The 57214-nt window shown below is 43.8% G+C and carries 61 protein-coding genes, 9 tRNA genes and 1 pseudogene (2 of these 71 only partly in view); 44 read left to right on the top strand and 27 right to left on the bottom strand.

Annotated elements, in window-relative coordinates; translation table 11 throughout:
- From KUA49_RS09290 to KUA49_RS09250, 9 genes are all read left to right on the top strand, one after another.
- A protein-coding gene (locus KUA49_RS09290) for a DEAD/DEAH box helicase (RefSeq protein ID WP_218412861.1) crosses the window boundary here: on the top strand, positions 1-1404 show its 3' end. 4992 nt of this gene lie to the left of the window's left edge; 1404 of the gene's 6396 nt are visible here — the last part of the coding sequence; its start codon lies off the left edge, out of view; its stop codon occupies positions 1402-1404.
- Positions 1405-1407: 3 nt separating this feature from the next.
- Positions 1408-3237, top strand: a complete 1830-nt coding sequence (locus KUA49_RS09285) for a DUF262 domain-containing protein (RefSeq protein WP_218412862.1) — start codon at positions 1408-1410, stop codon at positions 3235-3237.
- Positions 3238-3273: 36 nt separating this feature from the next.
- The gene (locus KUA49_RS09280; RefSeq protein ID WP_218412863.1) at positions 3274-8091 is read left to right on the top strand and encodes a DEAD/DEAH box helicase; all 4818 of its coding nucleotides are present in this window, start codon (positions 3274-3276) and stop codon (positions 8089-8091) included.
- Positions 8092-8277: 186 nt separating this feature from the next.
- Positions 8278-8523: a hypothetical protein gene (locus tag KUA49_RS09275; RefSeq protein ID WP_147347458.1), complete on the top strand. Its 246-nt coding sequence runs from the start codon at positions 8278-8280 to the stop codon at positions 8521-8523.
- A 68-nt stretch (positions 8524-8591) separates the two neighbouring features.
- Positions 8592-8990: a lipocalin family protein gene (locus tag KUA49_RS09270; RefSeq protein ID WP_118079476.1), complete on the top strand. Its 399-nt coding sequence runs from the start codon at positions 8592-8594 to the stop codon at positions 8988-8990.
- Between the two features lie 115 nt (positions 8991-9105).
- On the top strand, positions 9106-9801 hold the full coding sequence (locus KUA49_RS09265; RefSeq protein WP_147347457.1) for a hypothetical protein: 696 nt from the start codon (positions 9106-9108) through the stop codon (positions 9799-9801).
- 62 nt (positions 9802-9863) lie between these two features.
- Positions 9864-10217: a DUF4177 domain-containing protein gene (locus KUA49_RS09260; protein WP_218412864.1), complete on the top strand. Its 354-nt coding sequence runs from the start codon at positions 9864-9866 to the stop codon at positions 10215-10217.
- A gap of 9 nt (positions 10218-10226) precedes the next feature.
- Positions 10227-11063 (top strand): hypothetical protein, encoded by an 837-nt coding sequence (locus KUA49_RS09255; protein ID WP_147347456.1) that lies wholly within the window; start codon positions 10227-10229, stop codon positions 11061-11063.
- Positions 11064-11082: 19 nt separating this feature from the next.
- Positions 11083-12237: a hypothetical protein gene (locus KUA49_RS09250; protein ID WP_218412865.1), complete on the top strand. Its 1155-nt coding sequence runs from the start codon at positions 11083-11085 to the stop codon at positions 12235-12237.
- A gap of 1 nt (position 12238) precedes the next feature.
- Here the strand turns inward: KUA49_RS09250 and KUA49_RS09245 are convergent, their stop codons facing one another.
- Positions 12239-12772, bottom strand: coding sequence for a M23 family metallopeptidase (locus KUA49_RS09245; RefSeq protein ID WP_318331601.1), 534 nt, complete (start codon positions 12770-12772; stop codon positions 12239-12241).
- Between the two features lie 359 nt (positions 12773-13131).
- Here KUA49_RS09245 and KUA49_RS09240 point away from each other — a divergent pair, with 359 nt between their 5' ends.
- The 16 genes from KUA49_RS09240 to KUA49_RS09165 all read left to right on the top strand — a co-directional run bounded on the left by KUA49_RS09240 (position 13132) and on the right by KUA49_RS09165 (position 29198).
- Positions 13132-13884, top strand: a complete 753-nt coding sequence (locus KUA49_RS09240) for a DUF4099 domain-containing protein (protein ID WP_118079466.1) — start codon at positions 13132-13134, stop codon at positions 13882-13884.
- A 31-nt stretch (positions 13885-13915) separates the two neighbouring features.
- Positions 13916-14125, top strand: coding sequence for a hypothetical protein (locus KUA49_RS09235; RefSeq protein ID WP_117695413.1), 210 nt, complete (start codon positions 13916-13918; stop codon positions 14123-14125).
- A gap of 35 nt (positions 14126-14160) precedes the next feature.
- Positions 14161-15798, top strand: coding sequence for a hypothetical protein (locus KUA49_RS09230; RefSeq protein ID WP_218412866.1), 1638 nt, complete (start codon positions 14161-14163; stop codon positions 15796-15798).
- 21 nt (positions 15799-15819) lie between these two features.
- Complete coding sequence (locus KUA49_RS09225) at positions 15820-17292, top strand: toprim domain-containing protein (RefSeq protein ID WP_218412867.1); 1473 nt, start codon at positions 15820-15822, stop codon at positions 17290-17292.
- A 5-nt stretch (positions 17293-17297) separates the two neighbouring features.
- Positions 17298-17789: a PH domain-containing protein gene (locus KUA49_RS09220; RefSeq protein ID WP_119229744.1), complete on the top strand. Its 492-nt coding sequence runs from the start codon at positions 17298-17300 to the stop codon at positions 17787-17789.
- The gene (locus tag KUA49_RS09215; protein WP_218412868.1) at positions 17770-18483 is read left to right on the top strand and encodes a hypothetical protein; all 714 of its coding nucleotides are present in this window, start codon (positions 17770-17772) and stop codon (positions 18481-18483) included. The genes KUA49_RS09220 and KUA49_RS09215 overlap by 20 nt, the downstream gene beginning before the upstream one ends.
- A 25-nt stretch (positions 18484-18508) precedes the next feature.
- Complete coding sequence (locus KUA49_RS09210) at positions 18509-19207, top strand: hypothetical protein (RefSeq protein WP_218412869.1); 699 nt, start codon at positions 18509-18511, stop codon at positions 19205-19207.
- Between the two features lie 63 nt (positions 19208-19270).
- On the top strand, positions 19271-19948 hold the full coding sequence (locus KUA49_RS09205) for a hypothetical protein (RefSeq protein WP_218412870.1): 678 nt from the start codon (positions 19271-19273) through the stop codon (positions 19946-19948).
- A gap of 26 nt (positions 19949-19974) precedes the next feature.
- Entirely contained in the window at positions 19975-20805 is an 831-nt protein-coding gene (locus KUA49_RS09200; RefSeq protein WP_218412871.1) for a M23 family metallopeptidase, read from the top strand.
- 23 nt (positions 20806-20828) lie between these two features.
- A complete protein-coding gene (locus KUA49_RS09195) occupies positions 20829-21110 on the top strand; it encodes a hypothetical protein (protein WP_094880505.1) in 282 nt (93 codons plus the stop codon).
- Positions 21111-21171: 61 nt separating this feature from the next.
- Positions 21172-22512: a hypothetical protein gene (locus tag KUA49_RS09190; RefSeq protein WP_256624856.1), complete on the top strand. Its 1341-nt coding sequence runs from the start codon at positions 21172-21174 to the stop codon at positions 22510-22512.
- A 12-nt stretch (positions 22513-22524) separates the two neighbouring features.
- A complete protein-coding gene (locus tag KUA49_RS09185; RefSeq protein ID WP_218412873.1) occupies positions 22525-22965 on the top strand; it encodes a DUF4494 family protein in 441 nt (146 codons plus the stop codon).
- A 19-nt stretch (positions 22966-22984) separates the two neighbouring features.
- The gene (locus KUA49_RS09180; RefSeq protein WP_218412874.1) at positions 22985-25432 is read left to right on the top strand and encodes a zincin-like metallopeptidase domain-containing protein; all 2448 of its coding nucleotides are present in this window, start codon (positions 22985-22987) and stop codon (positions 25430-25432) included.
- Between the two features lie 12 nt (positions 25433-25444).
- Positions 25445-27037, top strand: coding sequence for a glucosaminidase domain-containing protein (locus KUA49_RS09175; RefSeq protein WP_218412875.1), 1593 nt, complete (start codon positions 25445-25447; stop codon positions 27035-27037).
- 28 nt (positions 27038-27065) lie between these two features.
- Positions 27066-27680: a hypothetical protein gene (locus tag KUA49_RS09170; RefSeq protein WP_218412876.1), complete on the top strand. Its 615-nt coding sequence runs from the start codon at positions 27066-27068 to the stop codon at positions 27678-27680.
- 9 nt (positions 27681-27689) lie between these two features.
- Positions 27690-29198 (top strand): zincin-like metallopeptidase domain-containing protein, encoded by a 1509-nt coding sequence (locus KUA49_RS09165; RefSeq protein WP_218412877.1) that lies wholly within the window; start codon positions 27690-27692, stop codon positions 29196-29198.
- Positions 29199-29315: 117 nt separating this feature from the next.
- On the opposite strand, the gene KUA49_RS09160 is transcribed toward KUA49_RS09165, so the two are convergent.
- From KUA49_RS09160 to KUA49_RS09110, 11 genes are all read right to left on the bottom strand, one after another.
- A complete protein-coding gene (locus tag KUA49_RS09160; protein ID WP_218412878.1) occupies positions 29316-30098 on the bottom strand; it encodes a metallophosphoesterase in 783 nt (260 codons plus the stop codon).
- Between the two features lie 46 nt (positions 30099-30144).
- On the bottom strand, positions 30145-30333 hold the full coding sequence (locus KUA49_RS09155) for a hypothetical protein (RefSeq protein ID WP_318331600.1): 189 nt from the start codon (positions 30331-30333) through the stop codon (positions 30145-30147).
- A complete protein-coding gene (locus KUA49_RS09150; RefSeq protein ID WP_218412879.1) occupies positions 30327-31298 on the bottom strand; it encodes a hypothetical protein in 972 nt (323 codons plus the stop codon). The genes KUA49_RS09155 and KUA49_RS09150 overlap by 7 nt, the downstream gene beginning before the upstream one ends.
- A 231-nt stretch (positions 31299-31529) precedes the next feature.
- Positions 31530-32870 carry an OmpA family protein gene (locus KUA49_RS09145; protein ID WP_218412880.1) on the bottom strand — a complete coding sequence of 447 codons (1341 nt, stop codon included), beginning with the start codon at positions 32868-32870 and terminating at the stop codon, positions 31530-31532.
- A 49-nt stretch (positions 32871-32919) separates the two neighbouring features.
- On the bottom strand, positions 32920-34377 hold the full coding sequence (mobV, locus tag KUA49_RS09140; RefSeq protein ID WP_218412881.1) for a MobV family relaxase: 1458 nt from the start codon (positions 34375-34377) through the stop codon (positions 32920-32922).
- A 267-nt stretch (positions 34378-34644) separates the two neighbouring features.
- Complete coding sequence (locus KUA49_RS09135; RefSeq protein ID WP_218412882.1) at positions 34645-35559, bottom strand: hypothetical protein; 915 nt, start codon at positions 35557-35559, stop codon at positions 34645-34647.
- A 58-nt stretch (positions 35560-35617) separates the two neighbouring features.
- Complete coding sequence (locus KUA49_RS09130; protein ID WP_218412883.1) at positions 35618-36115, bottom strand: hypothetical protein; 498 nt, start codon at positions 36113-36115, stop codon at positions 35618-35620.
- Positions 36116-36125: 10 nt separating this feature from the next.
- Positions 36126-36536 carry a hypothetical protein gene (locus KUA49_RS09125; RefSeq protein WP_218412884.1) on the bottom strand — a complete coding sequence of 137 codons (411 nt, stop codon included), beginning with the start codon at positions 36534-36536 and terminating at the stop codon, positions 36126-36128.
- On the bottom strand, positions 36526-36888 hold the full coding sequence (locus KUA49_RS09120; RefSeq protein WP_118141107.1) for a hypothetical protein: 363 nt from the start codon (positions 36886-36888) through the stop codon (positions 36526-36528). Before KUA49_RS09120 ends, KUA49_RS09125 begins: the two co-directional genes overlap by 11 nt.
- Positions 36889-37344, bottom strand: coding sequence for a hypothetical protein (locus KUA49_RS09115; RefSeq protein WP_094880475.1), 456 nt, complete (start codon positions 37342-37344; stop codon positions 36889-36891). It lies immediately after the preceding gene.
- A 12-nt stretch (positions 37345-37356) separates the two neighbouring features.
- The gene (locus tag KUA49_RS09110; protein ID WP_256624857.1) at positions 37357-38235 is read right to left on the bottom strand and encodes a hypothetical protein; all 879 of its coding nucleotides are present in this window, start codon (positions 38233-38235) and stop codon (positions 37357-37359) included.
- 547 nt (positions 38236-38782) lie between these two features.
- Here KUA49_RS09110 and KUA49_RS09105 point away from each other — a divergent pair.
- The 18 genes from KUA49_RS09105 to KUA49_RS09020 all read left to right on the top strand — a co-directional run bounded on the left by KUA49_RS09105 (position 38783) and on the right by KUA49_RS09020 (position 49073).
- On the top strand, positions 38783-39412 hold the full coding sequence (locus KUA49_RS09105) for a recombinase family protein (protein ID WP_218412886.1): 630 nt from the start codon (positions 38783-38785) through the stop codon (positions 39410-39412).
- A 27-nt stretch (positions 39413-39439) separates the two neighbouring features.
- Positions 39440-40240 (top strand): YqiA/YcfP family alpha/beta fold hydrolase, encoded by an 801-nt coding sequence (locus tag KUA49_RS09100; protein ID WP_218412887.1) that lies wholly within the window; start codon positions 39440-39442, stop codon positions 40238-40240.
- Between the two features lie 2 nt (positions 40241-40242).
- The gene (trxA, locus tag KUA49_RS09095) at positions 40243-40542 is read left to right on the top strand and encodes a thioredoxin (protein ID WP_218412888.1); all 300 of its coding nucleotides are present in this window, start codon (positions 40243-40245) and stop codon (positions 40540-40542) included.
- 4 nt (positions 40543-40546) lie between these two features.
- Positions 40547-40843 (top strand): nitrous oxide-stimulated promoter family protein, encoded by a 297-nt coding sequence (locus tag KUA49_RS09090; protein WP_118086277.1) that lies wholly within the window; start codon positions 40547-40549, stop codon positions 40841-40843.
- Positions 40844-40859: 16 nt separating this feature from the next.
- Positions 40860-41495, top strand: coding sequence for an HAD-IA family hydrolase (locus tag KUA49_RS09085; RefSeq protein ID WP_181985976.1), 636 nt, complete (start codon positions 40860-40862; stop codon positions 41493-41495).
- Between the two features lie 4 nt (positions 41496-41499).
- Positions 41500-41877 (top strand): YccF domain-containing protein, encoded by a 378-nt coding sequence (locus tag KUA49_RS09080; RefSeq protein WP_218412889.1) that lies wholly within the window; start codon positions 41500-41502, stop codon positions 41875-41877.
- Between the two features lie 18 nt (positions 41878-41895).
- On the top strand, positions 41896-42183 hold the full coding sequence (locus KUA49_RS09075; RefSeq protein ID WP_218412890.1) for a DUF1294 domain-containing protein: 288 nt from the start codon (positions 41896-41898) through the stop codon (positions 42181-42183).
- Positions 42184-42203: 20 nt separating this feature from the next.
- Positions 42204-42770 carry a flavin reductase family protein gene (locus KUA49_RS09070; protein WP_218412892.1) on the top strand — a complete coding sequence of 189 codons (567 nt, stop codon included), beginning with the start codon at positions 42204-42206 and terminating at the stop codon, positions 42768-42770.
- A gap of 72 nt (positions 42771-42842) precedes the next feature.
- Complete coding sequence (locus KUA49_RS09065; RefSeq protein WP_153112234.1) at positions 42843-42995, top strand: hypothetical protein; 153 nt, start codon at positions 42843-42845, stop codon at positions 42993-42995.
- A complete protein-coding gene (locus tag KUA49_RS09060) occupies positions 42967-43482 on the top strand; it encodes a pyridoxamine 5'-phosphate oxidase family protein (RefSeq protein WP_218412891.1) in 516 nt (171 codons plus the stop codon). The genes KUA49_RS09065 and KUA49_RS09060 overlap by 29 nt, the downstream gene beginning before the upstream one ends.
- Positions 43483-43655: 173 nt before the next feature.
- Positions 43656-44942 carry an IS1380 family transposase gene (locus tag KUA49_RS09055; RefSeq protein WP_118354577.1) on the top strand — a complete coding sequence of 429 codons (1287 nt, stop codon included), beginning with the start codon at positions 43656-43658 and terminating at the stop codon, positions 44940-44942.
- Positions 44943-45116: 174 nt separating this feature from the next.
- Positions 45117-45965: an aldo/keto reductase gene (locus KUA49_RS09050; RefSeq protein ID WP_301331616.1), complete on the top strand. Its 849-nt coding sequence runs from the start codon at positions 45117-45119 to the stop codon at positions 45963-45965.
- A gap of 45 nt (positions 45966-46010) precedes the next feature.
- Entirely contained in the window at positions 46011-46601 is a 591-nt protein-coding gene (locus KUA49_RS09045) for a DNA alkylation repair protein (protein ID WP_218413439.1), read from the top strand.
- A gap of 212 nt (positions 46602-46813) precedes the next feature.
- Positions 46814-47377 (top strand): type IV toxin-antitoxin system AbiEi family antitoxin domain-containing protein, encoded by a 564-nt coding sequence (locus KUA49_RS09040; protein WP_144153349.1) that lies wholly within the window; start codon positions 46814-46816, stop codon positions 47375-47377.
- 13 nt (positions 47378-47390) lie between these two features.
- Entirely contained in the window at positions 47391-47831 is a 441-nt protein-coding gene (locus tag KUA49_RS09035) for a ribonuclease H (protein WP_118141127.1), read from the top strand.
- Positions 47832-48127: 296 nt separating this feature from the next.
- Positions 48128-48361 carry a DUF3791 domain-containing protein gene (locus KUA49_RS09030; protein WP_118141129.1) on the top strand — a complete coding sequence of 78 codons (234 nt, stop codon included), beginning with the start codon at positions 48128-48130 and terminating at the stop codon, positions 48359-48361.
- Positions 48358-48864 carry a DUF3990 domain-containing protein gene (locus KUA49_RS09025; RefSeq protein ID WP_118141131.1) on the top strand — a complete coding sequence of 169 codons (507 nt, stop codon included), beginning with the start codon at positions 48358-48360 and terminating at the stop codon, positions 48862-48864. The genes KUA49_RS09030 and KUA49_RS09025 overlap by 4 nt, the downstream gene beginning before the upstream one ends.
- Before the next feature lie 2 nt (positions 48865-48866).
- Positions 48867-49073 carry a DUF3791 domain-containing protein gene (locus KUA49_RS09020; RefSeq protein WP_118141133.1) on the top strand — a complete coding sequence of 69 codons (207 nt, stop codon included), beginning with the start codon at positions 48867-48869 and terminating at the stop codon, positions 49071-49073.
- Positions 49074-49187: 114 nt separating this feature from the next.
- Here KUA49_RS09020 and KUA49_RS09015 read toward each other — a convergent pair whose 3' ends face one another.
- The 5 genes from KUA49_RS09015 to KUA49_RS08995 all read right to left on the bottom strand — a co-directional run bounded on the left by KUA49_RS09015 (position 49188) and on the right by KUA49_RS08995 (position 53477).
- A complete protein-coding gene (locus tag KUA49_RS09015; protein ID WP_256624924.1) occupies positions 49188-50030 on the bottom strand; it encodes an aldo/keto reductase in 843 nt (280 codons plus the stop codon).
- A 271-nt stretch (positions 50031-50301) separates the two neighbouring features.
- On the bottom strand, positions 50302-51582 hold the full coding sequence (locus KUA49_RS09010; protein ID WP_117695754.1) for an AAA family ATPase: 1281 nt from the start codon (positions 51580-51582) through the stop codon (positions 50302-50304).
- A 378-nt stretch (positions 51583-51960) separates the two neighbouring features.
- Entirely contained in the window at positions 51961-52443 is a 483-nt protein-coding gene (locus tag KUA49_RS09005; RefSeq protein ID WP_256624925.1) for an SLOG family protein, read from the bottom strand.
- Positions 52444-52454: 11 nt separating this feature from the next.
- Positions 52455-53036 carry a ribonucleotide-diphosphate reductase subunit alpha gene (locus KUA49_RS09000; protein WP_118081691.1) on the bottom strand — a complete coding sequence of 194 codons (582 nt, stop codon included), beginning with the start codon at positions 53034-53036 and terminating at the stop codon, positions 52455-52457.
- A 63-nt stretch (positions 53037-53099) separates the two neighbouring features.
- Positions 53100-53477 carry a DUF2958 domain-containing protein gene (locus KUA49_RS08995; RefSeq protein WP_118120397.1) on the bottom strand — a complete coding sequence of 126 codons (378 nt, stop codon included), beginning with the start codon at positions 53475-53477 and terminating at the stop codon, positions 53100-53102.
- A gap of 1704 nt (positions 53478-55181) precedes the next feature.
- Here KUA49_RS08995 and KUA49_RS17645 point away from each other — a divergent pair.
- A pseudogene (locus tag KUA49_RS17645) lies at positions 55182-55461 on the top strand (hypothetical protein); the annotation flags it as partial.
- Between the two features lie 244 nt (positions 55462-55705).
- Here KUA49_RS17645 and KUA49_RS08985 read toward each other — a convergent pair.
- The 10 genes from KUA49_RS08985 to KUA49_RS08940 all read right to left on the bottom strand — a co-directional run.
- Positions 55706-55777, bottom strand: a tRNA-Thr gene (locus tag KUA49_RS08985).
- 5 nt (positions 55778-55782) lie between these two features.
- Positions 55783-55855 (bottom strand) — tRNA-His (locus tag KUA49_RS08980).
- A 90-nt stretch (positions 55856-55945) separates the two neighbouring features.
- Positions 55946-56016, bottom strand: a tRNA-Gln gene (locus KUA49_RS08975).
- Positions 56017-56023: 7 nt separating this feature from the next.
- Positions 56024-56105 (bottom strand) — tRNA-Tyr (locus KUA49_RS08970).
- Positions 56106-56114: 9 nt separating this feature from the next.
- Positions 56115-56187, bottom strand: a tRNA-Phe gene (locus tag KUA49_RS08965).
- A gap of 9 nt (positions 56188-56196) precedes the next feature.
- A tRNA-Gln gene (locus tag KUA49_RS08960) sits at positions 56197-56267 on the bottom strand.
- 6 nt (positions 56268-56273) lie between these two features.
- Positions 56274-56359, bottom strand: a tRNA-Ser gene (locus KUA49_RS08955).
- A 7-nt stretch (positions 56360-56366) separates the two neighbouring features.
- Positions 56367-56441 (bottom strand) — tRNA-Arg (locus KUA49_RS08950).
- Positions 56442-56447: 6 nt separating this feature from the next.
- Positions 56448-56532, bottom strand: a tRNA-Ser gene (locus KUA49_RS08945).
- 451 nt (positions 56533-56983) lie between these two features.
- On the bottom strand, positions 56984-57214 hold the 3' portion of the coding sequence (locus KUA49_RS08940; protein ID WP_218413441.1) for a hypothetical protein. Its footprint extends 276 nt past the window's final position; only the last 231 of its 507 coding nucleotides appear in the window; the start codon falls outside the window, past its right edge — the gene reads right to left on this strand; it ends in the stop codon at positions 56984-56986.

Here is a 57214-nt window from a genome sequence, read left to right as displayed (position 1 = left end):
ATTCTGGGCAAAGAACGTGGAGCCGTTGACTTCGCCATCATGCCAAATGGTCATCTCTGTATCTTCGACTGTAATCCAGGAGGAGCTGGCTATGCTAACCAAATGGCTAACATTCAGGTAATGAAGGATGTCATCAAGGCTACGAAGAAACTCCTGATGGAAGCTCGTGAGAAGAAATCAAAGGATATGCTCCTCGACAAGTTTACACTCAGATATGCCAAGTTCGTAGATGTAGATGCTGCTTTGGCTTGGATAGAAGAAGAGGAAGAAGTGGGTGATACCGTTCCTCAAAACATCAAGGATGCATTCCCTGGTGCTTCGCCATCACAGACCACATTATACGATTTGGAGAAGGCATTTGCTGCATCCCATCAAGAACTGGTTCTGTTTGCCGACAATGAATATGCCGAATGGGATTATGAGGATAGAGAAAACGGATGGCAACCTCAGTTCATGAATCGTTTTGTGATAAAGAGCCAGACTACGACTTTCTGCCTGATGGAATCGGAACAGACAGCAATAGTGGAACCTGTTGTGGCAATGTGCCGTGAGATAAAAGCATGGGCTAAAGGCAGCGATGTCAAGAAGATGAAGAATCCTTGGGCAAGCAAAGGCCTCTACCCTATTGCTTACATTGACGGCAGCCTTTACTTCATGAGCAGCAAGGAACATGCACAACTGAATGCTCAATGGGGCAACGACACCATGTTCTTTGTTCGCACGGATAATCCTATTGCTTCTGCGAAGTCTATGGACTTGTCTTATAAACCATCTGCCATGCTGTTGAAACTGGCAGGTGATGAATTCAAGGAGATTCATACATATCAGTTAGGTGAAATTCTCCAAACGAAGTCAAATGGTCTCATTGATGAGTTCATTTCCTATGCTAAGCAGAATGGTGGCGATTTGAAGATTAGCTATCAGGACGAACATCTGAAGAGTATCATGGGTATGATGATTACCATACAGACCATCTGGCATATAGTGAAACAGATTGGTTCTAACTTCGACATCGAGTTCAAGGTTGAAGTCTACAGAGACGACAAGGGTAATGCCAACAAGATATGCACCAACATGCCATCTTCTGAAGTGCGTGACAAATGGTTGACGAACTTCACAAATGCATGGATAGATGACCTCAAATATGATCAGAACATAGAAGGTCATTTACTCCCTGTCGTTTCCGTTCCTAAGCGTACCCTCACCCATTGGCGAGTATTGTCAATAACTTGTGGTAACAAGAAGCTCTCAATCTATCCAGATGGAGGTTTCATTAACGAGTGGAACATTGCCCGTCAGCCAAATGGCGAACGATTTGAAGTAGAAACAATAACCTACGATACTAAGATTTATCTCTATCGTAATAAGGATATTAAATTTGATATAGCAATAGAAAACTGTTAAGATATGAGCAGCGAGAAATTTCATAACACATCTATCACCATCAAAGGTTTGTTGGGGTTGATAGAAGCAAAAGATATAGCAATTCCAGAAATACAAAGACCGTTTGTCTGGAAAAACAGCCAAGTTAGGGACCTTATAGATTCACTCTATAAGGGCTATCCTACTGGATATATAATCCTGTGGAAGAATCCTAATGTAAAATTAAAGGACGGAACTATTTCTTCTGGTAAGAAAGTGATCATAGACGGCCAGCAACGTATAACAGCACTAATGACAGCTATTGCTGCACAAAAAGTGTTTAATAACGAATTCAAAGAAAGCCGTGTTAAGATTGCGTTTAATCCTTTTGCGGCTTTAGAGTATGCCAATGGAGACAGTGAGGCAGAAATGTTTGCTGTTCAAACACCTGCTCATATCAAGAGTAAGAATTGGATTCCTGATATATCAGAAATATTCAGTACAAAATTCTCTTCATGGACATTCATTCCAAAGTACATAGAGGAAAATCCAGAAATGTCTGGCAATGACTTACAGCAAGTTTTGGATCAACTAAAGAGTGTAGAAACAACTCAAATTGGCGTTATCGAGCTTTCAGAAAAACTTGATATAGATGTAGTTACTGATATATTTATCCGCATTAACTCAAAGGGAACTCCTTTGAGCCAGGGAGATTTTGTTATGTCAAAAATGGCGGCAGATGAACAACATGGAGGAAATACACTCCGTAAAATTGTTGACTATTTCAGCCATTTGGCTGTTGTTCCGACATATTATGAGTACATCAAAAATAACGATAAAGATTTCGCATCTACCCCATATCTGCAAAAACTTTCATGGCTTGCAGACGACAAGGAAACGGTATATGATCCAGGATGTGACGATGTTATACGTGTTGCTTTTATGCACAAATTGAAAAGAGCCAAACTTGCCAATTTGGTTCAACTTCTTACCGGTCGTGATTTTGAGACACGTGAATTTAAGGAAGAAATTATTGAAGATACTTTCAATAAAATGTATGAGGGTGTTTTGAATGTCATCAGTCAGCACAACTTTACACAATTTATGATTGCCATTAAGTCTGCAGGATTCATATCCAACAAAATGGTTACTTCAAATATGGCACTGGACTTTGCATATACAATACATTTGTTGCTACAAGAATCAGACGTACCTGTTGCAGAACGAAAAAGAATTGTACAGAAATGGTATGTTTTGTCTGTTTTGACAGGCAGATACAGTAGTTCACCAGAATCCGCTTTTGCACGTGATATTCGTCAAATAACTGAACAAGGTGTGCCAGCTATGTTGAAAGCAATGGAGGATGCCATATTGTCTGAGAATTTCTGGAATGTTGCTGTTCCACAGAATCTTACAATGACATCTACAAATAATCCAACATATCTAGTATATTTGGCTTCACAAGTTTATTTTAACGACATATCTCTGCTTTCAACAAATATAACTGTTAGAGAGCTTATCAGTCTTGGCGGCGATGTGCATCATGTATTTCCAAAGCAATACCTGATAAACAATCACTATGCAAAGAATCAGTATAATCAAGATGCAAACTATGCTTATCTTGATAGACCTGTCAATGAGTCTATCGGCAAAAAGTCTCCAAAGGAGTACTTTAGTCTTGCATTAGAACAATGCCAAACAAAAGTAGCTGTTTGTGGTTCTATTACAGATGAAGATTTACTTCAGAAGAATCTTGCAATGAATTGCATACCTTCTGACGTATTCAAGATGGATCAAAACGATTATATCCATTTCTTGGAAGTCCGCCGCTTATTAATGGCAAATAAAATTAGAAAGTATTACGAAAGTTTGTAGTACAATATAATTCTTCATTAAAGATTAAGTAAATATATGACACCATCTGAAGATTTACAAAATAGCTGGTTCAATGCACTTCATGAAAGACGTAAAAATGCTCTGGGAGTTTTTAAAGACCCAGAGTACATAAATGTTTTCAATGGAGTAATTGACAAATATTGTGATTCAGCACATTTTATATATGAACTTCTCCAAAATGCTGATGATGCAAAAGCAACAGAAGTAGAAATGGTTCTTACAAAGAATCAATTTATCTTTACTCATAACGGTAAAGAAAGATTTACCGTATCTGATCCAGAAAACGCTGAAGAAGATAGAATGAATAATAGGCTTGGTCACATCAATGCAATTACTGCTATCGGTTTTTCTTCAAAAAATAATGTTCCAACTAATGATATTGATGACATAAAGATTGGAAAATTTGGTGTGGGCTTTAAGGCTGTATTTCAATACACAACTACTCCTGCTATATATGACAAGCCATTTTGTTTTAAGATAGAAGATTATATTGTTCCAACAAAGTTGAATGATACTACATTGCAAAGAGAAGGTAAAACCGTCTTTGTAATTCCTTTTGACAGAAAGGATATTGACGCACAACAAGCATATGAGGATATTGAACAGAAAATCTCATCATTAGACTATCCTCAACTTTTCCTGCGCAATATGCAGACTATTAGTTGGAATACGCCTACACAACGAGGAAAAATTGTAAAGCAGCTATTAGAAAAATATGATACTTATCGCAACATTACGACTGCTCTTTATGAGCTTAATAGCACAAGAGGTTCACAAAACAAAATACTACTGTTGTCAAGAAATGTAACAGTTGCTGATACTGATAATAAACATATCATCTCAATTGGCTATTTTTTGAATGAAAAGGGTCGCATTGATACAGAATGTCGTCCAAACATAAATTGCTTCTTTCCAACACATGAGAACATTGATACATGCTACATTATTCATGCCCCTTTTGCACTTGTCGATAACCGACAGCAAATTAAGCGAAATAATAATGTAAATGACTCACTGTTTAAAAGTATCGGAGAATTGGCTGCGGACAGCCTTGTCGTTCTTAAAGAAATAAGTATAAAGAATAAACGTCCCTTACTTGATGACAATATTTTTGCATTAATGCACCATAATCTAGAGTCTTTCGAAGAAAAGAAGAATTATTATTATTGGGAGCAGCCAGAAAAGAAGAGCTTTGTCGACTATTACATGAAGATAGTTGACAACGAACCTATATTCTTTTCTAAACAAAAAAAATATATAACTAAGTCTAATGGCTGGTGGGGAGATGATGGTATTAGAAAACTCCTTTCTACAGAACAGTTAGACTATCTTACAAAAAGTAAAAAGGACAATTATGTTAAAATTGACAATGAAGAGATTAAATACGACTTTATTCTCTGTTCATTAAATACTCGCAATGCAGAAGACATGAAGCGCTATGGTATAGATATAATGTCTGATTCCAAGTTTGCAGAATATTTGAATGTACATTTTATGAATGCGCAAAGTGAGGAATGGTTAACAAAATTGTACAAATACATACTCGATAATCGACTCACTGAAAAATATCAGAAAAATGCTGGATTAACAAGTGAGGCTCCAATGCTTAACGCTCCAATTATAAAAAATGAATGTAACGAATTTGTTTCACCATATAGAGGAGATAAGTTATACATATTTTTCAAATCTGAGAACATTGTTTCTCCAGAGTTTACCATAAACAGCAATTTATATGAAAAAAACGAGCAATTCCGTTCGATAATTAAGCAATTAGGAGTAACAGAGCCTAGCATCTATGATCAAATTCGAATTCAATTAGCAAAAGATCTTAACAAAGAAGAGCTAAATCATTTGCTTAAAACAATAATTAAATATAATAATGATTGTGATGAGAAAGCTCATCACACACTCTTTTTGTTACTCAAAGATAAGCTATCACTTTATTGCAAGACAATAAATGATATTACAGAAGAATCAATTCCATGCCATATAGATCAGATGATAGATGATTCTTCGATGTTGATAGAATATTATTCTTGCACAAGCATCAAAAACAAGCACTATATCGACAGAGAATTCTATAGTGAAACAATTGAAGCCGTTGGGGAAAGAACATTCAACAATTTTCTCAATGACTTTAACTTTTGCACTTTGCCTCCGGTAGTCTCTGAAAATGCATATTTAACAGAAGAAGAGCTTTCTTTACGTCCTGATAAATACTACTCCAACATGAAGGAAGTAGTTACTTTAGAGGGATTAAACGATGTTTTGAAGAATATTGTACAATCAAATAGAGCAAAAGAATTGAGCCATTATATTTGGGAGTCTCTTATTAAAATAATAAAGAAAGATCTTTCTACTAGTGAAGGAAAGAAACTTTTTTCAAATGATAGTGGAAGTTATCACTATTATAAGTGGCACACACAGGTTTGGCAAAGTTGTACACTTAGAGAATGGCTGAGACAATATAAATGGCTATATATTGATGGACAACTGAAATCCATAGAGGATGGGGTATATGTTGATGACCTCATACCTGAGATGTACACTTATAATGAAAGGCTTTATTCACTTCTTTTGATTAGAAATTCGCCAATAATTGAAGAAGAGGAAAGCATTAAACAAATGTCAGAAACAACTCAACAGAAATTTTTGTATGGCGAAATTGCGAAGAATAATGGTGTTTCTTCACCAGAGGAGTTGGAAAAAATAATTCAAGCTGGTCGTTCTGCTCTCCAAGCAAAGGAGGAACAAAAAGCCAAAGAAGAAAAACATGAGAAAACGTCTTTACAGAAAGACTTGCCAAAACGCGAGAAATCAGAGAAATTTTCCAATAAAGATTTCTCTGAAGAAAATACGTCCTCAAAAATAGAGAAGCATAAACAAACAGTTCCAAAATCAGCCAGTTTAGAGGATGTATTAACAGGTTTTGAGGAAAAGGCTAATCTTCAAAGAGAAGAGATAGAGCAAGTTATGACCTTGCGTGAGATGATAGAAAATTCTAAAAAATATTCATATGGCTGGCTTAAGGCTTTGATGACATTAGAAGTACAATCTACGGGTATTGAATCTGCCAGTGGTAAACGTTCTATAAACATTCTCTTTGATCGTATTATGTCTGATACAGAACATGTTAATCGGATAATACTAACAAGTGCCTCACGAAACATACCAAATATGATAGAGGATATTGATGGTATTCCTGTCACTTTCTTTTTCCGAAATGGCGAAAAGCAAACTGTGGTATTTGACAATGCTAGTGTTAAGGAAGATGCTTTAATCGTTCGTGGTAATAGTTCTTTGGAACCAATAATTAAGTCGATAATTAACAATATTTCCATAATATATCGTGCAAGTATTGATATTGAGAAACCAATTGAATTGATTAAGAGATGGAAAAGTCTCATAGAAGAACTGCCATTTAAATCGGATGACGAATCTGTCAAGGACAACCTGCGCTCTGACCTTAAATTCATATTTGGTCCTCCAGGTACTGGTAAAACTACTACATTGGCAAAACGAATAATAGGGTTGATGGATCAAACTAAACAATGCCGTATATTAGTACTTGCTCCAACTAATAAGGCATGTGATGTTTTAGCCAAGAAAGTTCTTGAACTTGAACCAGAAAATGATTATTGGCTTTGGAGATTTGTATCAACAATGGATCCTGAGCTTGAAGATGAAGAAATTGTCTATCAGCGAAATTCAGATATTATGCGCCAAGATCAAGTTTGTGTAGTATCTACAATAGCGCGTTATTCATTTGATGGTTTTGAAGATGGAATGCTTAATTCTATAAATTGGGACTACGTCATAATAGATGAAGCATCAATGATTCCACTTTACCAGATACTTCCACCTCTCTTCAACGAACAAAGTGGCAAAATCTGGATTGCTGGTGACCCTTTTCAGATAGATCCAATCGTAAATATTGATCTTTGGAAGGATGAGAACATATACAAGATGATAGAACTTCGAAATTTTGCAAATCCGAAGACAAGCCCCGTTCAATTTGACGTAGAATTACTGATGACACAGTATCGTTCTATACCAGTCATTGGTGAACTCTATAGTCAATATATGTACCAAGGCAAACTGTGTCATGATCGTTCTGCAGCTTCACATAGAGTACTAAATATGGGTATTCAAGAAAGCCCTTTGAATATTATAAGCTTTCCGGTAAACAAAGACTCAATCTTTGAAACAAAAAGGCTCATGGGTTCAAATATTCATATATATTCAGTACTATTTACTGTTGAATTTTTAAAATATATAACAGGGCAGCTTAGCAAGGATTGTTCAAATAAACCTATAAGAATAGGAGTCCTTAGTCCATACGGAGTAGAGATACAATCTATAGAAAAATTGTACAACCAAACTTGTCTGCCTTATTCAAATATAACAGTTGATTTTGGTACTTCGCATGGATTTCAAGGTGACCAATGTGATATAGTAATTGCAGTAATGAACCCTCCTGCTTCTGGGTTAAAAAGGAATGCAGAACTTACGTTCATCAATAAGCCCAATATTTTAAATGTGGCTGTAAGTCGAGCTAAGGATTATCTATTCATATTAATGTCAGGAAAAGAATACGAATTATTTCCTATGCTCCATGAATTGAAGAAGCTTGGGAAAATTATGGTTTCTACAAGATGCAATAATTTCTACACATCTGACGAAATAGAAAAGATAATCTTTGGCAATATACATTATATAGAAGATAACACATATGTAACGGCACATCAGACTACAAATGTTTATTCTGATCCGTTAGCAAAATATGAGGTTCGAGTTGATGACCAAGCATTAGACATTCAAATTAACAGATAAGTAATTAGAAAACAAAAGATTAACAAACTTCCTTATCATACCAGTTAAGAACTTTAAAATCAAGCAGGAAGAGGAAAACTTCCTGCTTTTTTTGTGCCCATACAAAAACTTTTTCAACGATGCAGATAGACTGCACAATTAAATAATACCTTTGCATCAGAAGTTAAACATTAATTGAAAAAAGGTATGGGACTATTCGATTTTTTATTTTCAAGCGGCGTTTCAAACTGCCAAAAGAAAGCGCATCGCAACGCTGGTAATAATACCTCAGACCATGAAAATTATGCTCGTGGCTATGAAGATGGTTATGATGACTGTTGCAGTGACCATGATTGTTCTTACAATGACTATCATGATAGTGGTTATTGCGATCGTGACGAGTTTGAAGGTTGTGAGAATGATGAATGCTATGACGATAATTGCGGTTGGTAGTCACCTTCATCAACAGGATTATCAAAACAAAACATAGAAAAAGTATTATTAATTTAAAAAGTAACATTATGAAAAAGTATTTATTTTTCCTTCTTGCCCTTGTGGTAGCATCTTTTGCATTCATATCATGCAGTAGTGATGATGATTCTGACAATGGAGACTATGATAAGTCTATGATTGTGGGAACCTGGGAGATGACAGCAGTAAAGACATCGGAGTCTGGTACGTATGTTGACTGGCCTTTCAGAAAAACTTACGCCACATTCAATGCAGACGGTTCATATTACGGCTCAGGATATTTCGGAACTGGTCGAGGAACATGGTCTTTGAAAGGAAATACACTGAATACTTATGTAGAAGGTGAACTATTTGCTTCTTATACCATCATTGCTGCGACTTCTACAGTTTCAGAAATGAAGATGTCCATAGGTGACGAATCCATTTGGGTAAAATGTAAAAAGCAATAAAACTGCTAAATACGTTTAGGTGAATTATTGTAAGGGTGCGTGGGAAATACCCTGGCATCCTTACTTTACCATCTGTAGGTTGTACACTATTTATATTATTATAAGGAAATAAGTTATGAACAGAATATATTTACTGATTATTACATTGTTTATGATGCTGGCCTCTTGCAGCAATAGCAATGATGATGTGGAACAGGGTGAAAACGGCAATACTAACAAAGAAAGTATTGTTGCATTATGGCAAGATTCAGACAAAGAACCTGAAAACGTTGTTTCTTTTGCAAAGGATGGCACTTATAAAATTATCCTAAAGAAATCTGCCTATAGTTATTTCTTCAGTACAGGAAGATATTCAGTCAAAGAAGGAAAAGTTTCCTGCAAAGATAACTTTGTCGAAAGTTCATCCAAGGAGTACACTTTTAGTATTGATACAAACGGAACTCTTCGATTTGAAAGCATAGTATTCAAAAAAGTAGGTATTGAAGAAAATGCATTAGAAAACAAACTAAATGGTAGAAATCAAAAATATGGCGGCTATACAATGGGTGGTATAGGCTACACATCAGGTGAGGCGAATTATTATGTAAAGTTTACAAACGACTATACTGCCTATAAAGTGTTTGAAAAGGTTTATTATAAGGAACCTTCTAAAAATAGTTCTAAACAGACTTTAATGCATTATGTTTATTTTGACAACCATCTATACTTGGCCGAAGAAGACCATTCATATTCACCTAAATATGTAGTTGATTTGAATGAGTCCAATTGTTTCTACTATATTAACGAGAAGGGAGAAAAAGTTTTGCCTTAGGGATTCTTTAATCTTGTCAGTATATAAAAGTGAAGAGTAGTGAAGAACAAAGTATAAAGATTATGAAGAAGTTTATCTTAGGTTTCTGCTTAATTGCAATGCTCGCTTCTTGTGGTAGCAAGAATGAGCAATGGGAATACAAAGTAGTAAAGGTTGCAGGACACGATGCAGAAATTGCTGCAGATTTCGGCACCCTGGTGTTCGCAAATCAGACTGCAATGTTGAACAAGATGGGTAAGGAAGGTTGGGAACTGGTCAGTGCTTACACAGAAACAGGTACGGCCTTTTCAAACTTCGGTAACTCTGAATACGTCACAGGTATCAGAGACAATACAAGAACTGCTGTCGTCAACTTCGTTTTCAAAAGAATCAGCGATGGCAAGGAAGAGGTAAAAAAGCCAGCAAAGAAAAAATAACAAGAAGAAATGAGATACACTGTAGTATTCATATTAACAGCATTGGTTCTGTCGTCTTGTTCCCATAAGAACGAGGCGATGGAACTTTCTCGTAATTTCTTCACATCGTTGTCAGATACCACTTATGGAAAGCCAAATGATTTCTATCCACTATATGACAGCTTGCATATAGAGGCAAAATCAGATGCTGTGGACATAGAAGAGTCTGACATCACTGTGAAGAATGATACAATAGCTGTTCGCTGCTATAACAATTATACTGATGCAACAGGCACATTCAAGCAGGACAGTATAACTTTGTTTATCGCTAAAGACAAAGAATCCTCCTGGTATATCTATGACTCAAAGGGGCTGATCACAATGGATGAAGATCAGGAATGGTTCGGCAGAGCGACTGGAGCACTTGGAAAGAAGCAACTCAATGATGTAGCATTGGCACAAAGATTGAGCAAACTAAGTGATTTGATAAGTACAAAGTACTGGGACACGTGGGCAGAACTGAGAACTAAAGTCAAGATAGTCAACTGGTCATGGGAAACAAGTTATGATGGAACCGCTCATGGAGATGCTCGCATAGTGAATACACTTCCCTACTCTATCTCTGGTATCAAGTATCTTGTAACATATTATGACAGGAGTGGCAATTTTATGGCTGAGGATGATGGCAGAGTCAGCAAAACACTGAATCCGAGTGAGAAATACAACTTCACATTCTGGAGTTCGAATGCCAAATACCAAACGACTGCCAATCTCAGGCTCGATTTCTCGGACAAAACAGTTCTTGAACTGATGAAAGAGAAAACATATACAGGAAAAGAATTTGCCGAGTTTATCAAAAAGAAATAAGTTTAATCAAAGACAGACAATGAAAAAGATAATCGTTTTATTCATGCTGGGGATGGCAACCATCGGTGTACATGCCCAGTTTTCTATAAGCAATTCTACTCAGCGAAGAGTAATTGTCGCTTATGAACTTGGAAGCGATGGTTATTACAAAAGAGTAACCAAGAAGTCGGTTGAGCGTGTTGACAATATTGTAGGTAGCTATGCTTATGACAAGAAAGCTCAAAATCTGTATGTCATAACGCCAAGCAGTAATATTGTGATCACCCTTACCAAGGACTACGCCAAGATCATTAAGAAGAACAAGTCCATCCCCCAAGTAGCAGAGGAAGAACTTGATGTACTCGTTCAGAAATATAGCAAACAGCTGGATGATAAATATACTGCACTAAATGAGACACGAACAAAGCATATTCAAGACTCCATAGCTAAAGCAAAGGCAGACTCTATAGAAATAGTGAAGCTTAAAGAAGAAAGATTGGCCAAACTGAAGAAAGAACGTTCTGACTATATGGAAACTCACAACTGGAGAATGGTACCGACAGGAAATAAGTCTCTGTATTGTGATGAATGCGAGAAATCATTTTCTGAAGATTCATTATTCACTATTGGAATCAAGAATGATACCATTTATTACTTCACAAGAACTGATGGAAGACTGGGCTACACATATATAACAGGACATAAAAGTGAACTAAGCCAAAGTCTGAAAGAATACAGTCCTTTCAGGTATCACTATGAAATATTCAAAGATAGCCTTACAGATGAGTTAGAGGATTATGACATGATTACAAGTGAGCTGTCATACCATTACCTTGACGAGTATGTCAAACGTCTCAAAAAGAGAGCACCTTACGGCTTCTTTACTGATTGGGGATGGGATTCAGAATATTCATGTATATCATTCCATTTCAACTACATGAATACCAACAGAAATACGATCAAGTACATCGATGTATATTTCAAGGTAACCAACGACGTAGGCGATTTGAGGAAGACCGGCCATTTTCAGGGCACTGGACCACTTCGAGAGTTTGAATCAGCAAGTTGGGAATGGGACACATCCTATTATTATGTGTCTGGAGATGCTTCAAATATGAATATCACCAAGGTGATACTGACATATATGAACGGTACAAAGAAAGTATTAACAGGCAATTTGCTTGTGTTTGAATAAACTATAGGGCATTTTCGAGCACTTCACGAACATACTTCAGAAGGATGACAGGGTCAAACACCTTGCCATCCTTTTTTGTTGTCAGGTGCAGATGAGGGCCAGTTGACATGCCGGAACTTCCAGATACCCCAAGCACCTCTCCTGCATTGACAAACATCCCCTTTGAAACCCAGAAAGCAGAAAGATGGCAATAGCTGATGGTATAGCCAGCTGTTTTGACTGTGACATACTTACCTGAGCGATTGTCGTGGCCAACACCAGTCACTTCCCCAGGAAACATGGAAAACACTTTCTCGTAATGAGCTGCCAGATCCACGCCGTTGTGCATGATAGTCTTGTGCTTCACCGGGTGATTACGCATTCCAAATCTTGAATTGATCTGAATGCTTTTCAACGGAAACGAAGCCCTGAGATAAGGAAGTACATCTTGGGAAGAATCTGGAGGCAGAGAATCAGCCTTCCTCACTGAGTCCACAGAAGCAACATGAGTTGTTTCTTGTGGACTCTTCTTTTTAGATATACTATGCTTCTTCACATACCCAATCGTATTGAATTGGGCATGTGAAGGAGTCTTTGCGGACATCATTGTCAGTATCAACATCAGTATTTTCATTGCTTTCATGTTGCAAAGGTAATCAGACTCAGAATAACAACACGAAAGATGCAACCACTTCCCTATTATATCTAACTTTATTTATGTTTATAGTATGATAATTGAAGAATAATCATACTACTTTCATAACTATCTATAAAACTTTTACTATACTAACGTACATGTTTAGCTTCTTCTATATCTACAATGTAACTTTGTTGTCGGTTTGGCTTTAGGCGCAGTCTGAATAAGACCTGTCATTAGGTCAGCCACCAAATAAAAAACGAATAAAACAGAAGCAAATGAATTACAATTTCGATGAGAACGAGATGCCTTATGGCATCCTTGAACGTTTCGGACTCACCCAGGCAATGATTGACGACTTGCCAACCGATGTCCTCCAGAACATCTACAATGGCCGCAAGTCGCCAGTCCTGCCAGTTCACATCACAGCCGATGATGGTGAGGAAGTCAAAGCACGAACCAGGTTCAGCCTGGTAAGAACAGCCGAAGGTGGCGTTGATGTGCTTTTCTACCCACAGCTCGATGAGTTAGACTTGAAACTCTTCAACGAGCAGCAGGAGAAGAACCTTGTTGCAGGAAAGCCTATCATCGGTCATTTGGAGAGCAACGAGGTTGGTAAGGAACTCGGCAGTAAGTGTTTCTTCCAACTTGATCCTGAAAGCAAGCAGGTGCTCAGTGTTCCAACCCCGGTCATAGGCAGAAACATCCAGTATGTAGCAGACCGCTATCACCTTACTGGCGCAGAGATGCAGAAGTTGCAGAATGGAGACATCCTTACCATCGTAGAGGATGACGAGGAACAGTCCATTGGTATCGACCTCAACTCCAACACCGGCATCCGTTTCGCAGCAGGCAACGAACTTGTCTGGAAGCGAGAAGCCAAGCGTGACTGGGATAAGTTCAACTTCGGCATCTTCGGCTGTTGGGCTATGGATGAAGACGGTAATCTCGACTACATCCCAGAAGAGAACTACACCGAAGAGATGTGGAATGAACAGAAGAAACTGGGAATGCGCATGATGCAGCGATAACCCAAAGTATTAACCCATAAAACAAGATTTCATGGCAAATGTAAAGTACTATCCAGAAGACGTGCTCGTGGAAAAAGTCCAGAGCGGAGAATATGGCTGGCTTGACTACATCAACCACCACTCACCTGAATGGCAAGAGGAATACACAGCCTTCTGCAAAGAGAAGGATCTCATTGTCAATGAGGAGTCGGCAGAGGAATTTGTCGATTGGAAGGGCGAGCAGATTGAAGCTGGCGAATAATCACACAGTACAGAATCAATAAACAGCATTAGAATATGTCAATCAGATCAAATGCATTACCAGTAGGCAGAGACCTGGCTCCTGAGCTTCAGGAGATTCTCAGAAAGAATGGTATGCAAGCACATATCATCAGACAAGGAGAAGGTTATCAGTTGGCCGTTCAAGGTCACGATTCCCCTCTGCTGACCTACGCCATCACAGCGCAACAGTACAGAGCCTTGGTTGACTGGGGAGCGAACTCAGCCAACAAGCAAGCCTACAATACCGTGGCAGAACTCGTGAAGAACGATTTCTACATGCCACGTGACTTCGTTCATGCCAGAAATGCCAATGGCCGTGTTGCCATGGGACTTCACGGCTACCGCATAGGCGTTGGCGAATACGGCAGACTTCCTTGGAACAAACGCTATGCCCACATGATGATGGATCCATATCACGGAAGATTCCTCGGTTGGACTCCACGATGCCAGGAAGGATTTCACATGCGCAGAGTTGGAGGAGCCATGTTCATGCAGGGTGCTCCAATCGTACCAGAACGTCCTGACGGCAGAATGAAGCCGGGCGAGTTGCAGAATGGCGGCTATGGCTTCTATTATAAAGGTGGTCAGCAAAACATGGTACAACAACCTTCGCAGGATGTGTTGGCAGACCTGCAATCAGTCATTACCCCTGTAGTGGTTCGTCCACGTCCCAAGGAACCAGCCAAGCCATACAACGAGCTCATCACCTCCAAGGTCTATTTCAGCAATGATAAATGGCAGGAGTGTCTTTCGTCTCATGGCATCATCGTAGATGCAGCCAACAAAACACTCACCATCCAGTCCACAGCCACCAAGCAGGACTTTGTCTATGACCTCACTGAGGATGAAGTGAAGAAACTGACCAACAACTCCATCAAGCAAGTACCTGTCCAGAACCGCATTGACATCATCAACAATGCCATCAGGAACGATTTTCAGGACAAACTGACGATGGATATGCTCAATTCCAAAGAGCAGATCAGCTTGAAGCTCAGACCAGAGATAGAGGCAGAACTCAACAACCGCCAGCAGATGGTGATTGACCAGTCACTCCCAGCTAATGGCGACCAGATTACTATCGAGCCAGAAGACCGCAGTGTTGCTCATGTAGATGGCAACAGCCTGTATGAGCAGAACGAAAGCAAGGGATGGTTCCGTGAAGGCAAGCATGGCAGAGAGGTTCAGGTTGATGACATCAAGGTTGAGCCAGTGCGTAATGAGCAGGGTGAAATCCAGAAAGACGAGAAAGGCAATGCCAAGTTTCGCATGACCGCCGTCATCAATGGAGAGAGCATCAGCCATGAGATTACCCAAAAGCAGTATGACAAGTTCATGGCTATAGATGACTACCACCGCATGAAACTCTTCTCCCACATCTTTAAGGAGGTGGATATGAAAACCATCCCTGGAGAAGGCAAGAACATCGGGGCTCAGATTGGAGGAGCTCTCCTTGCAGGACTTGCCGTGATGAGCGAACTGGGCAGAGACCGTCCAGCACCGGCAGTATTCGTAGAACACCATCATGACCATGCCCATGGGCCACATGTCTATTTCAAAGGCAGCGTGGATTCACCGCAAGACCTTGCTTCACGAGCTTTCGATGCAGGACTCAATGCAGGAGAACACGGTGTAGGCTTTGGTCATGGCAGATAAACAACAATTCACATTCAAGAGATGACAGACGAACAGACATTTGCAGACTACAGAAGCCGTCTTAACATCAAGGACGTATTGGAGGACGCAGGCTACACGTTTTACAAGCGTGATGGCTTGCGCTATCCTGCGTATGTACGCCTGGGCAGCGACGGAAAAAGAATCAGTGGAGACAAGTACATTGTCATGCCCAACAAGAACTGCTGTTTCCAACCGCCAACCATCAAGCTCTACTCTGTTACCTCCTTCATCTGGGAGCATCCAGACCTTTTCAAGGAGTACAAGAATGGCATGAAGGAATCAGCCCTTGTCCATAAGGTCTGCCAACGCCTGCTAAACATCCCGGTAGAACATCGGAGTCAGGAAGTACATAATCCAACAGTCAACAGTAAGCCATTTGACATCAATGACTACAAGATTGACCGTTTCAATCCTAAAGACTTCGAGTCACAGAAGCCGTTCTACGCCTTCTTCAAGTCAAGAGGAATTGATTTCGCCACTCGTTGTGCCTTCCATCACAGCTTCTTCCTCGTATCGAAAGCCGCCAAGGATGGCAGCACATATAAGAATCTCTCCTTCCCCATGCACATCCCTGGGCAACCAGAAAGATGTGTAGGCTTAGAGGAAAGAGGCTATCCTCGCAAGGATGGTTCTGCCCGAAAAGGTATGGCTACTGGTACCAACGCCAGTGAAGGATTATGGATGGCAAGTCCCAAGCAAAAGGCACTCCAAGATGCCCGTATTGTGCTTGTCTTTGAAAGCGCATACGATGCCATGGCATTTTACCAGCTGCAGATGCGCAAGGAATCAGGATTAGACCAGCGTGGACGGCAGGATCTGAAAGCCGGAGTCTATGTCTCTACTGGAGGTAACCCAAGCTATGGGCAGATACAGGGATTGCTGAAAGCAGCACCCCAAGCCACCTTCCACCTTGGCTTTGACAAGGATGTGGCAGGAAAGCAGTTTGTGGCAAACTTCGAGGATATAGCAAGCAAACAGAGTCCGGTTGCACCGGGAAATGTACCTGCTGACATGAGAGAGTTCATGGAAAGCTTCGACAAACAGCCGAAGACCATCAAGGAACTGTTAAGTTTCAACGATGAGAACTACAGCCTACTTCCCCATGAACTCAAACAGCTATACCTGGTTTACGATTCAGCAAAAGAAGAGGCATTGGAGTATCACTACTCTCCCTTTTTGTGTAAAGAAGACAAACAGGAAGCCGCTGACAAGATGAACAAAGCGTTCAAGGACTTTAAGGATGCACTGTTACAGAAGCTCAACCTGCACGAAGACCAAGACCTCACTCCCGTGAAGATTATTCGGGAAGAGCCATCGGAAGGCTACAAGGACTTCAATGACGAGCTTTTGGATAAGAAACAGTTCTCTATGACCGACGTAGTAGAGACCGCATTTGACGAGAACAGTGTGGACTTGACCTTTGAACGGCAAGAAGAGAACGAGGAAACCAAACATCATGGATTTAAACGATAATGAATATGGCAGACCCAATCAGACGATACAACATCATCACCCTACGCCCTCACTGGGCGCAGTATATCATCTCGCAAGGGATGTCGTTCATCATCAGCTGTGCCCTGTTCCTTGTTGCTGGCCACGACATCATCACCTACAAGATGCCTTTCGTGGTACTTGGAGGTGTGATGACCTGCATCATGCTCTATAGATGCTTATATCTCTACAAACTCAGATACATCATCACCTCTGAACAGCTCATCATCCAGCATGGAGTTCTGACCAGAACCAGTGACTACATCGAGCTGTACCGAGTTGTGGATTTCAGCGAGAACCGTGACATTCTGGAACAGTTGTTCGGATTGAAGACAGTATGGATATTCAGCGGCGACCGCTCCAATCCCAAACTCGACATCTACGGTGTGAAGGAAAGGTTGGATGTGGTGAGAATCATTCGTGAACGTGTAGAATACAACAAAAAGAGAAAAGGCATATATGAAATTACCAACAGATAAAAGAAGAAGCAAGGTTGTTGCAGCCATTGCCTTGGCATTGATGCTACTGCCAGCTATAGGTTATGCTCAGGTTGCCTCCAGCAATCCATTGGAGTATGTAGCCTTGGCTGAGGGAAACGAGCTTATCAACGGTCAGATCAAAAGCCAGATAGAAGACCAGCAGAAGACAGCATTCCTGCAGAACACCATCGCAGCCGAGTTCTCGCAGATTCACAAATGGGAAAAGAAGTACAACAGCTATCTGAAAACGGCATCGGGTTATGCTTCCACGTTGAAAGCCTGCACCTCGCTCTATGACGACGGTGTGAGAATCTTCATCAACTTGTGCAATCTGAAGAAGGCCATAGCAAGCAACCCACAGGGCATTGTGGCGACAGCGAGCATGAACAATCTCTATATCGAGACGGCCACAAAGCTCGTCACGGTATATACCACTTTAAAGGATGCCATAGCCAAAGGTGGCAATGAGAATATGCTCACTGGTGCAGAACGAAGCAAAACCCTCTGGGAACTGAACGACCGTCTGGCACAGTTCAACAAGAAGCTGTCAAGGCTATGTCTCAGCATCAGATACTACACCATGGCCGATGTCTGGAACAATGTCACGGCAGGAATGCTCGACCGGAGCAATGCCGAAATAGCCAGTCAAGCCCTTGGCAGATGGCGCAGATGTGCCAGAGTTGTAACACCATAAGAAATATTATTTGAGGATAACATTTATGAAACGTCTCTATGCTCTCATATTACTTCTCTTTTCTCTCATCCTTCCCTTTGATGGGGAGGATGGGAGTTTTCTCCGTGCACAGGGCAATGACCCTGTCCTGGCAGGTATGATATTCCAATATACCGACAAGGCCAAGAAAGAGTTGAAGCAGCAGGAACAGATGATGCAACTTGTATCTACAGGTCATATATGGATCAAGGAAGAGGTGGAAGGTACAACCAACCTACAGAAGGAGTTCAATAACTATCTTGACCGTTTCAACAGCATCATCAGCTATGCAGCTCAGATCTATGGTTTCTATCACGAGATAGACCGTCTCGTGGCACAACTTGGAACCTACAGCCACCAGCTCAGCCATCAGACGACCAATGCTCTTGCCGTGGCTCTGTCCTCCAATCGCAACAAACTCTATCGGGAACTTGTCATGAGCAGTGTCGAGATAGTCAATGATGTCAGGCAGGTATGCCTCTCTAATAACAAGATGACAGAGAAGCAGCGACTGGAAATAGTCTTTGGCATACGACCGAAACTCAAACTGATGAACCAGAAACTCAAACGGTTGATACGGGCAGTAAAGTACACCAGACTGTCAGACGTTTGGGCAGAGATAGACTATGGAGCCAGGAGTGAAGTGGACAAACCTACCATTGTACAGCGATGTAAAGAACGATGGCGAAGGAATGCAAGACCTTGAAGTAAAGGTTCAATATAATCATATAACAAATAATAGTACAATAATTTAAAAATAAAAAGCGTTATGGGTTGGGGTTCATTTTTGAAAGCAACTCTCCGATTGGGAGGAAGGATGACCAGTGCAACTGCACACACAGTGGGCAGTGCTGTGCTTCATCCTCAGCAGACCTTGAAAGGCGTAAGTTCTGCCACTAAAAGCGCAGTAGTCGGAGGAAGTCTTGGTTACATTGGTTGGGAGAAACTCACCACGGACAAAAGCGTTGTTGGCATAGTCAGCGATGCCGTCATAGGAGAAGACACCACCAAGAAGATTGGCGACACTGTATCAGGGATTGGCGATGGCGTAAAAGACCTGAAAGACTCTGTTACAGGACTCTCTGACAATGTTAATGGGGCTATCAGCAGCGTGGATTCCAAGTGGAGCGGTATGTCAGGCTTCCTTAGAGCCATGTTCTCTGGTCATGGCGGTGACATGTTCGGAAACTTCTTCAGCAACATAGGCAAAGGCAACGTTTCAGGTCTCAGCCTCGTAGGACTTGTAGTCTCTGCCCTCCTCGTCTTCGGTCGCTTCGGATGGTTAGGTAAGATAGCTGGAGCCGTTCTCGGAATGATGATGATAGGCAACAATGCCAATCTAAGCAGCCTACTTGGTGGCAACAGTGACCATAAGACAAGCAACCACAAGGAAGAAGAAAAGCAACAAGAAGTAGAGCAAACCAATACTGTAAGCAGACGAAGATAACAAACACTATAACAAAGTATTATACAATGCACTATACACAAGAAATGATACTGCATTCCGACAGTGGCTATTGCATGCCATTCGAGGAAAGAAACGGAGAAGTGACCATGTCCCTGGGCTACGGCAAACAGAAGCATCCGCACACAGGAGAGTCATTTTTCCATCATGGAGTTGACTTCAAGGTCAGAAACTACCTGCTGTCTGCTGTAGCTACCGGCAAGGTGACAGGTCTGGGCAACGATGCCAATCACGGCATCTACCAGATTACCAGATATGGTGACTATGAAGTGACCTATGCCCACCTGAGCAACGTGTTTGCCAACTACGGCAAAGAGGTAAAGGCAGGGCGAGTCATCGCTGTCAGTGCCGACTCCCTCCATGTAGAAGTCAAATACAAGGGCGAAGAACTCAATCCACTGGAGTTCCTCACCATGATCTATAGCAATCTGAAAGTGATGGAACAGAACGGCAAGCCAGGCGCTGCACCTCAGTTCGTTACCCTTGACATGGATGTTCATACAATGTATGACAAAGACCAGAAGGAGATTGAAGATCTCATGATGCGCTTCTTCCCCGACTACATGAGCGACATGACCCAAGGCATCTATGCCCTACCAGAGCATACAGAACTTGCACTTCGCAACATCTTCACCATGTCGGCCATGAAGAATTACTTCTATGAAACCCTGCCTTCCATGGCGAATCCATTGGGAATGGGATCAAGAAGCATTCCAATAGCCGAGCGAGTACAGAACCTCCTCATTGGAGATTTCCTCAACTATCTCGCCTTGCGCCATCAGATCTTTCTGTCAAGCATGAGCGCCATCGAAAAAAAAAAGCACAAGACCGGACAATAGCGACAAGCGGAATAGTTGACCCACTGGCAGAACTGGACATAGATGTTCAAAGCTTCGACATTCCACGCCTGGTGAGCGTCTATCCCGACAAGTCGGGAATCAGATGGTGGACTAAGGCTTGGTTCAACAACAGCGAGAAAGGCGAAGCTGCCATTGAGATAGAAAGAAATCTGGCCATCAAGTTCATCAACGACAACATCGAGAAGGACGAATGGCTGGAGGAATATTTCCCGAAACAGATGGAAGTCTATCACAACGCCATCGAACAGACCAGGGAGCAAATTCTCAACCAATTAAACTTGTAAACATAAAGCTATGGTAGAGTCAAAACAGGATAAAATATTCAATACTAAGGTCATACCGATTATGAATAAAGTTCGGAATGACCTACAGAACAAGCTTGCAGACGAGTTGCGGTCAAACTCCAATTCGTTTGCAGGCCTGATGGCAGCTGCAGCTGGACCTGACGGTGGTATGGCATCCATGCAGGCGCAAAATGACACCCTCAAATACACAGGCAAATGGACATCCAAGACCACGGAAGACTATATTGCGATGGTCAAGAAAGAGTTGAAGCGACAGCATATCACGGTCAATGCCTCCATGGAACAGAAGATGATCGACAAGATGATAAAGGACAAAATACCGAAATCATCCATCGACTACATCATGCGAAAGGCTGCCACCAGTACCATCTTCTACCTACCGCAGGAAGTCGCAAAATCGCCATTGGAGCACAAGATAGACTCGGAGGTAGAGAAGCGGTATAAGCCATCGTTCTGGGAAAAGAATGCTGGTATAGCCCTTGGCTCTGTAACCGACCTTGCCTGTATGGGAGGATTGGGAGGTGGTTTGAAGACTGCCGCCACCTGGATAGGAAGCGACATGCTCGTCACTCATGTTGGTGACAAACTCAATGACCCTTCCGATGTTCCTATGATCATTGCACCGGGAAAGGAGGATGAATACAGACGAACGCAGCAGGAAAAGAAGAAACAAGCGGAGCAAAAACCGCAGAACAAGCCACAATCTGAGGAAGGAGCACGACAGACTGAACCATCAGAAGAAGGGAACCAATCTGAAGGTGAAGCCAACAACACACAGCCCGAACAGACTAACATGAACGGTTGGCAAGGGCTTCTCACATCATTCGGCCTCAACGGTATCAGTGACATAGGCCATAATCTTGGATATGTATTGGGCATGCTTCCTGATATGCTCGTCGGCATGTTCACCGGTAAGACCAAGTCCATCAATATCAAGGACAACATGATGCCTATTGCAAGCATTGTTGCAGGTATGTTTGTCAAGAACCTGATTCTCAAAATGGTGCTCATTGGCATGGGAGGCATGAATCTTCTCAATAAGGCAGGACATGAAGCCTTGGACAACTTCAAGGCACAGGATCATCCGCAACAAGCTGGTGGCAGAGTCAACTATCGTATCTATCCCGAAGAGCCTCTGAATGCACGCATCCAGAATCCTGAGATAAGAGCCAACTGCCTAATTGCAACCATTGACAGAGTGCCCTGCACCATAGCCCTTCCAGAAAAAGTTGTGGATGCCTACCGTCAAGGAGCGCTGCCTCTCAACACCCTTGCCAATGCGGTATTGGCCAAGAACGACCAGATGCGACAGATAGCATCCGAGAAATACGAGGCTGGCGAACGACAGACAGTCATCGAGAGACCACTTGCTCAAAGATAACATAGAACAAAGATGAAAAGATACTGGTATAAATTCCGTGTCAAATACGGTAAAGCCCTTGACACCGGAAAGAACAAAAAAGTCAGTGAAGAATACCTGGTAGATGCCGAAAGCTTCACCGAGACAGAGATACGTGCCACCAAAGCTGCTACTGAGCTTATCGGAACCAGAGACTTCGACATCACAACCATCTCACGTGAACCTATCACGGAGATTCTGAAAGAAGATGAGAAAGAAGGCAACCACTGGTACAAGACCGTCGTCTCCCTTGTCACTGAGGATGAAGAAACTTGCGTAAAGAAGTTCTCACCACAGACCATCTACGTCAATGCTCCTTCGACAAAGGAAGCAGACCACATGCTACGTCAGCACATGAGCAGCAGTGTGACAGAGTGGGAAATCAAATCCATAGCCGAGACCAAGGTTCTTGGTGTTCTTGGCTATAAGCAATGATCACAAAAACATCATATCCATGACAGAAAAGAATCAGCAAGAAAAGATGGCTGCAGAACGTCAGGTGGAACTGTTCACCAAGGCGTTCGGGAAAGCCAAGGAAGATAATGGCATTTGGCTGGACAACAACGGCCGCAAGGCTCCTGGACTCTATCAGAAGCATTTGCAGGTATCAGCCTTCAATGCCATCATCTTAGGAATGCACGCCGCTCAAAACGGCTACAAGACCAACCAATATACGCTTTTTTCGGAAGCGAAGAAACGTGGCGAGTCTGTTCAATCAAAAGAGAAAGGAGTACCATTCCTCTGGTACAACTGGAACGAGTATGTCAACAAGCACAACCCTGAAGACAAAATCAGCCGTGCAGACTACCAGGCTCTCCCTTCAGACAAGCAAGCTGACTACAAAGGCATCAGAAGCCGTGAAGTAAGAGCCTTGTTCAATATCGAGCAGACTACCCTACCCATGGTTGACAAGACCGCCTTTGAAGCTACTGTCCAGAAATACGGCAGGTTGAACGACCGAAAGGATATTGAGTCTGCCTCCACTGCCATTCGCAAAGGCGTAGAAGAGCTTCTGGAGAAGGTACGTGAGAACATGGTCGAAATCCGCGGTGACTCTACAGGTGTGGCACATTACGACAGCAAGAAAGACATTGTCTTCCTGCCCAAAGCATCTTCATACGAACACTATGAGGATTATGCCCGTGATGCAGTATCGCTACTTGTTACAGCCACTGGGCATGGGCAGCGACTGGCTCGTGAAGGTATGGTAACGAAGAACGGAAAGGTCTCTGCAGAGGATGCCATGAAGCAGGAGCATCTGGTCACAGAGGTTGCCACAGCCGTAAAGCTCCAGGAACTGGGGATCTCAGCCAAGCTCTCCCCGGAAAGCATGGCTATGACCGATTATTGGTCAAGAGAACTGAAAGAGAACCCTTGTCTCATTGATATACTGGAGAGGGATGTCAACAATGCCGTGGATATGCTCCACAAGGCAGAACGTGGCGAAAAGGTTGAATTGAACAGCAAGACTGCCAGAAACCAGGCAGATGCCATCAAGAGCATCCTTCCAAAGCACTACTATGTGGCTGACGAGATCAAGACCCTTCCCAACAAGTCCACCAAGGAGTTTGTCCTCGTAAAGGACGCAGAGGGTAAGATGGCTGACGTAGTCCTTCCGGAAGGTGCATCCTTAGGTATGGATAACGACATCCCTGGCATGAAGAAAGGACGTATCGAGCATGCCCTACAGAAGGAAGGATATGAAACTGTCACCTTCTACAATGTTGATGGTTCCATGGGCTACCGTCCTGACGACAGTTTCTTTGACGGCAAGGCAGTTTCTGTAGCCAGACTCAACAACTGGAGTCTGGAGACCATCACCCTGCTCGATGTTTCAGATGCTGTGAAACGCTCTGGAGCCGTGGACTTCGACAAGATCCTGATGCTGCGTGACGATGAGGGCAAGTGGGCTCTCTATCTGAAGCCTGAGAATGAAAAGGCTTTCAGCGTATATCCAGACAAGGCCGATGTAAACCTGTTCTTCACCACAGTAAAGCAAGGCGACGAGGAGCTTTCAGACACTATGCGTCAGGACATGGCACAGAAATACTACATGGAAGCTTCCAATAAGCCGGAAATGAAGGTTGACCTCTTCAAGAGCAACGTTCCTGCCGAAGAGGTGGACAAAATCCAACGTGTCAACATCTTCAAGACCAAAGAGACGGACAATCAGCCGAGTGTCATCCTCTGTATGCCTACAGTGAATGGTGAAAAGCTCAAACCTCGTGAGATCTCACCATCCCAGTGGCAACGTATGTGGCTCGCCGAGAACATGCAGGATTACAAAAAACACCTTGCTGCCAGTCTTTTTGCCGATGTATTGCGCAAAGACCGGACCGATGCGGTAGCTGTAGGCACTGAAAAATCGGAGCAGGAAGCCCAGAGCAATGAGGTAAAGCAGAACACCGCTCAGCAAGAGGAAGACAAGGCTACGGAGGAACAGAAAGAGGAAACTCCAGAAAAGAAAGAGCAGAAGCAGAAGGAAGAAAAGGCAAAGGAAGAGAAGACAAAGGCTGAGACAAAGGCTGCCGTTGTAGCAATGACTCCGATGTTAAAGCAATTCTACGAGCTAAAAGGCAAACATCCTGATGCTGTGTTACTTTTCCGTTGTGGTGACTTCTACGAGACCTATAGCCAGGATGCAGAGAAAGCTTCAAAAATCCTGGGCATCACACTCACCAAGAGTTCCCATACCAAGGATGCTGACGGCAAGCCTCTGGCCATGGCTGGTTTCCCATATCATGCTCTCGACACCTATCTGCCGAAACTCATCCGTGCAGGAGAACGGGTTGCCATCTGCGACCAGTTGGAAGCCCCCAAACGTGCCACTGAGGAAATTTCTCCCTCCAAGGTAGAGAGTCCTCAGCAGGAACAGAACAATTCTTCAGGAATACACAGATAATATGTAATCATCATGTCAAGGAATCAAGAATATGTAGAACAATATGCAGAGTATGCCATGGAGCAGATGCGACGATATGGCATACCTGCTTCTGTCACCCTTGCACAAGGCATCTGCGAGAGTGCAAGCGGACAGAGCGAGTTATCCCGAAAGGGAAACAATCATTTCGGCATCAAGGCTACTTCCGGTTGGGTTCAGAACGGTGGCAAGTACCTCGTATATACCGATGACCGTCCCAACGAGAAGTTCTGTCAATATGCTTCTGTTGGCGACTCATACGAACATCATTCTCAGTTTCTGAAAGGAAACAAGAGATACAGCTCGCTCTTCAAGCTATCCCCTGATGACTACAAGGGATGGACAAACGGACTGCAGAACTCCGGCTATGCCTCCAACAAGAAGTACGCTTCAAGTCTTCAGAGCATCATCGAGAAGAACAACCTGCAGAAGTATGACCAGATGGTCATGAAGGAGATGAAAGCGCAAGGAAAATCATTCGGTACCGAAACCAATCCTCGTCAGCAAGGAGAACAAAGCAGCCAGAAAACGAGTGTTTCAAAGCCTGCGGAGAGCGAAAAGTATTCCTATCCCTTGAAGAGAAACGAGTTTATACTCGTCACATCACCCTTCGGAATGAGGAAAGATCCGCTCAATCCGGCCAATACGCAAATGCACAAGGGCATCGACATTCAAGCCAGGCATGACAATGTACTGGCTACGGAAGATAAGGGTAAGGTCACTCGGGTCAACAACAATCCGAATACTGCAGGTGGACTGTCTGTAACTGTAGAATACAACAGAAATGACGGCAGCAAGTATCAATGTACCTACATGCACCTGAGTAGCATTGCCGTCAAGGCTGGAGATAACGTCAATGCCGGTCAGCGATTGGGCGTGACTGGCAATACGGGAACCAGAACCACTGGTGAGCATCTGCATTTTGGAGTGAAAAGCATCTCTGCAGATGGCAAGGCACGGGATATAGACCCTGCTGCGTATCTTGCTGAAATCTCTCAAAAGGGAAATATCCAGCTGCAGACTCTCCACAACGGCAAGGACATCACCGCTCAGTATAAGGTTAGCAATCCTGCCTCGCAAGGCGAAGTGCAAGATATGGCACAAAGTCCGGAAGCCTGGATGAGGAAGCTTCTGTCATCTGAGGACAGCGGAGTAAAAATGCCAGGCGAAGACCCTGTCATTGAGATGGCTATGACCATGTTCACCTCTCTCATGGCACTTGCCCTGCAGATAGACAACAAGAGCGAAGAAGAGAAAATGCAGACTGTGACCGACTCGGTTGTCAGCAAGAGCATCGACCTCTCCTCGCTCCTTCCCTCTTATAAAGCCTGCTCCGTGAACATTCAGGATGGCAAGCCTTATCTCCATGTAAATAACGGAACCGTCCAGTTTACAAGAGAAATGACCCAGACAGAAATGACAAAGCTCCAGCAGACGCTCGGCAATGCCAATCTGAGCGATGAAGACAAGCGAAGAGGTGTTGCCTCTATCATACAGGCTGCAACCGTATCTCAGCAGATGTCACAGAACTACCAGAAAGGCGTTGACAATCAGCAGGACAAACAGGAATCTGTTCAAATCAAATAATGAAGTAAAACAATAAGCCAAGTTTATTATGATTAAATGTAATGTAACCGTATGCGGCACTGTATGTCGCCAGGCACAGATGCGTGCCAACAAGGAAGGTAAGCAGTTTATTTCTTTCGGAATCAGCGTTGTGGTTCAAGCCAAGACCGGTATCAACAAGACTGTAGAAATCAGCGTGGCCAAGGATGGTGACAACCAGGCTGAACTGGTCAACTATCCTGTAGGTTCCCGTATCGAGGTGGCAGGAGTTCTCCAATTCCATAAGAAAGGCGATGCGCTTTACCTCAATCTCTCGGCTTCGGGAGTGAATACCTTTAATGCAGGAAGCCAGGACGCAATCACCGGCACCATCGAGTTCAGAGGAACCATCGGCAAGCAGGTTGAGGTGAAGACCGACAAGAAGGGCAAGCCTTATACCCTATTCTCTGCCTACAGCAGCGAGAAGGATGGTGACAACTATGCCTACACCTGGATTCGTTTCATGCAGTTTGACACCACAAAGGCAGACTGGGTACAGGCTAAGGCCGGCATCAATGCCAAGGGTGATTTGCAGGTAGGAGCCTACAACGACCGCCTCGACCTCACTTGCCGTGTCACAGAGCTTACTCCATGGGAGAAGAAAGCAGCATCCACCAACCAATAATGAATGAGTATGGCTGATTACAAGAAATATAATTCTGATGGCCGTAGCAGTGAAGACCGGGCTTTGGACAAGTTTGCCGAGATGATGATTGAGAAGATCAACACCTTGCAGAACGATTGGAAGAAGCCTTGGTTCACTGAAGGTTCCCTGACATGGCCGAAGAACCTGTCAGGGCGTGAGTATAACGGTATGAATGCCCTGATGCTCATCATGCACTGTGAGAAGCAGGGATATAAGTTGCCTGTGTTCTGCACCTTCGACAGAGTGGCCGGTCTGAACTTCAATAAGGACAAGCAAGGAAGAAGACAGCAGGTTAAGGACAACAACGGCGAAGCTTTGCCTCAGGTGACAATCCTCAAAGGCGAGAAGAGTTTCCCAGTTTTCATCACGACTTTCACCGTTGTGAACAAAGAGACAAGGGAGAAGATCAAATACGATGACTACCGTCTGATGTCCGAAGAGCAACGCAAGGAGTATAACGTATATCCTAAACTGCAGGTTTACAATGTGTTTAATGTGGCGCAGACCAACTTGCAGGAGGCTCGTCCGGAACTCTACAAGAAGCTGGAGGCAGCTGCAGGAGTGAACAGACCTTTGAATCAGGGTGATGACTTCTCCTTCCCTGCCATGGATAAGATGATCAAGGAAAACGGATGGATCTGTCCTATCAAGCCTGTATATGGCGACAATGCCTACTACAGCATTTCGAAGAATGAGATTGTCATTCCAGAGAAACGCCAGTTCAAGGATGGAGAGTCCTTCTACACCAATCTCGGGCATGAGATGGCTCATTCTACGGGCTCAGAGAACCATTTGGGCAGATTGAAGCCTGCATCTTTCGGAAGCGCAGAATACGCCCGTGAGGAACTTGTTGCCGAACTAAGTGCCGCTCTGGTAGCACAGCGTTTCGGTATGACCAAGCACTTGAAGGAAGACAGTGCCAGTTATCTGAAAAACTGGTTGGACAGTTTGAAGGAATCGCCCGAGTTTATCAAGACTACGCTTACCGATGTAAAGAAGGCTTCTCACATGATCAACCAGCATATTGATGCTATGCAGCTGAAAATAGACCAGGAGCAAAGTCAAGAGGCAGAGCAGAAGCAAGAGAAAGCTCCAACGATGTATTACGCATCAGTGGCGTATCTCCAGACTACCGATGCTACTGACCGTCTCGACAAGTTCAAAAATGACGGCAACTACGATGCACTCCTTACTGAGGCTAAAGAATACGACCAAGGTGATGCTCCTGACCTCTCCAAAATCAATCTCTCACCAACTAAATACCGTGGCGATGATCTCCTTGTTGAGGATGAGCATTATGCTGTAGTATATAATCCGACTGTTGGAGGCACATACGATGTGATGCGCAAGGTAAGCGCAGAGGAAATCAAGGATAACATCATCCGCTATGGTCTCCCAGAAGATGCAACGGACGACGTAAAGGAAGTTGCCAAACTAATGGAAAAAGAAGAGGTTGTTGCTCAGGAAGAAGAGCAACATTACCATCGAGGACGATAATTCATCCGATTCAATTAAAGACAGTCACTATATTGGCTGTCTTTTTTATGCAATAAATACTTTCATGGTCATTTTGAGTGCAAGCGTAAAGTTTCATAATGAAAATTAAATCGTCGGTCATGACCGACGATTTAAGTGATCAATACATTTCTTTGAATCAAAAGACTCAGATTCTCCATGACTCACATACCCAAGCTGATTCGAAACACATTGAGTATTTTCTATTATCCTGTCTATGTTACGATGAGAATGACCATAAATCCAATAGTCTATCCGGCTATAAGCAATGAAGTTCCCCAGCTCTGCTGTGAAAGCACCGTTTATCGGACTTCCCTTAAAATCCGGAGACACCAGTTGAAATGATGGAACATGATGCGTTGCCACAACAATATGCTTTGCCTGGCTCTCACTAACAGCCTTTTCGATGAAAGCGCGGCACTTAGCATGCTCTTGATTAAACCGTTCACTGTTTATCACAACGTCACAATCCTTAATACGGTAGAAATCATTTACTCTGCGCTCTGTTGAAAAAGCATCCTGCGGCTCTATATATCCCCATAGTGTAGAAACGATGAGGTCTGTATCATCCGAAAGATGTATTACTGCATTATAATAGCATTTGATATTGTGCCGAATTTCCATGCACCATCCATCATGGAGTTGCCCCAAGTCATAACCCAAATAAAACTCATGATTACCTGGTATTACTATTACTTGCTTGAAATTCTCTGAAGCCCAATCCCAGAATGGATGTTTGACAAAGCCTTCATCACCTAAATAGCCAGTATCCCCAGCCAACACCAGGATGTCAGCAACAGACTGAAGAGGATGAGTCTCCAAATACAGGGTATTCTCCATGAATTCCAAATGTAAATCTGAAGCATATTGTATCTTAACCATGACTACAACATTGATTTCTTAAGTTGTTCTATAATCTGCAGGCTTGTCACATTGCCAAGACCTGCTGACTTGATGAAATCGGCATTAGGCAAATCCTGCATGATAGCATCACAAAAGCACGAGGCACCTGAGCATACAAATCCTCATGAATTTCGCATGCCGTACCACCTATTATAACATAATTGTCCTCAAAACCTTTGAAGAGCTCCTTGAATGTATCTATTCCTCTTACCATGACATTTCATTTATCAATCGTTCCAACTCTATTTGTATTCGCTCATCTTCATTGTCTTTCAATGACAGATAAAGCGAGAGCTTATCAACTACTCCTTCTGTACTTAACATTTTGGGGTTATACTTCCAAACTTGGATTTCATTTTCTCCGAACTGCTTGTCGGTTGCGACGGCCAAAATTTTCAGTTCTTTCTTTGTAACAGCCCAACACTGCCTTGATTCTTCATTAAGCATCGTGTAGGAAGCCAGTGCATTCACCCCACTTATCTGTTGTCTTTCAAGTATAGCATCCGTATAGTAAAGCTGCTCTATCGGAGAAACCAACATTGGCAATGCTTTATTCCAAAGTTCCCTATTGCTTATATCAATTTGCACCGTCTTGGTCTTTACTCCTTCCAACTTAATCAGATCTTTGGAGACAAGCCAGCGCAATGATTTGTTTGCGGTCGCATAAGAAACGCCAAACTTATCGCTCAGTCCATAACCTGTTGCCCCAACAATGGATTCAATCTGTAAATGATAAAGCAACATACATTGGGCAAAGGGAGGAATGGTTTCTTTCAAATCCAAGCCAACCTTTCTGTCAGGTTTGATGTCAAGCAAAAGAGATGGCAGGAACATTTGCCTATTGGGGATAACAAAGTTAACTTTTTGTGCCACCAATCTTACCTTATTATAAGATGAAATGCATGGAGTGATTAATACGACGAAGAGCTGTGTCTGTCGATGTATAATATCCAATTGTTTCTTCAACTGGGCAGGTGGCACAGAGTCACCATCCTTTAGGTAAGCCATCAAAATGTGCTGCCCCAAAATACATCCTTTATAAAAAGAGAACCTGGAAGAAACATTCATAGGGATTCCTTCCAACAAATCTTTATCTGCTGGTTCCAAAGCTACCTTTTCGCCCAACATATTGCCGAAATATGCAGCTGTTTCATCTATATAATATTTAATATTGCACATAATATCGCCACTAATATTACGTGCAAAAGTAATGATTATATTCTGAATATCAAAACTTTCTATTGAACAAATAAGATTTTTTAAGATAATTAGGGAGTTTACTCATCACGAGCAAACTCCCCATGGTGTATGAGAGAAGAATTTTAGTGCTTTTACTCAAAAGCTACATTCAGTATATATTATGTATATATGTGTACATGTATTCACGTATTCATGAACACACGTTTCAGCCTATTTCAGCAAGACAACGGTTGTGAAGCGGTTTGCCTCATTCGCCGTATATTTGTCGATTCCGCCTAAGTTGTAGGCTTTGATCTGGCTCTTATCTACACCTCGCTTGATGAGTGCCTTGGCTATGAACTTGGCACGTCGCTTACCCAAATCCTGGTTGCCGGACTGAGTACCTGTAGCACTATCGGCTGCACCGGATATTTTTATCTTCAAGTTTTCCTGCTTGGCCATCTTCGCTATGTCTTCGAGGTTCACGAGCTGAGACTTGGCAACCAATTTATCAGTGTTGAGTTTGAAGAAGAAATACACCGGAACACCAATGCTTACTTTCATGTGGTCAGAAGAGGAAAGGGAATCTGAGCGGTAACCCTCAGCATTACCTGCCATGTTGCCATCACCGCTGCCCATTGCACCCTGCTTGCTGTTGCCATTCATCGAGAGTCGGGCACGGAGGGAGTTGAGACCACTGTAGCTGTTTTTCGGATAGACGGTCTTGCTATCGTCATTTCCTGCAAGTCGCTTTTCCAGATGAGCATTCCGATCTCTCATGTAGGCAATGTAATCCTGGAGGGCGAGATTCTGCTCAATGTAAGGTGTTGCATCCACTACTCGCTTCCACCCCGTCTTGCCTATCGTGAAGGACAGACCGGCTGATACGGAAATCATGTTGTCGCCAAACTTGGTTGAAGTTCCGATGCCGTCGAAGTTCCTAGCGGTCAGCATTCCACTCACCTCTCCTACGAGATGAACACGGTCGCTGATGCGGTAACGGGCTTCCACGCCATAGGTGAAAGCAAACGGATGACTGCCACTCGAACCGCCCTGGCAGATACAGTTATTGATCCAGTCGGAATTATGAATCATGCCGACACCTACGAAGGGAATCACATCCCAAAGAGGGATTCCGCTTTCGTTCTGACGGATGCCAGAGGTGATGTTGTACAGAAAGTCTGCATGGACAAACTGATACTTCATCATATGGAACTCTGCGTTCTTGAAGCTGAGTCCCTGAAATCCTATTCGTCCACCGATTGCGGGCGTGAACCATTTGCCGACTCCTATCTGCAAGAGAGGAGTGACACGGTCGAACACGTCACCGCAACCAATGGGCGTCCCAAGAAAAGCTGAAGCCCCGCCCTTTGCTTCTATAAACCAATTTCTACCCCAGTTGGCTGCTTCGCTTACATTCTTGAGATATGTAGGATTAACAGGCATGAGCATCTGCTCCTGACTGTACGATTTCTGGATATAAAGACTGTCAGAACTCTGTCTGGCAGTTTGTGCCGAAGCTGTCATTGCAGCCAGACACATCATTGTTATTGATAATATTTTCTTTCTCATGTTGTTGTCTTTGATGATTGATTACTTGCGTAAACAAATGAGCATGGTGTTACATTTTCTTTCTTCTTCTGGCGGACGGAGTGCACATCTTGCGTGCCATTGCCAGGCATCTTCTTGCCCACTCCCTATCGTCTTCATCCGGTCGCTTGCCCCATCCTGAGTCTGGGCTGCCGCCTCCACCTCCATGCGTCTGTGCGATGGTCGTGGCATCATCCACGAAACCGCACACGAGGTTCAAGGCTACCTTGACAACATGGTTGCCGTCTTCAGCCAACTGACAGAGAAGCGTGCCGTCGAAGTCGAGTTTCACGCTGTCAGGTAGATTCGGGAAGCGAATGGCAAACTCATGTGCCATGGTGTCGAGCATCACTCCGTTGAGATGGTAGCTCATGTTGTGCGCCCAGGAGAGTTCAGACTGGTTGGCTTTGTCTTCCAGTTCACCGGCCTGCTTCTCTACCTCTTCCTTGTCCTTGCGGAGGGTGTCAAGCAACTGGTTAGTCTCTGAAAGTTTCTTCTCCTTGTCTGCCAGTTTATCTTCCACCATTGCCTTCTGCTGTTCAAGGCTCTGGATCTTACGGGCGATGTCGGCACTGATGTTGTCGCTGTTGGCTTGCAAGGCTCTCAGCGGTTTGAGTTCTGCTTCGAGGCGATCGATTTCAGCCTTCAGATTCTCAATCATAGAGGTGAATGATTTCTGCTTCTTCTGGGCAATGGAGAGTTCCACGTTCAGATCTTCGAGGGCTTTCTGAGTATTCAGCATCTGGGCTTCGAGCGTCACGCACTCGTTGGCAAGCCATCGTCGATACTCTTCCGTTGAACGGTGACGTGCTCCAGTCTCTGCTATCGACACCCCTCTCGTGAGTCCCCATTTCTCATTGACCTTGGCCAGTTCGTCGTGCAGGGCAAGAAGATAGTTCTTGTAATCTATGCGGTTCTGACCATGGAAGATTTTCTTGAAGGCGAACTTCTTATCCTTGTCTATCGGCAGAAGCGCACAGTGGACGTGCGGATTTTTTTCATCGCAGTGGACGATGAATGAGACGATGTTTTCCTCTCCATATTTATCTGCCACAAAGCGGTAGATATCCTGTGCCCAATTTTCTATTTCTGGCATTCGCCGGATATGCTCGTTGCCACCCTTGCTTTCAAAATCTACCTCTTGATTACCAAAGGCAAGCTCTCGCATACGTTCCGTTGAACCGCCGAAGATGAAATTCACCACGGTTCGGAAACGTGGTTCTGCCAGTCCTTCGTTGGGGTCTTTGATGCCACGTGAAGCGAGATTTTCTGCCATGCGTCTGGTAAGCGGACGGCTCTTGTCTATCGGGGCGACAATGCCACCTGGACGGATCTCAAAGTTGAGATGCTCACGGCTACGGTCGTAGTTGCCTTCACGCATGGCCTGGTTCCATCCCTTCTCCGTCCAGTCTCTCAACTCCTCGTTGCCTACCGAAGCGAGACCTTTGGTAACCTTGATGTCCATGACCTGTTTTGATGATGTTCCCATATCGTATTTCTTTGCTAATGCCCTTACTCCAGGAGCCTTTTTCAGTCTAGGCAACACCAGGAAATCTGACCCAGCTTGCTGTTTATCTGGTCAGCCCTCCCGACTACTTCAGTAGGTCGGGGTATTAGGCTTCCCAAGACTGAAAAAAAGTGGCACGTGCAAGCACGCTGCCTCACGTTGCTTGAAATCATTCAGCGATGTGCTAACGGGCGTCCTGATCGCCATCAGCGTGCCTCGCATGGAATAAGGGGGATATGACTATTGTTTTTAATCGTCGGAAGACTCCGCAGGTGCTACCTTTCCGGATGGCTCCCTGGCCTCAATAAGAGGACGAGGGGGATTCACATAGTAGTGGGATGCGGAGCCGGAGATGTAGTGCTCGAAGATGCAATCCAGGAGTACTATCTCCGCTTTCGAATATCGGGTGACTACTTCGTCCATATAACTCGGCTTGGTGTTGCCACTGATGGCTTTAGCCAGAATGCCAAGAGAATCTATTACTTTGTGCCAGTCCCAGACATGGTCTTTTCCGAAGAGCAGGCTCACGGAATCGGAAAGTTCCTCGGACAATTCTTTCTCCTGATTGAGATAGCGAAGGATGGAAGCTGCCAGTGAATCGAACACCTGGGCTTGCTGGTTGAGTACACGTCTGGCAGGAATGCCGCCATATCCTTCCTGCTTGGCCATGTTCATCTTCAAGTCGTAATAACGGCTGTAGGAATCGGCCACTTCCTTGGCGGTGGATCTGCCCTTGATGAAGCGGATGAACTGCATGGCACAGAAGTCGAGGATGTCGTCCGGACTCTCGATAAGAAGAGACAGACGTTGCTCCAGGTTGACAGAGAAGATAAAGCTCTTGGAGTATGGCTCTACGGAAAGCTGACCAAGTTTGGTGAGTCCGGAGATAAACTGGCGAACCGTGGCACGCTGCCATTGCCACTGACGGGCAAGTTCGGAAATGGTGGCAACAAACTGACCGGGTAACAGCTGGAGGGCTCCATCGGTTCCCAGAGACTGATAGGCTCCTGAGGATGCTTTCGAAAGCAGGTCGCAGTAGGCTTCCAGCTTGCTGTAACGTTCCTCTGCTTTCGGCTTCAGAAACTCCAGCAACGAACGGTCAACACCTCGGCATCTGTCTGCTTCGGGTGTCTGTTGATTGGGATGATGAGTCATTTGAGTCATTTTTGATTTTGGAATGTTGAGCAAGTGGATATGATTCTGTGCCAGTTGCAGGTGGCATCTAATAGTAATTTCTGATAATCAGCGCGAGCAGATCCTTCGGGTTGTTGATGGCCTCAGGATGGCTCTTCAGCAGAAGAACTCTTTCAGATGGATAGAAGACTGCTGCCACGCTGACGGTAAAGAGGAACAGGAACATGCTGTTCATATAAGGTAAGGCGTAGCAAACCATCGAGAGCAGCAAGGTGGCGAACCACAGTCTTTTCCTCTCATGCAATAAATGGAACGTGCTTTCTGCGATTTTCCTGTTAAGAAGCACCAGAGTCAGGAGTGTTGACTCTACGACAGAGAGATTGGGAGCCGTGACATGGCAACACCAGTTGACGAAGATAAGCATCAGCACAACCAGGTAAGCATAGAGATTTCTTGCACTCTGAAACATGGCCATCTTCCACATAAACCGCTTCATGAATCCATATTCCTTCCTGTAAAGACAGAAAAACGCTGTCAGCAAGAGGAACGGAAAGGCAAACCGGATGAGGGTTAATATCTGTATCATAATTTTTTTTTTACTTGTTATTACCTTTGTCGAGTGATTCGAGTCGCTCGGCAATTCTGTTGTTTAACTGGATGTTGTAACTGGGCGACATCTGGTCTATGGTAGGGTCTTTCGTCAGTTCTTCATCAGCTTCGATGAGAAGACGGAGATAGAGATCCACATTGAAATTGTGGTCTGACTTCTCTGTAGGCATGGCTTCAGGCGATTTGCCATGAGGCTTTATCGGGAGCATCGTATCAGGGTCGATGTCATCTGGCAGTTGGTAAGCCGTCTGTATGCTTCGCATCACGAAGATGCAGAAGACTATCATCAGTCCGACAATCGCCTTGGCCATGATGTTTAAATCAAAGAGCATCAGAACAAGCACCATTACCAGGATGGCTATTATATAGAATGTATATACTTTTCGTTTAGTACTCATAATCGCTTAATTCAAGTTTGATGATTCCGAAGGATGCTTTCTCTATAATGTATTCGACATCACGCCGGGTGAGAGTGCCCTTCTCTACTCTACCCTTGGCGCTCGGATCTTTTCTACAAAGAGCTGCCAGACCCTGGTTCAAGTCGTATTCATTGATTTTCCAGGTTCGCTTTTTTCTGAAAGAGTAATGATCTCTGTAACTCTGGAGCGAAAGTCCCTTGTAAAACAAGGGCTTCAACACCCCATCCTGCAGGATTCTCATCTCTACCAGCAGTTCCGTATCTTTAACTATTATCCATGTTCTGTATCTTTGTATGATGTCTGCAATCAGGTAATACGTCTGTTTGTTCATCTAGAGACCGCAGTTGAAATCATTCATGATCTGTACGTGTTCTCGCTTAGCCCGAAACGTGCCGCGACGCTCGTGCAGCCGGAGGTCTTCAAAAAGATCTGCCGACATGAGTTCGATGGAATTATAAATCGTCACATTCAACTCGTGGATGAGTCCATCGGCAGAAGTCTTGCAGTTGATCTTGAACATCCTTTCGGTGACCGGATAGCAGTAGGCGCAGCATTCATGTCCGAACACCGTATGGACTGATGGCTCCAGATGGTAGAGAATGGCAAGATCGGCATTCATTTCGAACATATCAATCACCTTATCTATAGGTTGTGGAATATGCACTTCGTAGGGAAGAATGGCATAATCTTCGTATGCCTTTATCTCGCCAATCCAATAATTGTCAATCAGCTCTGGCAACAGCATGGGGCCGGATGCCTTGAATTTGTAGATAGCTTCCTGTAACATGATAATGAAAGATTAGAGGGTTGATATGTAAAGACGCATCAGCTGGGCTGGAATCTTGTTGGACACTTCCTTGTTGACAAGGTGCTTGCCTTCAAGTCTCGTGATGATGGCAGGATAATCCTTGGCGATGTCCGTCATCAGCTGAGCCTGCTCCGGGGTGAGCATGGCAATGGCCAGCGCATCCATCGAGAGATAAGGCTGCAATATCATCCAGAGATAGGCATTGGCTTGAATGGCATCTCTGATTTTTCCTCGCTTCAAAGCGTCACGGCAAACCTGGGCGTTGAGAATCAGACGGCGGTCTGTTCGCATCGACATGAGGACGAGTGTCTCAGAAGCTGGCAACTTATTCCTGGAAGCGGATTTGTAGATGGCAGAAGAGATGTCTGCCGTATGGTTGGTGATTTCCGTCATTCCAATGGATGAGCATTCGTCGATATGGGCGAGGAACGTGCGGAAATGGCAGTCTTCCTCATGCAGGAACGCCACGAGTTCCTTTCTTGACTTGATGCCATGCGACTTAGTGCTCAGCAGGAACTTGGAGTAGTTGGCCAAGGCTCTGTGAACTTCCAGGTCATAGACAGCCGATTGATCCAAGGTGGCGAAGAACTTGATGGCATTTTCCTTCAGAGAGCCGAGTTCCTTGTTATCCTTATATAAAGAGGTGTGGAGCTTCACATAAGCCACATCACTCAAAGTACAGTTGCCGGTCATCCCCAGCAGTTCTGTGCGGATGGAGTCTGAAATCAGATCATACTTCATGGAAAGCCCACTGTGCGCATTGAACGAAGGATCCTTCCTGATGTAGTTCAAGACGGTGTCTCCATACTCGTGCCACTGGTTGATGAAGTCTGCAAGATGCTCTGCATCAGAGTCTGAATGCCCTTTCATAGTTTGAAAGAAAGCCTGGTATTGTTTCAACGCATCTTCAGAAGACTTGAAATCATATTGACGACTTCCACAGCATGAGGTGATCATGAGTAAGGCACATAAAAAAAGCAAGTGAAAGAATAAACTCTGCTGAGTTGTTTTTCTTTCACTTGCTTTACTTTCTTTCATTTGGTTTTTGAGACCTGTTGCTGAAGAGTTACCGAGGCAACCGACAAAACTGTTCAACTGTACTGTATTCCTATTATCCATTGGCATGTAATTGAAAATTTTGCGTGCAAAGATACAGATAAAATTCCACATTAACGACACTACAATCAGACTTTATGTTATTTTATGTTTCATACTCTTTGCAGTATGATTCTTGTAGGAGTGCTCCTAATTTATAAATTAGGTTAAATCAAGTCTGCTGCACCAACAAAACCAGGCAGTATGAATCCATTTCTGAATATAATTTGTATCTTTGCAGAAGAATCGTGCCTGAGCAGGTGTTATCCTGCCGTAAAAAGGCGCATAACTATCAAGATATCAGTCAATAAAACATTTTGATATGGCAAAAGTAGGCTACATCATGGCTACATCCCAGTATGACAAACTGGAAGAAGACCGCAAATGGATGAACGAGTTCGGTTGTGTAAGAATCATCGAAGAAAGTGATGATAACGAACGCCACAGACCGCTGTGGAAACAGCTGATGGCAGCATTGCAAAGAGGCGATGAACTCGTGATTCCGAAATTTTCCAACGCCTTGCGTGGCAGTCGTGAACTGGCAATATTCCTGGAATTCTGCCGGGTCAAGGTCATTCGCATCATCAGCATCCACGACCGGATTGACTCCAGCAACATCCTGTTTCCGGAAACCAAGCCATCAGACGTATTGGTAATGATGGGTTCCCTGCCCGACGAAGTCCTTGCACTCAGGAAATCTGCAGAGCATGTAATCAAGCTGCAGGAAAAGATGATTGTGTCTCTGCCTCCTGTTTCTGCCAGCAAGATGCAGAAGCTCGACAGAGAGAAGACTGTAGTGAACCTCTATGTTGCCGGACATCCGATAGATGAAATCTGGAGAGCCAGCGGATTCAGAAGCAGAAGCTCCGTATTCCGCATTCTCAACAAGCACGGAATCAAACTGAATAAAGGCAATCACTCCGGACCTATCAAGAAAAGAGACGCAAAGTAAACAAGACAAGACATTGAAGATTAGAGCATGAAGAAGATATTATTCCTACACGGATTCTTCGCTACGGGCAGCTGTCCGATGGCGAGAGCCTTGAAAGAGGCGTTTGAGGGGACGGCGGTGGTGCTGACTCCCGACCTCCCTTTGCACTCCAAGGAGGCACTGAAGGAGATTCGCTCCATCATCGACCGGGAGCAGCCCGACTTGCTTCTGGGCAACAGCTGCGGCTCTTTCCTCGCCCAGATGCTGGCTCCGGTGGTGGGCATCCCTGCCCTGCTCGGCAATCCGTATTTCATGATGACGGAGTTTCTGAAGGAGCGAATCGGCGAGCATGAATACAAGGCACCGAGAAGGGACGGCAATCAGCGGCTGGTGATTGACGAGGCGCTGATTGAGGAGTTTGCGGAACTGGAAGCCGTGCAGTTCGACCATTGCAACCCCTATTATAAGAATCGTGTGTGGGGACTTTTTGGTGAGCAGGACACCCTGGCTCACTTCTCCCCTCTCTTCCTGCACCATTACAACCAAGCCTTCCATTTCCCTGGCGGTCATACGCCTACAGAGCAGGAGGTGAAGACCTGGTACGCTCCCCTTGCCCAGAAAATGCTGATGGAGTTTTCAGCAAAGGAAGAAAGATATTTCCAGCACTTCAAGGGCGGCAAATACAAGTTCATCCATTCTGCCTTCGACTCCGAGACTCAGGAGCGCATGGTGGTTTATCAGGCTCTCTATGGAGACCAAGCCTATTGGGTTAGACCGGAAGATATGTTCTTCGGGAAAGTTACGAGGGACGGCAGAACTTTTAATCGTTTCACGGAAATAGAAAGATAATTATGGAGACATTCAATGACGTAATCAATAGTGACCAGCTTGTTCTGGTCGATTTCTTTGCTACATGGTGCCAACCTTGCAAGGCGATGCATCCCATTCTGGAGCAGGTAAAGAGTGTATTGGGCGACCGCATCCGAATCATCAAGGTGGATGTGGACAAGTACGGCGTAACAGCAAGCCAATACCGCATCCAATCCGTGCCTACGCTCATGCTCTTCCGGAACGGAGAAGTATTGTGGCGCACAAGCGGTGTGGTAGATAAAGCCGAACTGCTGGCTACGCTTGATCCATTCTTGACATAAAAAGATGAAAAGAATAAAGGAAGAACAGCGAGTTGTGGAGCAGATGATACGTTTGTACTGCAGAAAGAAGGAGGGCAACAAGGAATTATGTCCTGGGTGCCAAGAGTTGCTACAGTACGCTACTGCAAGACTGGAACGCTGTAAGTTTGGCGAAAACAAGCCTACTTGCAAGAAGTGTCCCATCCACTGCTATCGCCCTCAGATGAAAGAACGAATGTGCAAAGTGATGCGCTGGGCTGGGCCGAGAATGATTTTATATCACCCGGTTGCCGCCATCAAGCATGTCATGAGAGAATTGTAACAATAGAAAAATGAGCATGAAACAGATAGAAACTCTCGTCTTTGATTACGGAGGTGTCATCGTGAACATCGATGATGTGGCTGTTGTAAAAGCCATGGAGAGCCTGGGCGTTACGGCGTTCAAGCGACTTATCCATGTCCGAAAGATCAAGAGACTGATGCACCAATATATCAATGGTATGGTGGCGGAAGCTGAGACTTTGAAAGAGATGCTGAGCCTTTGCCGTAAAGGAACCACAACCGGGGATATTGAGAAAGTCCTGGAAGAGCTGTGTGGCAATCTGCCCGTGGAAAGACTGGAGGCATTGGTCAAGCTTCGGAAGCAATACAAGGTCTATCTGCTCAGCAACATCAACGATACGCTTTGGCAGAAATCAGTTAGTCAGATGAATCAGCTGGGATATTCCACAGACGAGCTGTTTGATGAAGTGTTCCTCTCATACGCCATGCGAAAGGAAAAGCCATCCGTCGAAATCTATGAAGAGATGACGCAACAGACTGGATTGAATCCTGCCACCACTCTCTATTTCGATGACCGTGCTGAGAATGCCGAAGCAGGTAAGCGTTTTGGCTTTCAGAGCGTACTGGTAAAGACCAATCATCTGGAAGAACATCAGGAATGGCAAGAAATTAACAAGAATATAAAAGAATAATCTTATGCGCATAATAGGAAACTTACTTTGGTGGCTCTTCGGAGGTCTCGAAGCTGCCATCGGTTATTTCACCGGAAGTCTGGCTCTTGCATGTACTGTCATCGGCATTCCCTTTGCGATACAGACATTCAAGATTGGCTTGCTCTGCCTATGGCCTTTTGGTTCTACGGTAAGAGAATCGAATAGTCCAACTGGTTGCATTCGCATTCCGCTGAATTTACTCTGGCTGATATTCGGAGGATTGTGGGCTTGCCTCATGCATCTGTTCTTCGGCTTTCTCTTATGTATAACGATCATCGGCATTCCTTGGGGAAAACAGCATTTCAAGATGGCCGGGCTTTCGCTCGCACCATTCCGAAAGGATGTGGAGTTGGGATTTTAAAGAGATAAGAAAACGCAGTTGAAGAGTATTAACACATTACATAGTTACCTCGCCTACTATCTCCTGGGCATCAATGCAGTTACATTCATCGTGTACGGCATTGACAAATACAAGGCGAAGAAAGCCAAGTGGCGCATTTCCGAAGCCACGCTTTTGTTACTGGCTGTACTTGGAGGAAGCATCGGGGCATGGATGGGAATGAAAGTCTGGCACCATAAGACGATGCACAAGAATTTCAAATACGGCATTCCTGCTATTCTGCTGATACAGATTGCGCTGATGACGTATTTACACATGAATAGATAACAAAAAAAAGAATGAAGCATATGAAAAGTTTTGCACCAAAGCCGTGGTTTGCACCACAGCCTGTGCTGATTATCGGCACATATAATAAGGATGGAGTTGCCAACGCAATGAACGCTGCCTGGGCAGGACAGTGGGACATGAAGGAGATTATGATCTCGATGGGAAATCACGTCACCACAGACAACCTGAAGCTTGGCGGCGAGTTTACCGTTGCCTTCGCTACCAAGAAAACCATGGTGGCTTCTGATTTCGTGGGCATTGTTTCTGCCAAGAACGACCCGAAGAAGATGGAGAAGACTGGATGGAGCATCGAGAAGGCGACTATGGTCAACGCTCCTGTGTTCACCGATTTCCCGATGACCCTGGAGTGCCGCATCAAGGAGAAGTATGACGAAAGCGAAACCGGCTATTATCTCGTTGCCGAAATCGTCAATATTCTTGTGGATGAAAAGTATCTGGCAGAAGACGGAAATCCAGACATGGAGAAGATGGAACTGATTGTCTTCGCCCCTATTCATCACGGCTATATCCAACTGGGCGAGAAAGTCGGAAACGCTTTCTCCGACGGCAAGGCTTTGAAAGAATAGTCAAAAACAGAACAGGAAAGCAAACAAAAGTTCGTTTTCTATTCCAGTTTTTACTATTTTTACACCATAATAATGGATTTAGAACATATAGGTAACAAATGCGGTTTCTCTGACACCGGAATGCTGAACAGATGCAGCCAGCTCGTAGGTGGCGACAAGGATATGGTTAAAGTATTTAAGTACAAAGGATTAAAAAATGAGAAAGAAATCAAGAGAAATGGATAGTGAGTGGGCATTGGAAGTAATGCACAAGGCTCCGTATATAACTGTCAGTTTTATTGACGAAGACGGCAAACCTTATGGTTTACCGCTGTCGCTCGCATCAGATGATGATATGAACTGGTATTTTCATGGTGCCTTGGAAGGCAAGAAGTTGGAGGCAATCAAGGCTCATCCTGAGGTTTGCCTTTCAGCCGTAACCCGTTGTGCGCCTACGGTTGGTCCGAAGGACGGCAGTTTCACCCTGCAGTTCAAATCAGCCATTGCATTCGGCAAGGCTGAAATCGTGACCGAGGATGCAGAGAAAATTCATGGTCTTAGACTAATCTGTGAGCGTTTCCTTCCTCAACACATGGATGCTTTCGACCAGAGCATCGCCCGTTCCCTATCACGCACGGCTGTTGTTCGCATCACGCTTACTGAGCCACCAACCGGCAAGCGCAAGCAGTATGATAAGGAAGGCGTGGAAATGAAATATGGAAGAATGGAATAAACGAACTTTAAAACATATTGATTATGAAGAAGATAATCCTAAATTCCGCAGCATTTTAGTTTAACTTATTTTATAAGTACCTGAGCAACAAAAAGTTGCTCAGGATTTTGCCATGTCAGATTTTTCACCTATCTTAGTGTTGCAAATCAAAATATGTATCAAACCCGACAGACATGGCAAAGGTAGCAATAAAATCTGAGAAACTCTCTCCTTTTGGAGGAATTTTTTCAATAATGGAGCAATTTGACTCCAATCTCTCATCTGTAATCGACTCAACCCTCGGTATGAGATGTAGGCTGTATGGTTATCAATACAGCGAAATCATCCGTTCGCTTATGAGCGTTTATTTCTGTGGCGGCTCATGCATAGAGGATGTCACCACTCATCTGATGTATCACCTCTCGCTTCATCCGACACTTCGCACATGCAGTGCCGACACGATTCTCAGAGCCATAAAGGAACTGACCCAGGATAACATTTCCTACACATCCGACACTGGCAAGACCTACGACTTCAACACGGCAGACATGCTGAATACACTGCTCCTCAATTGCCTATTGTCCACAGGGCAGCTGAAAGAGGGCGAGGGGTATGACGTTGACTTCGACCACCAGTTCATAGAGGCTGAGAAGTTTGATGCGAAACCCACATACAAGAAGTTTCTCGGGTACCGTCCAGGTGTGGCTGTCATTGGCGACATGATTGTCGGCATAGAGAACAGCGACGGCAACACTAACGTTCGTTTCCACCAGAAGGACACGTTGAGGAGATTCTTTGAGAGGATTGAACAGAAAGGATTGACAGTCAATCGTTTCAGGGCAGATTGCGGATCCTGCTCAGAGGAAATTGTGGAAGAGGTCGGAAAGCATTGCATGACTTTCTATATCCGCGCCAACCGCTGCGGTTCGCTCTACGATGACATCTTTGCACTCAGAGGGTGGAAGAGAGAGGAACTGGGCGGCATTGAGTTTGAACTGAACTCCATTCTTGTTGAGAAATGGAAAGGGAGGGCATACCGTCTTGTAATCCAAAGGCAGAAGCGAATTGACGGTGAGATTGACCTGTGGGAAGGCGAATACACCTACCGCTGCATCCTTACAAATGACTACGAGTCTTCCGAGAAAGAGATTGTCAAATTCTATAACCTCCGTGGAGGGAAGGAACGCATCTTCGATGAAATGAATAACGGATTCGGCTGGAACAGGCTTCCAAAATCCTTCATGGGAGAAAACACGGTGTTTCTTCTGCTTACGGCACTCATACGCAACTTCTATAAATTCATCATGGCGAGGCTTGACGTGAAGAGGTTCGGACTCAAAGCAACAAGCCGCATCAAGGCGTTTGTCTTCAAGTTCATCTCTGTGCCAGCCAAATGGGTCAGGACATCAAGGCAGTATGTGCTGAATATCTATTCATGCAACAACGCTTATGCTGATGTGTTCCAGAATGACTTTGGATGACACCGACAACTTATGGTCGTGATTTTGCGTATTGCCTCAAGTCGCATGGTGGGGTAAGGGGATTTAATGCGTCTTTGTGGCGATTTTTGCTGCGTTGCACCCTCTTTTGCCACAGTGTCGCTACCTTTTTGACCTCTGTGTCATCTTATGAGGGCGGTTGCGGATTTGAGGATAATGTTAAGCAATGGCGTGGAAATGCCACAACTGGGATATGGTGTTTATCAGGTGGAACCTGATGAGTGTGAGCGTTGTGTGGTGGATGCTCTCAGCGTGGGCTATAGGATGATAGATACTGCGCAGGCTTATCTCAACGAGGAAGCCGTGGGCAACGCATGGAAGAAAAGCGGCGTGAATCGTGATGAGATTTTCCTCGTTTCCAAGGTCTGGCCTTCCAACTATGGCGATGGACAGACCATGAAGAGCATCGACGAGAGTCTGCGCAAACTGCAGACCGACTACATCGACCTGATGCTCCTCCACCAGCCTTACTGCGACCGCTACGGTGCCTATCGTGACTTGGAAAAAGCTTACAAGCCAGGAAAGATTCGTGCCATCGGAGTGAGCAACTTCTTCCCTGATCACCTTATAGACCTGGCTTCCAACATGGAGATTGCACCGATGGTGAACCAGATGGAGACGCACGTGTTCAACCAGCAGCACGAGACCCGAAAATTCATGAATGAGTTTGGCACCAAGCTCATGGCATGGGCTCCGTTGGCAGAAGGTCAGAACGGACTGTTCACCAACCCTACCCTCACCCAGATTGGCGAGAAATACGGCAAGACTGCCGCACAAGTAGCCTTGCGCTGGCTGTTGCAGAGCGATGTAATCATCATCCCGAAGACTGTTCATAAGGAACGAATGCAGGAGAATCAGAATCTCTTCGACTTCGAACTTGATGCTGAGGACATGCAGAAGATTGCTGCGCTCGACACCGCCCATAGTCTCTTCCTCGACCATCATAGCGGAGAAACAACCAAGCAGTTTATGGAGTGGAGAGCTGTGGTGAAACCTACAGAATAATGTGACAATCACTCTAACTAAGGCTCAATATAAAACAAAGAATTTATGACTTCATTTCAAGAAAGACTGTTCGCCATGCAGGATAAGCAGTATGCTGCTTTCCAAGCCAAACTGACACCGGGAGTGCCTGTGGAGAGTTTCATAGGCATTCGTGTTCCTGTGCTCCGCAAGTTCGCAAAAGAGTTTACAAAGGAGAAAGAATGCGAGGAATTCCTTCATCAGCTTCCTCACGAATACTACGATGAGAACATGCTTCACGGACTCCTCATTTCCGAGGTAAAGGACTACGAGGAATGCATTCGTCTAACAGACAGTTTCCTGCCATTCGTGGACAACTGGGCTGTTTGCGACATCATGTCTCCGAAGGTGTTTGCCAAACACAAGAAGGAGCTATTGGCAAAAATCAAGGCTTGGAGTAAATCATCACATGTCTATACTTGTCGCTTTGGAATAGAGGCGCTTATGTCTCATTACCTGGATAAAGACTTCAAGGCAAAATATCTTGAAATTCCTGCATCAGTAAGGAGCGAAGAGTATTACGTAAAGATGATGGTTGCCTGGTTCTTTGCCACCGCCCTTGCCAAGCAATGGGACGCAACGATTCCCTACATCGAGCAAAACCGTCTTGCTCCCTGAACGCACAACAAGACCATCCAGAAAGCAATCGAGAGCTACAGAATCTCGCCTGAGCAGAAGGATTATCTGCGGACATTGAAGATAAAATAAAAGGAAGAATATAGAAAACGAATAACCATACATTGGAGAAAGAGCCTTTCCATTATCCCGTACAAAGCTACCACACTTAGCAACATTTGTGGTACTTTTGTACCAAAATTAGGAGAACAATTATGGAAACAAAGAATTCATTCATATCATCTGCAAGCGTCAAAGTACAAGGACGAACAGCTTACTACAAGATGCTGGAAGCCGTTCGTCAAGGTGAACTGATTCAGGTTTGCCGTGGCGTATATGCTAACATAGACCAATTGTCAGCATGTATGGTTGATATAGAGTCTATTGTTCCAAACGGCATTCTCTGCCTTTGGTCTGCCTGGAATATCCATCAGCTTACGTCATCCATGCCTCAGGCTTATCATGTCGCCATCAAAAGGGATAGAAAAGTAAAAGTTCCTTCATTCCCAAAGATAGAGCTCCATCACTATACTTCCAACATTCTTGAAATCGGCGTGATGGAGAAAGTCATAGATGGATTTAAGGTAAAGGTATATGATGTAGAACGATGCGTATGCGATGCAGTAAAGTTCCGCAATAAGGTGGGCATTGACGTCTGTTCTGAAATCATCGATAACTATCTTTCCAGACCAGGAAGAAATATCAGTAAACTAATGGATTATGCCCGACAATTGCGTGTTGGCAACATCCTGGGAAATTATCTACAAATGAAACTGTAAGTAAAGAATAATTATGACACAAGACACATCTACATATTACGTTTGGATAGGTGGCTCATGTGATTATGGCCATAAAGAGCGAGCTGGTGGTGCTGCCGTTGTGATTGAGAACAACGGCTGTATCATTAACCGTGATGTAATCAGCGACCTACACACCACGGAGTTCCGAATGATGCTAACCCTCATGATCAAGGTAATGCAGGAAATCCCGGAAGGCTCCGACATTCTCTTCTTGACCAACGCTGCCTATATTCAGAACTTTGACAAGGCTCCAACATCAAAGTCGGCAAATCCGGACTTGATAGTTCAATGCATCGAGGAAAAGAAAAGGCACAACTCAGTTGGGGTCAAGATTGTGCAATATCACAAGAGTCCATTGCTGATAAAGACCCACGATAGGGCTACAGAAGCAATGGCTAAGACAAGGAAGGAGTTTCATCAGAAAAATAAATGAATGTTTAGGGGCGTTTCCGGTCATTAAGGTCAAGGTCATTAAGGTCATTAAGGATTTCTGGTTATTCAAGATGCCATCAACAACCCTCTAGCATATAAATAAGGTTAAATCAAGTTCGTCCTGCAAACAAAATTCATTCATTAAATCACTTTTCTGAATATTTTTTGTATTTTTGCAGATATATAGTGCCAATATGGGGTTGAACTTGGCTTATCCCATAGATTCAGGCGCATATCTATCAAATGATTAGAGCATGAAGGAACAATAAAGAATACAAAATAAACGGAATACAGAATATGGCATATTCAGACAATAATACATATAGACATATTCACTTCGCCGTTATGGCAATAGAGAGTGGAGCACGTAAATTGGGCATTTCCGGAAAGGAGATGCACGACCGCCTGCTGAAGCAGGGACTGATTCATCGTAGGCTGATTAAACGGTATGAAGACCTTCATACACAAAGCCTTGACTGGGTGGCAGACGACATTAGTGAAACTTTATTAAACTGGGAGAAAGAAGTATGATAACACTATATCATGGCTCTTATATACAAGTTGGTAAACCACTTGTAAAATTAGGAAGAAAGAAGGTGGACTTTGGGCAAGGTTTCTACCTTACCAAATTGCGCCAACAGGCTTCCTCATGGGCAAAAACTATTGCAGAGAGAAAAGGACGCAACGCCCTACCGACTTTATCTATATATTCATTTGATTATGACGCAGTAAAGAATAAGGATTATCGCATTAAAATCTTCGACAGTTACAACCTTGAATGGCTGGAATATGTTGTAGATTGCCGCAAAGGAGGTACAAAGCAAACCATGTATGACATCGTGGAAGGTGGTGTTGCCAACGATAATGTCATTGATACAGTAGAAGACTACGAGAACAATGTCATTACAGCCGAGCAAGCCCTAGGACAATTGAAATACAAGGCTGTAAATCATCAACTCTGCATATTGAACCAAGAGATTGTTGACAACTATCTGTCGTTTATTTCGTCAGAACAAATAGAAAAGGAGGATTGACTATGAGGGATTCTGTATTATGGCGCAAACAAAGCCGAATAATAATGATGCTGGCAGAAACTCTGCATATTGATGCAGAAAGGGCACTCAACTTGTTTTACACTACTAAGGTGTACCAGCAACTGTCTGACCCGAAATATGGTTTACAGCTTATGAGCGATGATTATATTCTTGAAAACCTCATAGAAGAACTGAGGGAAACCCAATAACTTCAAAAATGGAGGCTTAATGTAAGAAGTTACGGAGAATATGAATTATCTCCGTAACTTTTTACATTTTCATCTTATATGTTTTGAGAGCATTTCACTCCAAACCATACCGTATTAGAAGTCACATGTATCCGGGTCTGAACCTATTCTGTCTGCCTTCAGCGATGCGATTTCAAACATTTCCTGCTGAGAGAGTTCAAAATCGAATACATCGATATTTTCCTTGATTCGGCTTGGAGTAACCGACTTTGCCAGTGGCAGCACGCCTGTCTGCATCACCCAACGGATAACTACCTGAGCCACGCTCTTGCCATGGCTGGCAGCAATTGACTTCAAGAGAGGATTATCCAAAACATTACCTCTTCCCAATGGACTCCATGCTTCCACAAGAATATTGTTCTTCTTGCAGAACTCAACACACTCCTTCTGGGTGAATCCAGGATGATGCTCTATCTGGTCAACCATTGGACAGATGTTTGCCTTCGCCATTACTGGCTCTGCATGATGCTGCATGAAGTTGGAAAGACCGATGCTGCGAATCAAGCCCTCTTCATGCAGACGCTCCATCGCTTTCCAAGTATCTACATTCAGCTGATTTGCATCCTTGCCAAACTGCAACTCGTTGGCTGGCCAATGGATGAGGTAGAGGTCGAGATAATCGAGACCTAAATCGCTCAAAGTCTTGTCAAACGCCTTCAAGGTCTTGTCGTAACCACGCTCCGTGTTCCAAACCTTGCTGGTAACAAAGAGATTCTCACGCTTGATTCCACTTTCCTTGATTCCCTCGCCCACGCTCTTCTCATTTTTATAGATAGCAGCAGTGTCGATGTGGGTGTAGCCTGCAGCGATGGCAGCTTTCACAGCTTCAACGCAGGTTGCTCCATCAGGAGTAAGAAACGTTCCGAAACCCGGTGTAGGAATCTTCACTCCATTATTCAATAATATTTCCTTTTCCATAATTAAACTAATCTTTTAAATTTCAACTATTCTTTTGACGGTGCAAAGTTACAGCTTTTTTCGCATAGCAGAGTTCTGTATATTTGCATTATCATAGAGTATCTTTTCAATTTTAGCCATCACTTAGCAGTCCCGTAAATTTCCCTGCGATATTCTGCAGGAGTAAGATGGATGGTGCGCAACCATTCAAAGTAGTACCATTCCGTAAAACCCTCACAATAGATTTTGACGGTATATTCAAGCGGTCTCTGTTCCATGTTAACCTCCTTTCTTATTCGTCAATAAATATACTGCCCAACTGAGGCTTTGCTCCCAACTTACCAGCTCTGTAAGCATTGAGGATGGACACTTCCTTATGGAGACCGAAATCTTTGGCACGATAAATCTCTGTCGCTCCCGATTCGTTTTTGCTGGCAAAATACACCATATCCCTGCGGATAAAATCCTCGTCAAGAAGCATAAGACTATGAGTAGAGAATATCAATTGTGCCCGGTCTGAATTTACAAGGAATGTCTTGATAATATGGGTGAACAGGTCGTAATGCAGCGAGTTCTCCAACTCATCACACAGCAATGTCTGATTGTTTTTGATAAGTGTAAATAACAATGCCGACAAACCGTACATACGGTTGGTACCTTCCGATTCCACCATGTTAGAAAGACTTCCCGTATAGAAAGGAGTCTTGTGGGTGAAGAACAATTCTTCTGTAGATATGCTCTTGTCCTGAGGTTCCGAGATATGTAAGATTTTTGCTATCTTTCTGAACTTCTCCATTGCTTCCTCAGAAACCTCACCTTTTTCTTCCTTGATGTATATGTCGGAAATGTTGAAATCAGCCTTTTCAAGCATCTCGCAGATAAACTTCTTGCTGTCAGCATCCAATCTTACCACATCGTTAGCTAACTGTCCAAGATTATCATTCTTGCTGAGCAAAGGCATGAACTCGCTTTCAAAATAATTGAAGACTTTGTCAAGTTCAACATTCTTTTCAACGTTTGCATTCTTATAGGTTGTGAGTACCGTAGCATTGGAAATGCAATTTGACTCTATGAACAGTTTCTGTGTTGCAGACAACTTCAGCAATGGTCCGAAAGAAATTGAAGAATTGCTCTTATCCTCATTCCAAGTACGCTCATAAAAGAGCGCACGGCGGTTATTGGGATAGAAGTACAGTTCTTCCTTATAAATCTTTTGGTTGTTCAAGACAACGGAATATTCATATCTGACATCACCAATATAGAAAATCAATTCAAATGATGAGTTTCGGTTTCGGCTATCCTCATCCATCATGAATGGTGTCAGTCCTGTGCCTGTACCAGGTTTCTTGGAACGACTTGCAACCAAATAAAAAATGAACCAAGCCAAAGCTTTGAGGATGTTGCTCTTGCCAGATGCGTTTGGTCCGTAAACAACGCCCAATTTGGAAATGCGAACACCTTTTATTTTAACAACAGCGTAGTCTTCATACGTTTTGTCAGCAGAAGCCGTAAAATCCAGCGTCTGCTCTTCTCTTATAGAAAGGAAATTCTTTACTTTAAATTGTAATATCATATCTTTCGTGCTTAAATTCGTAATTCTTTTGCAAAAATACAAAGAAAAGATGAAATATACAGCTTTTCGGCATTAAATTTAAGAATATTTTTCAGAAAAGCCAATGTAACGTAGAAATGAATCTTTCAAGGCATCGCAGATAAGGGAAACAGATGGATGCATAAATGGTGGTATTCTACACTCTTCGGTCTGCCAGGCGGTTTCACCACGATGATTGGCAATACTATCGAGACCAATCCCTTTATCGGTCTCGTCTGAAATCGTTGCGTCCGTCACCATGCCACCATGCGCCCAGGAAGGCGAGGATGGCACGGAAAACGATGTAGATAACGATGATGTCAACAAATTCATTCATAAGCTTGATATTTTACGAGTTATTCAATATATATTCACCACGGGAATGCCCAAACTATTGGCTTTCTTGAAAGTGTAGTAGGTTCCACCCTTCTCTCTCCCATCATAGAAGGCAATGAGAAGGGACGCATTCTCAACCATGAACTCGTCTCTATCAAGAAAACATCGGGTGTAATAGTATTCTGAAAGGACGATCACCTCATCTGCTGAAGCCATCAATCCATCATAAACCACCCTATCGCTGGGCTTGAACCTGTCTGCCTGACCTCTGAAAGGAATGGCTGCGGTAAGCGTCATTCCTGGGCAGGAAGGTTTCAGCGACTGCACTATCTGGGCTGCCATCAAGTCAATACCGATGGCGAATCCCGAAATAAAATTACTGATGCCATGCTCGTAAGCTTCGAGGATGGCTTTGGTCAATCGCTCTCTTATGACCTCCTGCTGAGAGAAGTTGTAAAAGCGATGGCCTGTAAAGGCTGCCGAAACAGCCTTGTCAAACTTTGTCATATTCTTTCTTTTCATTGCTGTACATATTTATATGATGTCTTGCCGAGGAAAATGCCGTTTGTTACGTGCGCCCCTACTTGTTCTAATTGTGCGGTGTAGGCACAGAAAGAAGTGCCGGTAGTGACCACATCGTCCCAAATGCAGACTATCTTGTTTTTGAAGAAGTTAGCATCCACCTCAATATTATTCTTTTCCTTCAAGCGCTTTTCTCGCTCATCCTTCTTGACCTTTGTGCCATGAACAGCGGTACGTTCGCCAACAACCTTGACATGGGAAAAGCCGTTGATTGCTCCGGAAAACTTGCAGACAAGTTCAGAGAAGTTCTTGTTGCGTGCCTCGTTACGCTCCTGACTGCTTGCAGGAACGCAAGAGAAGACCACGCTGCGAACCTTACGACCAAACTTCTTGACAAGCATCTTTGCCACGCATTTCGCCACATCAGCATGATTTCGACCATCCTTGAAATCATAGATAACCTGGCGGTCGAAGAAAGCATCCATACCGATATTCTTGATACGTACCGGATAATAGCGCAAAAAGCTGCTCAACTCCTTATCCTCCTGTCCCTTGATGTAAACCTGTACCATGTTCATTGCTTTAAGTGTTGTTACTTGGCAGGTAGCAGCCATCAGCCACTACCCACCGAGAAAATGTTTTCAATCGTAAAGTCTGCTGAGGAAAGACTGCAACTCTCTGTCAATGATTTCAGAAAGCTGACATGGTTGGAATGGCTTTCTCTGCTCCACTCTGACCTTGCCGAGTCCGAACTTGGTTGCGTCCAGCTCTACACTTGCCATTTCATTGGCAGAAATGTAGCTGTACTCAGTCTCTGCCAGACCTACAACGATGCCAAAGAGCACAAAATCATCATTCTCTCGCTGTCCTTCAAGAATGTACCAGCGAGCGTTGCCGATGAAAAACACTGCGATGCAAACTGCATCCTTCTTCTTGCTATCCTGGGAATAGAGCGGATAGTCCTGCATTGCCTTCTCCAATTCTGGAGTAATCAGGCGGTTGTTGAAATCTTTTGCCATAGTCTCTAAATTTTTTCTCCCTTTCGTTAAGTCCTTTCGGACTTGGGATCGGGAAGCTTTTTCTGCTTTTCAAAGTGCGTACAAGGCAATAAGGCAAGTCTGATGGGAAGAATACTCTTTTGCATGTTTCATGAAAAAGGAAGATTGTTACCGAATCACGACTTGCTATTTGCCAAATACGCGATAACTTTGCAGAAAAAGAATCCCGAAATCCCAAAGACGATACGGAATCATAGACTTCTGGTTTCAGTAAGAAGAAAAAATATAACAGGGAATGACTGAAGGGATAAAAAAAGCCGGGTGGGAATAGTCCAAGCAAGTATCAACAGTTTTAAAAGCCAGGGTGTTGTTCCTTCGTAAGTCAATATAATCGGCCTGCGAAAGAACAACACCCTGACTAACTGTTCATGCTTACTGGACTATGGCGTGGGCGAAGATTATAAAGAAGAAAAGCCGACAGATTTATAAAAGGAAAGACAGAATGCCTATAAAGAGGAAGACCAGGATATTATAATAAGGTGGAAGGGAGGGAAAATGAAGGAGGATGCTGTGAGCCAGTGCCCTTCTCGACGAATGAACATGCAGTAGTGTCAAACTGATTAAGTGGGAATCGCATGCGTCCCACCTACTCAGTTTGTAAGCTACCGGATGTCGTTTCGTGGGCACCTTCCGACTGAGGGACTTTGCACTTACGTCATGCTCTGCTGACATAAATGCAAAGTCTATCAGGTGGAACTCCAGTAGCATCCTTCATGGTGTGGGGCGAAGCATTATCATCTTGTTTATAAAAATGCAAATCTATAAAGGCCTGCTACTCATCATGGTATGAGGGTTTCAAGCTGTATTCATGTGTACACGTACACACCTATCCATGTATATATGTATTCACGTACACATGAATACATTTTAAAAGAGGAAGACTATAATGCCTATAAAAACGAAATGCAGGATATTATAATAAGGTGGAAGGGAGGGAAAATGAAGGAGGATGCTGTGAGCCAGTGCCCTTCTCGACGAATGGACATGCAGTAGTGTCAAACTGATTAAGTGGGAATCGCTTGCGTCCCAACTACTCAGTTTGTAAGCTACCGTATGTCGTTTCGTGGGCACCTTCCGACTGAGGGGCTTTGCAATTACGTCATGCTCTGCTGACATAACTGCAAAGTCTATCAGGTGGAACTCCAGTAGCATCCTTCATGGTGTGGGGCGAAGCATTATCAGGGAAAATCAGCCGATTATCACTATAGGAACAGCTCTTTTTGCTTAAAATCCGAATGTTTATACCATTTTTTTTGCTGCTACGCAAAAAGATTTCGCACTATTTTTGTATCTTTGCACCCGAATTAGACAAATAAAAAGTAAAAATATAAAAATCCTATACGGAAATGAATTTAAATATGCACATAACATCACAATCATTCGTTCAGAGCTATCGACGCTTTGAGCGGAATAGTTATGTACATACATCAAGTACATCAGATACAGCCGGTATAGGATTCCCACATCATTATTCGCATAGTTATTTCTATCGGGCATCGTAGCAGCGTGCCCCACAGAGAACAAAGATAATACGAAAGAGTTGGAGTTTCCTTGCCGGGAGAATCCAACTTTTTCATTTTAGCCAAATGCTTGCATCTGCTCTGACATAAAGAGAAAAAGCTGGATGAAATCCAACCATTTTTTTACGCTTAAAATGAAAGAACTATGCCAGCAAATAAGAATGCCTTAATAAGGTACAAAACTATAGACAACTGTTTGAGAAACAGATACAGAAGATGGACTCTCGATGATCTCGTGGAGGCATGTAGCGATGCTCTCTACGACATGGAGGGAATCACCAAAGGAGTATGCGCCAGAACTGTTCAGATGGATATAGAGATTATGAGATCTGACAAACTGGGCTACAATGCTCCTATCGAGGTTTATGATAGAATATACTACAGATACGCTGACCCTGACTATTCTATCACTGAAATGCCTTTATCCATAGAGGACTGCAAGCTGATAAAGAAGGCTATCGTTCTTCTTGAAAACAAGAAGGATAAGAATAACGAAGACACCATTCAGGTGCTAAACAAGGTACAGAACAGACTCAAATCTATTCTGAACTTTGTATAAGGATAAAGGAGGAAAATTATGAACGAACATCAGCAAGACATCGTCTTACAAGAAAGCTGAAAGGCTTCTTTTCAAGCAAAACTGCCTGAAGAGAAGCCTTTCTTATGTAGAGCTTCAAGTAGGATTCGGACCTACGACCTGCTCATTACAAGGGAGCTGCACTACCACTGTGCTATTGAAGCATTTGGGAGTTTGATGGGGATCGAACCCATGACCACCAGAGCCACAACCTGGCACTCTACCAACTGAGCTACAAACTCCATATAAACTCCAGATGGATTCGAACCACCACCTCCAGATCTGAAATCTGGTATGCTACCAATTACACCATGGAATTGTTTTTTAACTTGTCGCCCCAGAAGGAATCGAACCTTCGCTAACAGGACCAAAACCCGTTGTGCTACCATTATACCATAGGGCAAGTTGAGTTCGGGAGGTAGGACTCGAACCTACGAAGTCATCAGACAGCGGATTTACAGTCCGCCCTCGTTGCCACTGGAGCACTCCCGAATTTTAAAGTGGAGCCTCGTGGAGTCGAACCACGTTCTCGGGATTTTCAGTCCCGCGCATACACCAAGTCTGCCAAAGCTCCTTACTGATGTTGCCCCAGATGGAATCGAACCACCACTTGCAGATCCAGAATCTGCCGCACTACCGTTATGCGATAGGGCAAGTTTGCGGAGGCTAAAGGATTCGGACCTTTGAGACGTTGCCGCCTGCCGGTTTTCAAGACCGGTGCAATAGACCAACTCTGCCAAACCTCCAATATTGTGACTCGTGAGAGACTCGAACTCCCGACACCGACGTTCGTAGCGTCGTGCTCTGCTCCAACTGAGCTAACGAGCCAAAGTGCGGAAGCAGAAGGATTCGAACCTTCGGAACCTTTCGGTCCGGCACGTTAGCAGTGTGCTGGTTTAAGCCGCTCACCCATACTTCCTTGTTTTGATGATGCAAAGGTATAAAGGGAGAGTGAAGTCTTTTTTCGTAGCAAGGAAAAAGTTTCAAAAAAGTTGTTTTTTGAGCGATTTTTCCAGAAAAAAGGCTTTAAAGAGTCTCTTTTTCGGCATTTTACGGTTTTTGAATGTGTATTCATGTACACACCTATACATATATACATGTATTCACGTCCACATGACCAACAACAATGAAAGTTAGATTTTCCTAATTGCGTCCACAGTGCGGACGTAATCCAAAAAGTTGCTATTTTTGCATCGAAGTATTCATATACGAATATCTGCGTACAAAAACAGCAACTTTCTTTTGCTGGATTTTCAACGATTAAATTACCTCTGTCGCACCATAAAAACCGTTTTAACCCCGATATTTGTAATTTTATTGCAGATTACGGGGTTAAATCCTGTTTTTATATATGTTTAAGGCTTTTACTATCAATAAACCAATGAATAGTTCACATTGAAATAGGAGTCTGAAATCTTCATGGTTGTAATCACCATGGATTTTTCCTGGTTGGTGAAGCAGTACTGCAGGCTGGCTTCATCGGCTGAAACAAGCGTGTAGTGCTTCTTCAGATAGTCAATGACAAGCCCACGGTTCACACTTTGCTCCGTATCAATGACAGAATAGAGCGAACCGTCAAGACGGGAGAAGCTGTAAAGAAC

The organism is Segatella copri, from assembly GCF_019249655.2.
GTDB lineage: Bacteria > Bacteroidota > Bacteroidia > Bacteroidales > Bacteroidaceae > Prevotella.
This window is presented reverse-complemented; position numbering and strand designations above follow the sequence as displayed.

Bases quoted from the DNA above. Each gene is read 5' to 3' on its own strand.
- KUA49_RS09285 (WP_218412862.1), top strand. From the start codon at position 1,408: ATGAGCAGCGAGAAATTTCATAACACATCTATCACCATCAAAGGTTTG.
- KUA49_RS09280 (WP_218412863.1), top strand. From the start codon at position 3,274: ATGACACCATCTGAAGATTTACAAAATAGCTGGTTCAATGCACTTCAT.
- KUA49_RS09275 (WP_147347458.1), top strand. From the start codon at position 8,278: ATGGGACTATTCGATTTTTTATTTTCAAGCGGCGTTTCAAACTGCCAA.
- KUA49_RS09270 (WP_118079476.1), top strand. From the start codon at position 8,592: ATGAAAAAGTATTTATTTTTCCTTCTTGCCCTTGTGGTAGCATCTTTT.
- KUA49_RS09265 (WP_147347457.1), top strand. From the start codon at position 9,106: ATGAACAGAATATATTTACTGATTATTACATTGTTTATGATGCTGGCC.
- KUA49_RS09260 (WP_218412864.1), top strand. From the start codon at position 9,864: ATGAAGAAGTTTATCTTAGGTTTCTGCTTAATTGCAATGCTCGCTTCT.
- KUA49_RS09255 (WP_147347456.1), top strand. From the start codon at position 10,227: ATGAGATACACTGTAGTATTCATATTAACAGCATTGGTTCTGTCGTCT.
- KUA49_RS09250 (WP_218412865.1), top strand. From the start codon at position 11,083: ATGAAAAAGATAATCGTTTTATTCATGCTGGGGATGGCAACCATCGGT.
- KUA49_RS09240 (WP_118079466.1), top strand. From the start codon at position 13,132: ATGAATTACAATTTCGATGAGAACGAGATGCCTTATGGCATCCTTGAA.
- KUA49_RS09235 (WP_117695413.1), top strand. From the start codon at position 13,916: ATGGCAAATGTAAAGTACTATCCAGAAGACGTGCTCGTGGAAAAAGTC.
- KUA49_RS09230 (WP_218412866.1), top strand. From the start codon at position 14,161: ATGTCAATCAGATCAAATGCATTACCAGTAGGCAGAGACCTGGCTCCT.
- KUA49_RS09225 (WP_218412867.1), top strand. From the start codon at position 15,820: ATGACAGACGAACAGACATTTGCAGACTACAGAAGCCGTCTTAACATC.
- KUA49_RS09220 (WP_119229744.1), top strand. From the start codon at position 17,298: ATGGCAGACCCAATCAGACGATACAACATCATCACCCTACGCCCTCAC.
- KUA49_RS09215 (WP_218412868.1), top strand. From the start codon at position 17,770: ATGAAATTACCAACAGATAAAAGAAGAAGCAAGGTTGTTGCAGCCATT.
- KUA49_RS09210 (WP_218412869.1), top strand. From the start codon at position 18,509: ATGAAACGTCTCTATGCTCTCATATTACTTCTCTTTTCTCTCATCCTT.
- KUA49_RS09205 (WP_218412870.1), top strand. From the start codon at position 19,271: ATGGGTTGGGGTTCATTTTTGAAAGCAACTCTCCGATTGGGAGGAAGG.
- KUA49_RS09200 (WP_218412871.1), top strand. From the start codon at position 19,975: ATGCACTATACACAAGAAATGATACTGCATTCCGACAGTGGCTATTGC.
- KUA49_RS09190 (WP_256624856.1), top strand. From the start codon at position 21,172: ATGAATAAAGTTCGGAATGACCTACAGAACAAGCTTGCAGACGAGTTG.
- KUA49_RS09185 (WP_218412873.1), top strand. From the start codon at position 22,525: ATGAAAAGATACTGGTATAAATTCCGTGTCAAATACGGTAAAGCCCTT.
- KUA49_RS09180 (WP_218412874.1), top strand. From the start codon at position 22,985: ATGACAGAAAAGAATCAGCAAGAAAAGATGGCTGCAGAACGTCAGGTG.
- KUA49_RS09175 (WP_218412875.1), top strand. From the start codon at position 25,445: ATGTCAAGGAATCAAGAATATGTAGAACAATATGCAGAGTATGCCATG.
- KUA49_RS09170 (WP_218412876.1), top strand. From the start codon at position 27,066: ATGATTAAATGTAATGTAACCGTATGCGGCACTGTATGTCGCCAGGCA.
- KUA49_RS09165 (WP_218412877.1), top strand. From the start codon at position 27,690: ATGGCTGATTACAAGAAATATAATTCTGATGGCCGTAGCAGTGAAGAC.
- KUA49_RS09160 (WP_218412878.1), bottom strand. From the start codon at position 30,098: ATGGTTAAGATACAATATGCTTCAGATTTACATTTGGAATTCATGGAG.
- KUA49_RS09155 (WP_318331600.1), bottom strand. From the start codon at position 30,333: ATGGTAAGAGGAATAGATACATTCAAGGAGCTCTTCAAAGGTTTTGAG.
- KUA49_RS09150 (WP_218412879.1), bottom strand. From the start codon at position 31,298: ATGTGCAATATTAAATATTATATAGATGAAACAGCTGCATATTTCGGC.
- KUA49_RS09145 (WP_218412880.1), bottom strand. From the start codon at position 32,870: ATGAGAAAGAAAATATTATCAATAACAATGATGTGTCTGGCTGCAATG.
- mobV (WP_218412881.1), bottom strand. From the start codon at position 34,377: ATGGGAACATCATCAAAACAGGTCATGGACATCAAGGTTACCAAAGGT.
- KUA49_RS09135 (WP_218412882.1), bottom strand. From the start codon at position 35,559: ATGACTCAAATGACTCATCATCCCAATCAACAGACACCCGAAGCAGAC.
- KUA49_RS09130 (WP_218412883.1), bottom strand. From the start codon at position 36,115: ATGATACAGATATTAACCCTCATCCGGTTTGCCTTTCCGTTCCTCTTG.
- KUA49_RS09125 (WP_218412884.1), bottom strand. From the start codon at position 36,536: ATGAGTACTAAACGAAAAGTATATACATTCTATATAATAGCCATCCTG.
- KUA49_RS09120 (WP_118141107.1), bottom strand. From the start codon at position 36,888: ATGAACAAACAGACGTATTACCTGATTGCAGACATCATACAAAGATAC.
- KUA49_RS09115 (WP_094880475.1), bottom strand. From the start codon at position 37,344: ATGTTACAGGAAGCTATCTACAAATTCAAGGCATCCGGCCCCATGCTG.
- KUA49_RS09110 (WP_256624857.1), bottom strand. From the start codon at position 38,235: ATGAAAGGGCATTCAGACTCTGATGCAGAGCATCTTGCAGACTTCATC.
- KUA49_RS09105 (WP_218412886.1), top strand. From the start codon at position 38,783: ATGGCAAAAGTAGGCTACATCATGGCTACATCCCAGTATGACAAACTG.
- KUA49_RS09100 (WP_218412887.1), top strand. From the start codon at position 39,440: ATGAAGAAGATATTATTCCTACACGGATTCTTCGCTACGGGCAGCTGT.
- trxA (WP_218412888.1), top strand. From the start codon at position 40,243: ATGGAGACATTCAATGACGTAATCAATAGTGACCAGCTTGTTCTGGTC.
- KUA49_RS09090 (WP_118086277.1), top strand. From the start codon at position 40,547: ATGAAAAGAATAAAGGAAGAACAGCGAGTTGTGGAGCAGATGATACGT.
- KUA49_RS09085 (WP_181985976.1), top strand. From the start codon at position 40,860: ATGAAACAGATAGAAACTCTCGTCTTTGATTACGGAGGTGTCATCGTG.
- KUA49_RS09080 (WP_218412889.1), top strand. From the start codon at position 41,500: ATGCGCATAATAGGAAACTTACTTTGGTGGCTCTTCGGAGGTCTCGAA.
- KUA49_RS09070 (WP_218412892.1), top strand. From the start codon at position 42,204: ATGAAAAGTTTTGCACCAAAGCCGTGGTTTGCACCACAGCCTGTGCTG.
- KUA49_RS09065 (WP_153112234.1), top strand. From the start codon at position 42,843: ATGGATTTAGAACATATAGGTAACAAATGCGGTTTCTCTGACACCGGA.
- KUA49_RS09060 (WP_218412891.1), top strand. From the start codon at position 42,967: ATGAGAAAGAAATCAAGAGAAATGGATAGTGAGTGGGCATTGGAAGTA.
- KUA49_RS09055 (WP_118354577.1), top strand. From the start codon at position 43,656: ATGGCAAAGGTAGCAATAAAATCTGAGAAACTCTCTCCTTTTGGAGGA.
- KUA49_RS09050 (WP_301331616.1), top strand. From the start codon at position 45,117: ATGTTAAGCAATGGCGTGGAAATGCCACAACTGGGATATGGTGTTTAT.
- KUA49_RS09045 (WP_218413439.1), top strand. From the start codon at position 46,011: ATGACTTCATTTCAAGAAAGACTGTTCGCCATGCAGGATAAGCAGTAT.
- KUA49_RS09040 (WP_144153349.1), top strand. From the start codon at position 46,814: ATGGAAACAAAGAATTCATTCATATCATCTGCAAGCGTCAAAGTACAA.
- KUA49_RS09035 (WP_118141127.1), top strand. From the start codon at position 47,391: ATGACACAAGACACATCTACATATTACGTTTGGATAGGTGGCTCATGT.
- KUA49_RS09030 (WP_118141129.1), top strand. From the start codon at position 48,128: ATGGCATATTCAGACAATAATACATATAGACATATTCACTTCGCCGTT.
- KUA49_RS09025 (WP_118141131.1), top strand. From the start codon at position 48,358: ATGATAACACTATATCATGGCTCTTATATACAAGTTGGTAAACCACTT.
- KUA49_RS09020 (WP_118141133.1), top strand. From the start codon at position 48,867: ATGAGGGATTCTGTATTATGGCGCAAACAAAGCCGAATAATAATGATG.
- KUA49_RS09015 (WP_256624924.1), bottom strand. From the start codon at position 50,030: ATGGAAAAGGAAATATTATTGAATAATGGAGTGAAGATTCCTACACCG.
- KUA49_RS09010 (WP_117695754.1), bottom strand. From the start codon at position 51,582: ATGATATTACAATTTAAAGTAAAGAATTTCCTTTCTATAAGAGAAGAG.
- KUA49_RS09005 (WP_256624925.1), bottom strand. From the start codon at position 52,443: ATGACAAAGTTTGACAAGGCTGTTTCGGCAGCCTTTACAGGCCATCGC.
- KUA49_RS09000 (WP_118081691.1), bottom strand. From the start codon at position 53,036: ATGAACATGGTACAGGTTTACATCAAGGGACAGGAGGATAAGGAGTTG.
- KUA49_RS08995 (WP_118120397.1), bottom strand. From the start codon at position 53,477: ATGGCAAAAGATTTCAACAACCGCCTGATTACTCCAGAATTGGAGAAG.